At 68.9% G+C, this 56,262-nt stretch carries 55 protein-coding genes and 1 pseudogene (1 of these 56 only partly in view); 26 read left to right on the top strand and 30 right to left on the bottom strand.

Translation table 11 applies throughout. The features are described 5' to 3' along the window. Positions 1 to 49 precede the first annotated feature (49 nt). From ACWGID_RS30930 to ACWGID_RS30900, 7 genes are all read left to right on the top strand, one after another. Positions 50 to 421 carry a BlaI/MecI/CopY family transcriptional regulator gene (locus ACWGID_RS30930; RefSeq protein WP_452202531.1) on the top strand — a complete coding sequence of 124 codons (372 nt, stop codon included), beginning with the start codon at positions 50 to 52 and terminating at the stop codon, positions 419 to 421. After that, a complete protein-coding gene (locus ACWGID_RS30925; protein WP_452202529.1) occupies positions 418 to 1,341 on the top strand; it encodes a M48 family metalloprotease in 924 nt (307 codons plus the stop codon). The genes ACWGID_RS30930 and ACWGID_RS30925 overlap by 4 nt, the downstream gene beginning before the upstream one ends. A 263-nt stretch (positions 1,342 to 1,604) precedes the next feature. Further along, entirely contained in the window at positions 1,605 to 3,929 is a 2,325-nt protein-coding gene (locus tag ACWGID_RS30920; protein WP_452202527.1) for a M43 family zinc metalloprotease, read from the top strand. 53 nt (positions 3,930 to 3,982) lie between these two features. After that, positions 3,983 to 4,234: a hypothetical protein gene (locus ACWGID_RS30915; RefSeq protein WP_452202525.1), complete on the top strand. Its 252-nt coding sequence runs from the start codon at positions 3,983 to 3,985 to the stop codon at positions 4,232 to 4,234. Then, complete coding sequence (locus ACWGID_RS30910) at positions 4,231 to 5,556, top strand: M20/M25/M40 family metallo-hydrolase (RefSeq protein ID WP_452202523.1); 1,326 nt, start codon at positions 4,231 to 4,233, stop codon at positions 5,554 to 5,556. The genes ACWGID_RS30915 and ACWGID_RS30910 overlap by 4 nt, the downstream gene beginning before the upstream one ends. Before the next feature lie 5 nt (positions 5,557 to 5,561). Then, complete coding sequence (locus ACWGID_RS30905) at positions 5,562 to 6,896, top strand: HAD-IA family hydrolase (RefSeq protein ID WP_452202521.1); 1,335 nt, start codon at positions 5,562 to 5,564, stop codon at positions 6,894 to 6,896. 46 nt (positions 6,897 to 6,942) lie between these two features. Beyond that, on the top strand, positions 6,943 to 7,311 hold the full coding sequence (locus ACWGID_RS30900; RefSeq protein WP_452202519.1) for a hypothetical protein: 369 nt from the start codon (positions 6,943 to 6,945) through the stop codon (positions 7,309 to 7,311). Positions 7,312 to 7,317: 6 nt separating this feature from the next. Here ACWGID_RS30900 and ACWGID_RS30895 read toward each other — a convergent pair whose 3' ends face one another. The 4 genes from ACWGID_RS30895 to ACWGID_RS30880 all read right to left on the bottom strand — a co-directional run bounded on the left by ACWGID_RS30895 (position 7,318) and on the right by ACWGID_RS30880 (position 11,091). Beyond that, positions 7,318 to 9,249, bottom strand: coding sequence for a TIGR03960 family B12-binding radical SAM protein (locus ACWGID_RS30895; RefSeq protein WP_452202517.1), 1,932 nt, complete (start codon positions 9,247 to 9,249; stop codon positions 7,318 to 7,320). An 88-nt stretch (positions 9,250 to 9,337) separates the two neighbouring features. Next, complete coding sequence (locus ACWGID_RS30890) at positions 9,338 to 9,835, bottom strand: hypothetical protein (protein ID WP_452202515.1); 498 nt, start codon at positions 9,833 to 9,835, stop codon at positions 9,338 to 9,340. Between the two features lie 46 nt (positions 9,836 to 9,881). Continuing rightward, positions 9,882 to 10,625 (bottom strand): 3-oxoadipate enol-lactonase, encoded by a 744-nt coding sequence (gene pcaD / locus ACWGID_RS30885; protein WP_452202513.1) that lies wholly within the window; start codon positions 10,623 to 10,625, stop codon positions 9,882 to 9,884. Positions 10,626 to 10,635: 10 nt separating this feature from the next. Further along, the gene (locus ACWGID_RS30880) at positions 10,636 to 11,091 is read right to left on the bottom strand and encodes an Lrp/AsnC family transcriptional regulator (RefSeq protein ID WP_452202511.1); all 456 of its coding nucleotides are present in this window, start codon (positions 11,089 to 11,091) and stop codon (positions 10,636 to 10,638) included. Between the two features lie 78 nt (positions 11,092 to 11,169). On the opposite strand from ACWGID_RS30880, the gene ACWGID_RS30875 reads away from it, so the two are divergent. Continuing rightward, positions 11,170 to 11,580, top strand: coding sequence for a DUF2000 domain-containing protein (locus ACWGID_RS30875; RefSeq protein ID WP_452202509.1), 411 nt, complete (start codon positions 11,170 to 11,172; stop codon positions 11,578 to 11,580). Here ACWGID_RS30875 and ACWGID_RS30870 read toward each other — a convergent pair. The 3 genes from ACWGID_RS30870 to ACWGID_RS30860 form a co-directional block, all read right to left on the bottom strand. Then, complete coding sequence (locus ACWGID_RS30870; protein ID WP_452202507.1) at positions 11,563 to 12,459, bottom strand: sigma-70 family RNA polymerase sigma factor; 897 nt, start codon at positions 12,457 to 12,459, stop codon at positions 11,563 to 11,565. The genes ACWGID_RS30875 and ACWGID_RS30870 overlap by 18 nt on opposite strands. After that, positions 12,408 to 12,839 (bottom strand): carboxymuconolactone decarboxylase family protein, encoded by a 432-nt coding sequence (locus ACWGID_RS30865; protein ID WP_452202505.1) that lies wholly within the window; start codon positions 12,837 to 12,839, stop codon positions 12,408 to 12,410. Before ACWGID_RS30865 ends, ACWGID_RS30870 begins: the two co-directional genes overlap by 52 nt. A gap of 67 nt (positions 12,840 to 12,906) precedes the next feature. Further along, the gene (locus ACWGID_RS30860; protein ID WP_452202503.1) at positions 12,907 to 13,932 is read right to left on the bottom strand and encodes a hypothetical protein; all 1,026 of its coding nucleotides are present in this window, start codon (positions 13,930 to 13,932) and stop codon (positions 12,907 to 12,909) included. 154 nt (positions 13,933 to 14,086) lie between these two features. Here ACWGID_RS30860 and ACWGID_RS30855 point away from each other — a divergent pair, with 154 nt between their 5' ends. Next, positions 14,087 to 14,770: a TetR/AcrR family transcriptional regulator gene (locus ACWGID_RS30855; RefSeq protein ID WP_452202501.1), complete on the top strand. Its 684-nt coding sequence runs from the start codon at positions 14,087 to 14,089 to the stop codon at positions 14,768 to 14,770. A 56-nt stretch (positions 14,771 to 14,826) separates the two neighbouring features. Here the strand turns inward: ACWGID_RS30855 and ACWGID_RS30850 are convergent, their stop codons facing one another. From ACWGID_RS30850 to ACWGID_RS30805, 10 genes are all read right to left on the bottom strand, one after another. Next, positions 14,827 to 15,549, bottom strand: a complete 723-nt coding sequence (locus tag ACWGID_RS30850; RefSeq protein ID WP_452202499.1) for a hypothetical protein — start codon at positions 15,547 to 15,549, stop codon at positions 14,827 to 14,829. An 80-nt stretch (positions 15,550 to 15,629) separates the two neighbouring features. After that, positions 15,630 to 16,796 carry a rod shape-determining protein RodA gene (gene rodA, locus ACWGID_RS30845; RefSeq protein WP_452202498.1) on the bottom strand — a complete coding sequence of 389 codons (1,167 nt, stop codon included), beginning with the start codon at positions 16,794 to 16,796 and terminating at the stop codon, positions 15,630 to 15,632. A 22-nt stretch (positions 16,797 to 16,818) separates the two neighbouring features. Further along, complete coding sequence (gene mrdA / locus ACWGID_RS30840; RefSeq protein WP_452202496.1) at positions 16,819 to 18,873, bottom strand: penicillin-binding protein 2; 2,055 nt, start codon at positions 18,871 to 18,873, stop codon at positions 16,819 to 16,821. Then, a complete protein-coding gene (gene mreD / locus ACWGID_RS30835) occupies positions 18,870 to 19,403 on the bottom strand; it encodes a rod shape-determining protein MreD (protein ID WP_452202494.1) in 534 nt (177 codons plus the stop codon). The genes mrdA and mreD overlap by 4 nt, the downstream gene beginning before the upstream one ends. Position 19,404: 1 nt before the next feature. Continuing rightward, entirely contained in the window at positions 19,405 to 20,358 is a 954-nt protein-coding gene (gene mreC / locus ACWGID_RS30830; protein WP_452202492.1) for a rod shape-determining protein MreC, read from the bottom strand. A gap of 10 nt (positions 20,359 to 20,368) precedes the next feature. Then, on the bottom strand, positions 20,369 to 21,397 hold the full coding sequence (locus ACWGID_RS30825) for a rod shape-determining protein (RefSeq protein WP_452202490.1): 1,029 nt from the start codon (positions 21,395 to 21,397) through the stop codon (positions 20,369 to 20,371). Positions 21,398 to 21,612: 215 nt separating this feature from the next. Then, positions 21,613 to 22,218: a CatB-related O-acetyltransferase gene (locus ACWGID_RS30820; protein WP_452202547.1), complete on the bottom strand. Its 606-nt coding sequence runs from the start codon at positions 22,216 to 22,218 to the stop codon at positions 21,613 to 21,615. Positions 22,219 to 22,256: 38 nt separating this feature from the next. Continuing rightward, a complete protein-coding gene (gene ndk / locus ACWGID_RS30815) occupies positions 22,257 to 22,667 on the bottom strand; it encodes a nucleoside-diphosphate kinase (protein ID WP_452202488.1) in 411 nt (136 codons plus the stop codon). Between the two features lie 3 nt (positions 22,668 to 22,670). Further along, positions 22,671 to 23,033 (bottom strand): DUF4233 domain-containing protein, encoded by a 363-nt coding sequence (locus tag ACWGID_RS30810; RefSeq protein ID WP_452202486.1) that lies wholly within the window; start codon positions 23,031 to 23,033, stop codon positions 22,671 to 22,673. Continuing rightward, entirely contained in the window at positions 23,030 to 24,391 is a 1,362-nt protein-coding gene (locus ACWGID_RS30805) for a bifunctional folylpolyglutamate synthase/dihydrofolate synthase (RefSeq protein ID WP_452202484.1), read from the bottom strand. The genes ACWGID_RS30810 and ACWGID_RS30805 overlap by 4 nt, the downstream gene beginning before the upstream one ends. A gap of 74 nt (positions 24,392 to 24,465) precedes the next feature. Here ACWGID_RS30805 and valS point away from each other — a divergent pair, with 74 nt between their 5' ends. The 3 genes from valS to ACWGID_RS30790 all read left to right on the top strand — a co-directional run bounded on the left by valS (position 24,466) and on the right by ACWGID_RS30790 (position 29,424). Beyond that, complete coding sequence (valS, locus tag ACWGID_RS30800; RefSeq protein ID WP_452202482.1) at positions 24,466 to 27,009, top strand: valine--tRNA ligase; 2,544 nt, start codon at positions 24,466 to 24,468, stop codon at positions 27,007 to 27,009. Positions 27,010 to 27,171: 162 nt separating this feature from the next. After that, the gene (locus ACWGID_RS30795) at positions 27,172 to 27,924 is read left to right on the top strand and encodes a hypothetical protein (protein ID WP_452202480.1); all 753 of its coding nucleotides are present in this window, start codon (positions 27,172 to 27,174) and stop codon (positions 27,922 to 27,924) included. Between the two features lie 183 nt (positions 27,925 to 28,107). Continuing rightward, entirely contained in the window at positions 28,108 to 29,424 is a 1,317-nt protein-coding gene (locus ACWGID_RS30790) for an ATP-binding protein (protein ID WP_452202545.1), read from the top strand. A gap of 2 nt (positions 29,425 to 29,426) precedes the next feature. On the opposite strand, the gene ACWGID_RS30785 is transcribed toward ACWGID_RS30790, so the two are convergent. Beyond that, positions 29,427 to 30,353, bottom strand: a complete 927-nt coding sequence (locus ACWGID_RS30785) for an AEC family transporter (RefSeq protein ID WP_452202478.1) — start codon at positions 30,351 to 30,353, stop codon at positions 29,427 to 29,429. Between the two features lie 67 nt (positions 30,354 to 30,420). Next, positions 30,421 to 30,867 (bottom strand): MarR family winged helix-turn-helix transcriptional regulator, encoded by a 447-nt coding sequence (locus ACWGID_RS30780; protein WP_452202476.1) that lies wholly within the window; start codon positions 30,865 to 30,867, stop codon positions 30,421 to 30,423. 71 nt (positions 30,868 to 30,938) lie between these two features. Here ACWGID_RS30780 and ACWGID_RS30775 point away from each other — a divergent pair, with 71 nt between their 5' ends. The 3 genes from ACWGID_RS30775 (at position 30,939) to ACWGID_RS30765 (ending at position 33,213) form a co-directional block, all read left to right on the top strand. Next, positions 30,939 to 31,367, top strand: coding sequence for a PPOX class F420-dependent oxidoreductase (locus tag ACWGID_RS30775; protein ID WP_452202474.1), 429 nt, complete (start codon positions 30,939 to 30,941; stop codon positions 31,365 to 31,367). Beyond that, positions 31,364 to 31,825, top strand: a complete 462-nt coding sequence (locus ACWGID_RS30770; protein ID WP_452202472.1) for a nitroreductase/quinone reductase family protein — start codon at positions 31,364 to 31,366, stop codon at positions 31,823 to 31,825. Before ACWGID_RS30775 ends, ACWGID_RS30770 begins: the two co-directional genes overlap by 4 nt. An 86-nt stretch (positions 31,826 to 31,911) precedes the next feature. Then, complete coding sequence (locus ACWGID_RS30765; protein WP_452202470.1) at positions 31,912 to 33,213, top strand: phosphodiester glycosidase family protein; 1,302 nt, start codon at positions 31,912 to 31,914, stop codon at positions 33,211 to 33,213. Between the two features lie 59 nt (positions 33,214 to 33,272). Here ACWGID_RS30765 and ACWGID_RS30760 read toward each other — a convergent pair whose 3' ends face one another. Then, entirely contained in the window at positions 33,273 to 33,788 is a 516-nt protein-coding gene (locus ACWGID_RS30760; protein ID WP_452202468.1) for a hypothetical protein, read from the bottom strand. A gap of 62 nt (positions 33,789 to 33,850) precedes the next feature. Between ACWGID_RS30760 and ACWGID_RS30755 the strand changes: the two genes are divergently transcribed. Next, positions 33,851 to 34,390, top strand: coding sequence for a sigma-70 family RNA polymerase sigma factor (locus ACWGID_RS30755; protein WP_452202466.1), 540 nt, complete (start codon positions 33,851 to 33,853; stop codon positions 34,388 to 34,390). Further along, positions 34,387 to 35,001: an anti-sigma factor family protein gene (locus ACWGID_RS30750; RefSeq protein ID WP_452202465.1), complete on the top strand. Its 615-nt coding sequence runs from the start codon at positions 34,387 to 34,389 to the stop codon at positions 34,999 to 35,001. Before ACWGID_RS30755 ends, ACWGID_RS30750 begins: the two co-directional genes overlap by 4 nt. Here ACWGID_RS30750 and ACWGID_RS30745 read toward each other — a convergent pair. After that, positions 34,993 to 35,523, bottom strand: a complete 531-nt coding sequence (locus ACWGID_RS30745) for a TetR/AcrR family transcriptional regulator (RefSeq protein ID WP_452202463.1) — start codon at positions 35,521 to 35,523, stop codon at positions 34,993 to 34,995. The genes ACWGID_RS30750 and ACWGID_RS30745 overlap by 9 nt on opposite strands. A 181-nt stretch (positions 35,524 to 35,704) precedes the next feature. Between ACWGID_RS30745 and ACWGID_RS30740 the strand changes: the two are divergent. Then, a pseudogene (locus ACWGID_RS30740) lies at positions 35,705 to 36,622 on the top strand (NAD-dependent epimerase/dehydratase family protein); the annotation flags it as partial. Between the two features lie 22 nt (positions 36,623 to 36,644). On the opposite strand, the gene ACWGID_RS30735 reads toward ACWGID_RS30740, so the two are convergent. From ACWGID_RS30735 to ACWGID_RS30725, 3 genes are all read right to left on the bottom strand, one after another. After that, the gene (locus ACWGID_RS30735) at positions 36,645 to 37,898 is read right to left on the bottom strand and encodes a hypothetical protein (protein ID WP_452202461.1); all 1,254 of its coding nucleotides are present in this window, start codon (positions 37,896 to 37,898) and stop codon (positions 36,645 to 36,647) included. A 2-nt stretch (positions 37,899 to 37,900) separates the two neighbouring features. After that, positions 37,901 to 39,442: an alkaline phosphatase D family protein gene (locus ACWGID_RS30730; protein ID WP_452202459.1), complete on the bottom strand. Its 1,542-nt coding sequence runs from the start codon at positions 39,440 to 39,442 to the stop codon at positions 37,901 to 37,903. 149 nt (positions 39,443 to 39,591) lie between these two features. Next, complete coding sequence (locus ACWGID_RS30725) at positions 39,592 to 40,491, bottom strand: AraC family transcriptional regulator (protein ID WP_452202457.1); 900 nt, start codon at positions 40,489 to 40,491, stop codon at positions 39,592 to 39,594. Positions 40,492 to 40,613: 122 nt separating this feature from the next. Here ACWGID_RS30725 and ACWGID_RS30720 point away from each other — a divergent pair, with 122 nt between their 5' ends. Further along, positions 40,614 to 41,465, top strand: coding sequence for an SDR family oxidoreductase (locus ACWGID_RS30720; RefSeq protein WP_452202455.1), 852 nt, complete (start codon positions 40,614 to 40,616; stop codon positions 41,463 to 41,465). Here ACWGID_RS30720 and ACWGID_RS30715 read toward each other — a convergent pair. From ACWGID_RS30715 to ACWGID_RS30695, 5 genes are read right to left on the bottom strand one after another with little or no spacing between them, the layout of a single operon-like run. After that, on the bottom strand, positions 41,462 to 42,205 hold the full coding sequence (locus ACWGID_RS30715; RefSeq protein ID WP_452202453.1) for a sugar isomerase domain-containing protein: 744 nt from the start codon (positions 42,203 to 42,205) through the stop codon (positions 41,462 to 41,464). The genes ACWGID_RS30720 and ACWGID_RS30715 overlap by 4 nt on opposite strands. Next, positions 42,205 to 43,026 carry a fumarylacetoacetate hydrolase family protein gene (locus ACWGID_RS30710; protein ID WP_452202451.1) on the bottom strand — a complete coding sequence of 274 codons (822 nt, stop codon included), beginning with the start codon at positions 43,024 to 43,026 and terminating at the stop codon, positions 42,205 to 42,207. The genes ACWGID_RS30715 and ACWGID_RS30710 overlap by 1 nt, the downstream gene beginning before the upstream one ends. Continuing rightward, a complete protein-coding gene (locus ACWGID_RS30705; RefSeq protein ID WP_452202449.1) occupies positions 43,023 to 44,537 on the bottom strand; it encodes a hypothetical protein in 1,515 nt (504 codons plus the stop codon). Before ACWGID_RS30705 ends, ACWGID_RS30710 begins: the two co-directional genes overlap by 4 nt. Positions 44,538 to 44,573: 36 nt before the next feature. Continuing rightward, positions 44,574 to 45,425: a carbohydrate ABC transporter permease gene (locus tag ACWGID_RS30700; protein WP_452202447.1), complete on the bottom strand. Its 852-nt coding sequence runs from the start codon at positions 45,423 to 45,425 to the stop codon at positions 44,574 to 44,576. Beyond that, positions 45,425 to 46,306 (bottom strand): carbohydrate ABC transporter permease, encoded by an 882-nt coding sequence (locus ACWGID_RS30695; RefSeq protein WP_452202445.1) that lies wholly within the window; start codon positions 46,304 to 46,306, stop codon positions 45,425 to 45,427. The genes ACWGID_RS30700 and ACWGID_RS30695 overlap by 1 nt, the downstream gene beginning before the upstream one ends. Positions 46,307 to 46,497: 191 nt before the next feature. On the opposite strand from ACWGID_RS30695, the gene ACWGID_RS30690 reads away from it, so the two are divergent. Genes ACWGID_RS30690 through ACWGID_RS30660 form a run of 7 tightly spaced genes read left to right on the top strand, consistent with a single transcriptional unit; the run spans position 46,498 to position 55,220 of the window. Continuing rightward, entirely contained in the window at positions 46,498 to 47,802 is a 1,305-nt protein-coding gene (locus tag ACWGID_RS30690; protein ID WP_452202443.1) for an ABC transporter substrate-binding protein, read from the top strand. A 2-nt stretch (positions 47,803 to 47,804) separates the two neighbouring features. Beyond that, positions 47,805 to 48,860 (top strand): Gfo/Idh/MocA family protein, encoded by a 1,056-nt coding sequence (locus ACWGID_RS30685; RefSeq protein WP_452202441.1) that lies wholly within the window; start codon positions 47,805 to 47,807, stop codon positions 48,858 to 48,860. After that, positions 48,857 to 50,974: a heparinase II/III family protein gene (locus ACWGID_RS30680; protein WP_452202439.1), complete on the top strand. Its 2,118-nt coding sequence runs from the start codon at positions 48,857 to 48,859 to the stop codon at positions 50,972 to 50,974. The genes ACWGID_RS30685 and ACWGID_RS30680 overlap by 4 nt, the downstream gene beginning before the upstream one ends. Continuing rightward, on the top strand, positions 50,967 to 51,740 hold the full coding sequence (locus ACWGID_RS30675) for an amidohydrolase family protein (protein WP_452202437.1): 774 nt from the start codon (positions 50,967 to 50,969) through the stop codon (positions 51,738 to 51,740). The genes ACWGID_RS30680 and ACWGID_RS30675 overlap by 8 nt, the downstream gene beginning before the upstream one ends. Further along, positions 51,737 to 52,537, top strand: a complete 801-nt coding sequence (locus ACWGID_RS30670; protein ID WP_452202435.1) for an amidohydrolase family protein — start codon at positions 51,737 to 51,739, stop codon at positions 52,535 to 52,537. The genes ACWGID_RS30675 and ACWGID_RS30670 overlap by 4 nt, the downstream gene beginning before the upstream one ends. Further along, entirely contained in the window at positions 52,530 to 53,897 is a 1,368-nt protein-coding gene (locus tag ACWGID_RS30665; protein WP_452202433.1) for a hypothetical protein, read from the top strand. Before ACWGID_RS30670 ends, ACWGID_RS30665 begins: the two co-directional genes overlap by 8 nt. Positions 53,898 to 53,918: 21 nt before the next feature. Further along, positions 53,919 to 55,220, top strand: coding sequence for an aspartate aminotransferase family protein (locus ACWGID_RS30660; RefSeq protein WP_452202431.1), 1,302 nt, complete (start codon positions 53,919 to 53,921; stop codon positions 55,218 to 55,220). Here ACWGID_RS30660 and ACWGID_RS30655 read toward each other — a convergent pair. Beyond that, positions 55,183 to 56,262, bottom strand: the 3' portion of a protein-coding gene (locus ACWGID_RS30655) for an alpha/beta hydrolase (protein ID WP_452202429.1). 525 nt of this gene lie beyond the right edge of the window; the window shows 1,080 of its 1,605 coding nt (coding positions 526–1,605); its start codon lies beyond the right edge, outside the window; the stop codon is at positions 55,183 to 55,185. The genes ACWGID_RS30660 and ACWGID_RS30655 overlap by 38 nt on opposite strands.

Here is a 56,262-nt window from a genome sequence, read left to right as displayed (position 1 = left end):
AGTAGATTGATGCTACTACGTTCTTTGTAGTAGCTGAGGAGGAGGAGCGGTGCCGGCTTCCCGTAGCCAGAGTCGCGCGCGCGGCGACCTGGAGCAACAGGTGTTCGCCGCGCTCGCCGCGGGCCACGGCGCGATGACGACGGCCGACGTACGGGACGCGCTCGGTGGCGAGCTGGCGTACACGACGGTGATGACAGTGCTCGCGCGGATGGCGGCGAAGGGCCTGGCCACCCGCCAGCGGGTCGGGCGGTCGTACGCCTACACCGCGGTCGTCGACTCGGCCGAGGTGGCGGCGCATCAGCTCCACAAGCTGCTGGACGCGCGCGGAGACCGGGCCGCGGTGCTGACCCGATTCGCCCGCGGGCTGTCGCCGGAGGAGTCGCAGCTGCTTGTCGATCTGCTCGCCGCGGAGGACCAGTGACCACAGCCGCGGTTCTGGGACTCGTCGCGATCATCGTCTACGCGCTGGTGGCGCCAATCGCGTGCCGGCGGTTGACGCCGTCCGTGGCGACGGTGCTGCTCGTGGTCGGCAACGTGCTGTCGGCAGCCAGCGGAGTCTTCATACTCGCCGTCGTCGCGTTCACGTGGATCGGCCAGTTCCCGCTCGTCGCGCAGCGCGGCGCCTGGTCCCCCGTGGCGCTCCGCACCGACAGCCCCGTGCCGCCGTGGCCCGCGGCGGTCGCCGGCTTCCTCGTCGTGCTCGCCATGGTCTCGGTGGCCGTGACCGGCCTCCGGCAGATGCGCGCGCTCGTCGCGGTCCATCGCGCCTGTCGCGGTCTGCGACCGGTCGGCGAGCTCGTGGTCCTCGACGACGACCGCCCGGACGCGTTCAGTACGCCACAGCCCGCCGGCCGCGTGATCGTCACCAGCGGTTTGCTCCGCGCACTGGGTCCGCGCGAACGCGACGTACTGCTGGCGCACGAGAAGTCGCACCTCACCCATCACCACGCCTGGTGGAACCTGGCCGCCGGCCTCACCGCCGCAGTCAATCCGGTACTGCGTCCCGCGGCGCGAGCAGCCGCCACCTCGGTCGAGCGCTGGGCCGACGAGGACGCCGCCCGCGCCGTCGGCGACCGGCGTCTGGTCGCGACGACGCTGGTCCGGGTCGCGCAACTGCAGACGCACTTCGGACATCCGGCCACTGTGGTCGCCGCGACCGGTGGCGACCTGGAGACCCGCGTCCGCGCGCTCCTCGCGCCACCGCCACGCCGCCGGCCGCTGGTGATCGCCGCGGCGGTCGCTGTTTTCGCTGTCGGTGCACTCCCGGCGGCGGCCGTCCAGCACACCGGCGAGAGCCTCTTCGAGCACGCCGAGCGCCCGGTCGCCGTACAGCACACCTGACCGTTCACCGCATCGTTCACCAGGGTGGAAATTCTTCAACCTCTCAAACGACCTGGCGCGAAGTTGAGTACCGGTCCGCGAGGGCTTGTGCGCGGGCGGTGATCGGCGGGATGGTAAACGTGAGAGCAGGCTTATGGGGGCCGACTGCTCGGTGGGGGAAGACGGGAGGGACCGTCTTCGGTTGAGGGGCGTGCTGGGGGTGATCTTCTCGATTCGGCGCCGTCGCGCCGGTCTGCGCCTGTGCCCCCGCGGGAGGGGGAGAGATGCCGAGAAAGGCCAACGGGCGAGCGGACAAGCATCGCGACGACGACCGGATGCCGGGCGAGGCCCCGGCGCCCGGGCAGGGGGCGAACGGTCATGCCGCGCACGGACAGGCCACTGCGGGCGAGACACCGATGCCCGGGACGACGGGTGCACCGGCCGCAGGCAGTACGACGATGAGCGGCGGCGGATCGCCTGCTCCGGACATGGGCGGCGGCGGGTCACCGGCCGCCGACATGGGCGGTGGCGGATCGCCCGGCGGCATCGGGATGTCGGGCGGCGGCCAGGCCGGTGGTGCCGGTATGAGCGGCGCGACCACAGGATCCGGCGACGGACGCACCGACCTTCCGAACCGCCGGCAGTGCGGTGTGATGGACGTGCACCGACGGCTGCTGTCCACCTCGCCGGAGTACGCCGCGGCGCGGTCGGCGCTCGAGACCGCGACGATGGCGTACGTCGCCCGCGAGCAGCGCTTCAGCGGGGTCGCCCGGATCCCCTGTGTCGTGCACGTCGTCTGGAACACCAACGCGCAGAACATCTCGCAGGCGCAGATCGACAGCCAGATCGACGTCCTGAACCGCGACTACCGGGCCGCCAACCCGGACACCAGCATCGTGCCGTCGGTCTTCAGCGGCCTGATCGAGGACTCCCGGATCGAGTTCTTCCTCGCGACCACGGACCCGAACGGCCACCCGACGACCGGTGTCACCCGGACCCAGACCACCGCGACCAGCTTCAGCACCGACGAGAAGGTGAAGTCGTCGGCGACCGGCGGCATCGATCCCTGGCCGACCGACCGGTACCTGAACATCTGGGTCTGCCCGCTCGGCGGCGGCCTGCTCGGCTACGCGCAGTTCCCGGGCGGCCCGGCGACCACCGACGGCGTGGTGATCCTGCACAGCGGGTTCGGCACCACCGGTACGGCGGCCGCGCCGTTCGACCTCGGCCGGACCACGACCCACGAGGTCGGGCACTTCCTGAACCTGTTCCACATCTGGGGCGACGACGGCAGCGGCTGCAGTGGCAGCGACGAGTGCGACGACACCCCGAACGCGGCCGGCCCGAACTTCGGCGTACCGGCGTTCCCGCATGTCACCTGCAGCAACGGGCCGAACGGCGACCTGTTCTACGACTACATGGACTACACCGACGACCGCGGCATGGTGATGTTCACCCACGACCAGGTGGCCCGGATGCAGGCCACGCTGGACACGGTGCGCAAGACCCTGCCGGTGTTCGGAGCGGCCGCGGAGAGGCCGGAACCCGCCGGCTCGGTGGTCTCGTGGGGCGCGAACCGGCTGGACGCCTTCGTGCTCGGCACCGATCTGGCGATGTATCACAAGTGGTGGGACGGAGCGGCCTGGGGACCGTCCGTCGGCGGTTACGAGTACATGGGTGGTGTCTGCATGAGCGCTCCTGAAGTCGCGTCCTGGGCCGCGAACCGGCTGGACGCGTTCGTCCTCGGCACCGACCACGCGCTATACCACAAATGGTGGGACGGCTCGAACTGGGGACCGTCCGTCACCGGCTACGAATACCTCGGCGGTGTCTGCATGAGCCCACCACGGCTGGCCACCTGGGGCCCGAACCGGCTGGACGCGTTCGTGCTCGGTACCGATCGCGCGCTGTACCACAAGTGGTGGGACGGCTCGTCCTGGAACGGGTACGAGTACCTCGGCGGGATCTGCCTGAGCCCGCCCGAAGTCGTTGCCTGGGGCCCCGACCGGCTGGACGTCTTCGTGCTCGGCACGGACAACGCGGTCTACCACAAGTGGTGGGACGGCTCGAACTGGGGACCGTCGGCCACCGGGTACGAGTACCTCGGCGGTGTCTGTGCCTCGCCACCACGGGTGGTGGCCTGGGGTGAGAACCGGCTCGACATGTTCGTGATCGGCACCGACTCGGCGCTGTACCACAAGTGGTGGGACGGCTCGTCCTGGAACGGCTGGGAGTACATGGGCGGCGTCTGTACGACGGCACCGACCGTGGTCTCGTGGGGCGAGAACCGGCTCGACGTCTTCCTGCTCGGCACCGACTCCGCGCTCTACCACAAGTGGTGGGACGGGTCCGCCTGGGGACCGTCGCTCACCGGGTACGAGTACATGGGCGGCATCGTCACCGACGAGCCACGCGTCGTCTCCTGGGACACGAACCGGCTGGACGTGTTCGTCACCGGCACCGACAAGCAGCTCTACCACAAGTGGTGGGACGGCAGCGCCTGGGGACCGTCGATCACCGGGTACGAAGGACTCGGCGGGATCATCAGCGACTTCCGGGTCGAGGTTCCCGAGTCGCCGGCCGCGATCGGTCAGGGGGTACGGATCTGAGCACCGCACCGGTCGGGCACTGGACGCACTCCTTCGAGGAGGACCACGACGGAGTGAGCGTCTATCGCCGCGACGACTTCGCCTTCCCGCCGGCCCGTGGCCGGCGGGGGGTGGACTTCCACGCGGACGGGACGTTCGTACCGCAACTGATCGGCCGTGGCGACGCCCCTTCCCCGGCGCCGTCCGGACGCTGGGACAACACCGGCCGGCTGTTCATGCCCCCGGCCGGCGCCGCGCCGGGCGGGGCCGGCCGCATCGTCGCCGTCTCGGACGACCGACTGGAAATCGCGTGGGAACCGACATGAGCACAGGGCTTCTGCGCTATCTCGTCGTGCCGACTGCAGAGGCGGCCGAGGGAGCGCGGTCTGCTCGTTTCGGGGCGAAGACCATCGTCTGGGGCCCGGCCGAACAACGCCTCGGCCGGGCCTCTCGAACCGCTCCCGGACTGCTGCTCGTCACGCAGGTCGGCCGGAGCTTCCAGGACGAGTACCCCGCTGTCACACCGCTGCTCGACCACGGCCGGCACCTGGTGATCTCGGCGGCGGACAAACCACGCAAGCGCTCCAACCACTGCTGGCGGATCGAACCGCTGCGCCCGAACACGACGGTCGTCGAGACCCGGGATGTCTCTGCCGCCCGCGCCGACCCGGACGTCGCGGACCTGGTCGGTGCGCTGTCGACGACGTCGTACCGCGGTGATCTGACCTGGCTGGCGAGCCTGCCGACCAGGCACTCACTGAGTACGGCGTTCACCCAGGCCGTGGATTTCGCCGCCGCCCGGATGATTGCCCTCGGCTACCAAGTGAGCAGGATGCCGATCACGGTCGGCGGCGGCCACTCGGCGAACCTGATCGGCGACCGGGCCGGCGTCGGCACCGACCGTGGACTGGTGATCGTCACCGCGCACCTGGACTCCATCAACATCGCGGGCGGTCCGGCGGCCGCCGCGCCCGGTGCCGACGACAACGGGAGCGGTTCGGCCGGTGTCCTCGAACTCGGCCGACTCCTCGCCACCAAGTCCTGGCAGCACGACACCCGGCTGATCCTCTTCGGCGGCGAGGAGGAAGGCCTGTTCGGCAGCAAGCAGTACGTCGCCGCGCTGCCGCCCGCCGATCGCTCGCGGATCCGCGCGGTGCTGAACATGGACATGATCGCGACCACGAACACTGCGACGCCGACGGTGCTGCTCGAAGGCGCGGCGGTGTCGTCGAGCCAGATCAGTGCGCTGGCGACCGCGGCCGCGACATACACGGGTCTGACGGTCGAGACCTCGCTGAATCCGTTCGCCAGCGACCATGTGCCGTTCATCAACGCCGGGATGCCGGCGGTGCTGACGATCGAGGGCGCGGACAGTGCGAACGGACACATCCATTCCGCCAACGACACGCTGAACTTCATCGACTGGGCGCTCGCAGCGGAGATCCTCCGGATGAACGTCGCAGCCCTCGCCGGCTGGTTGGAGCCCCCAACCACCCGCCGGCGCCCGCAACCGGCCGGCTCCGTCGTCTCCTGGGGCCCCGGCCGCATCGACGTCTTCGCGACCGGCACCGACTCCGCCCTGCACCACAAGGCCTACGACGGCACCTGGCACGACTTCGAGTCCTTGGGCGGTGTTGTCCTAAGCTGACGGGCATGTGGAGCCCGAATGCGCGTGACGTTGGCGGACTTCCCACCGGGTACGGCGTACCGACGCGCGAGCGGGCTGTGGTGCGGACCGATTCGCTCGATGCGCTGGATCCGGCCGGCTGGGCCGAGTTCGAGGCGCTCGACGCCGGGCTGGTGCTCGATCTGCGGTCGGAGTGGGAGCTGAAGCAACCACATCCGCTCGACGGCGCACCGTCGTACCGGCGGATCCCGTGGATCGACCCGGACGCCGAGGCGCGGCGGGTGCGGGCGGACGAGCCGCGGCTGGTCGATGTCTATCGCAACAGTCTGACGCGGAACGCGGCGCACATCGGCAGGATCTTCACCACAATCGCGGACGCACCGACGGATCGGCCCGTCGTGGTGCACTGCCAAGCCGGCAAGGACAGGACCGGCCTGACCGTCGCACTGCTGCTCGAGCTGGCCGACGTACCGCGGGAGCGGATTGCGGCGGACTATGCGGTCAGCGAGGTCAACCTCGGTCTGCAGGACGGGCCGGCGCACTCACGGACCCTCCCGGAGACGATCCTCGGCTCGCTGGAACACGTGGACGAGCGGTTCGGCGGAGTCCGTGCGTACCTCGGGTGGCTCGGGCTGAGCGCCGCACAGGTCCATCGGCTCGCGACGCGACTCGTACCGGTCCGGGCCGAGGCGATCGTGTTCGACTTCGACGGTCTGCTGATGGACACCGAGACCACGATGGTCGAGAGCTGGCAGGCCGAGTGGGCCCACCACGGCCTCGAGCTCGACCTGGAGAGTTTCTGGCCGGGCCACGGCGGCGACGTCACCGACGACCGGTACGCCGTTCTCGCGGCGGCCGTCGGCGCTTCCTTCAACCGGACCGAGAGCCACGCGCGCCGGCTCGCTCACCGAGATCGTCTGCACGCATCGCTCGATTTCCGGCCGGGGATCCGGGACTGGATCGCGACGGCGCGTGCGGTGGGGCTGAAGGTGGCGATCGCGAGCAGTTCGGCGCGGGGCTGGGTGGTCGGCCATCTGGAGCGCGTCGGTGCGGTCGAGCTGTTCGACCAGATCGTCACCGGCGACGAGGTGGCGACCCACAAACCGGATCCGGCGGTCTACGAGCTGGCGTTGCGGCGGCTCGGGGTGCCGGGCGCGGCCGCGGTCGCAGTCGAGGACACGGCCCACGGCGTCGCCGCGGCACAGGCGGCCGGGATGTACGCGGTCGCCGTACCGAATCCGTTCGTCCCGCCGGCGGCGGTCGCGGCGGCCGACCTCGTTCTGGGCAGCGCTGACGATCTCTTGCTCACCGAGCTGCTTCTTTGGGTGGGGTCGAAAGGGTCGACGCCGGTAACTGAGTGACCTAATCTGCTGACACTCTGTAGGTTTCCAACTGAAGGGTGATCAGATGCGGAAACTCGTAGGTGCGATCGCGGCAACAGCCGCCGCTGCGGCGGGCTTGGCCGTCGCGGCGCCGGCGCAGGCGTCGACGGCGGCGTGCGACCTGGTGACGGCGAAGTCGGTCGGCTACTCGGCCTCGATGCTGTACGTCGCCGTGGGCCTGGAGGGCTGCTCGAACAGCGTCACCGAAGTACGCGTCGAACTGCAGAAGGGCGCCTCCGCGAGCGGGCCGTTCAGCACCGTCGCGGAGACGAACGCGTACTCAGGCGGCGGTGCCTGGTTCGACGGCGGCACCGGCTGCGGGTACTACGTCGGCGTCGCGCACTGGCAGGACCAGACCGAGACGACGCCGACCCCGGCGTACTACTGCAACTAGGCCGCCTCAGACCACAGACAGGGGCAGGAGCTTCTTGCCCGTCGGGCCGATCTGGATCTCCGTGCCCATCTGCGGACACACACCGCAGTCGAAGCACGGGGTCCAGCGGCAGTCCTCGACCTCGATCGCGCCGTCCTCCTCGAGGGAGTCCTGCCAGTCCTCCCAGAGCCAGTCGCGGTCGAGGCCCGAGTCCAGGTGGTCCCACGGCAGTACTTCGGCGTACTCGCGCTCCCGCGTCGTGTACCAGGCCAGGTCGACCGGCTCGTCGGCGAGCGCCTTCTCGGTGCTCTCGATCCACCGCTCGTACGAGAAGTGCTCGCTCCAGCCGTCGAACCGGCCGCCGTCGCGCCAGACCGCCTCGATCACGCGGCCGACGCGGCGGTCACCGCGCGACAGCAGGCCCTCGATGATGCCGGGCTTGCCGTCGTGGTACCGGAAACCGATCGCCTTCGCGTACTGCTTCTCCGAGCGGATCGCGGCAGCGAGCTTCGACAGCCGCGCGTCGGTGTCCTCGGCGCCGAGCTGCGCGGCCCACTGGAACGGCGTGTGCGGCTTCGGCACGAACCCGCCGATCGACACCGTGCAGCGGATGTCGCGCCGGCCGGACACCTCCCGCCCGGTCGCGATCACCTTCTTCGCCAGGTCCGCGATCGCCAGCACGTCCTCGTCGGTCTCGGTCGGCAGACCGCACATGAAGTACAGCTTCACCTGCCGCCAGCCGTGGCTGTACGCCGCCGCGACGGTCCGGATCAGGTCCTCCTCGGTGACCATCTTGTTGATCACCTTTCGCATCCGGTCCGACCCGCCCTCGGGCGCGAACGTCAGACCGCTGCGCCGGCCGTTGCGCGAGAACTCGTTGGCCAGCGTGATGTTGAAGGCGTCGACCCTTGTCGACGGCAACGACAGCGACACGTTGCTGCCCTCGTACTGGTCCCCCAGGCCCTTCGCGACCTCCGCGATCTCACTGTGGTCGGCCGACGAGAGGCTGAGCAGCCCGACCTCTTCGAACCCGGACTGCTTGAGCCCGTTCTGGACCATGTCGCCGATGGTCGTGATGCTGCGCTCACGCACCGGCCGGGTGATCATGCCCGCCTGACAGAACCGGCAGCCACGGGTACAGCCGCGGAAGATCTCCACGGAGTACCGCTCGTGGACCGTCTCGGCGAGCGGCACCAGCGGCTTCTTCGGGTACGGCCACGCGTCCAGGTCCATCACCGTGTGCTTCGCGGTCCGGAACGGTACGCCGGGGCGGTTCGGGGTGACGCGCTGGATCCGGCCGTCGGCCAGGTAGTCGACGGTGAAGAACTTCGGGATGTAGACGCCACCGGACTTCGCGAGCCGCAGCAGCACCTCGTCGCGGCCGCCCGGGCGGCCCTCGTCCTTCCACTCCCGGATCACCTCGGAGATCGCCAGCACGATCTCCTCACCGTCGCCCAGCACCGCGGCGTCGATGAAGTCCGCGATCGGCTCCGGGTTGAACGCGGCGTGACCGCCGGCCAGCACGATCGGGTCCTCGTCGGTCCGGTCGACCGCGTGCAGCGGGATCCCGGCCAGGTCGAGCGCGGTCAGCATGTTCGTGTAGCCGAGCTCGGTCGAGAACGACAGCCCGAAGACGTCGAACGCCCGGACCGGCCGGTGACTGTCCAGGGTGAACTGCGGGATTTCGTGCTCCCGCATCACGGTCTCCATGTCCGGCCAGACGGAGTACGTCCGCTCGGCCAGGATGTGGTCGCGCTCGTTCAGCACCTCGTACAGGATCTGGACACCCTGGTTCGGCAGGCCGACCTCGTAGGCATCCGGATACATCAGCGCCCAGCGAACGCTGACCGCGTCCCACTCCTTGCTGACCGAGTTCAGCTCACCTCCAACGTACTGGATCGGCTTCTGCACACTCGGCAGCAACGCCTCCAGGCGCGGGAACAGCGATTCGACAGTCATAGCCACTTCCAGTCAGCGATCAGAGCGCCTACCAGATTAACGCCGCCTACCACTCAAACCATCATCGTGTGCGCTCTCCCGCGAACGGCTAGTCGGCAGGTTCGAGGTCCTGGCATTCGACCGGACTGTCGGCGGCCACGATATGGAGCGCTTCCAGCACCTCGAACACGCCCTTCTCAGCGAAGGTGTGATTGCGCTGGAGAACCTCGGCCAGCCCTTGCCCGTCAGCAGGCGGCAAGCCGGCGTCGGCTGCCCAGGCCACGATCTGTCGCGACGCCTCCTCGGCCCGGCGAGGCAGGCTCTTCTCGAGGGCGTGCGTGTCGACCGGCCGCTCTTCGTACTCCGCGAGCGTGGCTTCGCCGTACACCCATCTCCAGTTGAGCTCCCCCGCGACGAGGCCGCGGATGTCCGCGACGTCGCTGTCGAGGATCTTGGCGACCACCGTGTGGCCGGGCTCCGACGGGCCGCTTTCGGACAGTGGCAGCTCCCACCAGAACCAGCCGGGCGTGGTCTTGCCGTGCCGCGCGTACGCCGCCGGCGGGTCCTCTCGTTCCGGACCGATCACGTACGTAGCCCAGCGCCCCACGGTGGTCTCCTGTCGTCGATTCCGCCGGGGCAGGTTAGCGGTTGGGTCAGCTCAGGTGGGCGAGGAGGAGGGGGTTGATGACGTCTGGATGTGAATAGGTGACGAGGTGGGCTGCGTTTTCGATGACCTCGAGGTGGGCGCCGGGAATCTGGCCGGCGAGGGGTACGACGGTTTCGGGTGGGATCGAGGTGTCGGAGTCGGCGGTGATGACGAGGACCGGGGCGGTGATCTTCTCCAGGTCCGGGACGAGGTTCGTGGTGCTGAGGGCTTCGCAGCAGGCGGCGTAGCCTTCGGCGGGGCAGTCGAGGAGCATCTGCTTGATCGGGTCGGTCTCGGTGAATTCCGGGAGGAACCAGCGGCCGAGGGTCGCGTCGGTGATCGCCTGGGTGCCGTCGGCGCGGACCTGGGCTGCACGGTCGGTCCACGTCTGCGGGGTCGCGGCCGGGTTCGACGGTGGGCAGATCGCGACCAGGCGATGCATCCGCTGCGGAGCGTGCTGCGCGAGCCAGAGCCCGACCGAGCCGCCGAGCGAGATCCCGACGTACGACGCCTGCTCGATCATCAGCGTGTTGAGCAGTTCGACGACGTCCTGGCCGAGGTCCTCGATCGTGTAAGGCCCCTCGGGGACTTCCGACGCGCCGTGGCCGCGATGATCGAACGCGATCACCCGGAACCGCTGCGCGAGGACGTCGACCTGCGGCGCCCACATGCTGTGATCGGCCCCCAACGACGACCCGAGCAGCACCACAGGTGCGTCCCCAGGCCCGGTCTCCACGTAGTTGAGTCGCATGGACCCCACCCTACGAAGTCAGCGGCATGATCGTCGTCCGTCGGTGGTGTTCGAAGACGACCGAGCTGCGGATGTCGGCGATCTCCTGGCGTTTCGCGAGCGCGAGGACCAGATCGCGCAGCGCCTGAGTGTCCTTCACCGCCACGTGCGCGAGGAAGTCCGAACCACCCGAGACCATGAACATGTCCAGCGTCTGCGGCAGGTCCATCACGTACGACTGGAACGCGGTCGCGACCGCCATCGCCTGTGGCCGGAGCTTGATCGAGATGATCGCCTGCGTGGACCGGTCGATCGCCTGCAGGTCGACCGCCGCGTGGTACCCGCTGATCACCCCGCGATCGCGCAGCCCGCGGATCCGTTCCAGGCACGTCGACGGCGCGATGCCGAGCTCGGCCGCCATCTCCCGGTTCGTCCGGCGCGCGTCGTTCTGCAGCATCCGCAGCAGCGCCGTATCAAGTTCGTCCATGCCGGCCATTTTTCCAGATCGACCGAACGATGTTCGGAGTCAGCGCGAATCAGCCGGTCATCGGGCTAGCTTGACCCTGTGCTGACGAACAAGATGGTCGTGATCATCGCGACCGAAGCCCCCATCGGCGTCGCCCTCAACACCGCCGCCCTGCTCGGCGTCGGCCTCGGCCACCACCACGACGGCACCGTCGGGCCGAACACCAGCGACGCTGCCGGCACGCCCCACACCGGCATGTGCGCCCACCCGATCCCGATCCTGCGCGCCCCCGCCGAGCAACTTCAGTCCCTCCGCGCCCAGGCCGCGACCCGCCCCGACATCACCGTCCACGACATGCACCAGGTCGCCCAGCGGGCCCGCACCTACGACCAGATGTCCACCACCCTGAGCGGCACCAAGCCCGAAGACATCCAGTACCTCGGACTCGCCCTCTACGGCCCCCGCCCCACCATCGACTCCCTCGCCGGCGCCCTACCCCTCTATCGCTGAGAGCTTGTCCGGGTTGGCCAGCACGCGAACGGCGGTGACCATGCCACCGTCGGTTTCCAGGGTGAGAAGGTGACGGTTGCCGCGGACAACGACCATGACCGCCGGGCCGGTGACCAGGTCCACGGGTGTCACGGTGAGGTCGCCGCGGGCGTAGATGTGCGCGAAGAAGTTCGCGACCTTCTCCCGGCCGACGACCGGTTTCCGGGCGGCTCGGCGCAGGCCACCGCCGTCTGTCCATGAGGTGACCGAGTCCTTGAGCATCGACTCCAGCTTCGGCAGATCGCCGTCGCGGGCGGCGGCAACGAAGTCCAGGAGGAGCCGGCGTTGCTCGGCGGCCGACGGTTCGAAGCGGGTGCGGTCGGCCGTGAGTGCGTGCTGGGCTCGCCGATGCAGTTGGCGACAGTCCTCCGGCGTACGGTCGAGGACTTCGGCAATCTCGTCGTACGGGAGGGTGAAGGCGGTCCGTAGTACGTAGACGGCGCGCTGTGGTGGCGTCAGTCGCTCCATCAGGTGGAGGAGCGCCAGCGACAGGTCGGACAGATCCGACGAGCCGAACGGGTCCGACCGGACCGGCTCGGGCAGCCACTCACCGGTGTAGCTCTCACGGCGCGCTTGCCTGGTTCGCAGTACGTCGACCGACAGCCGCGTCACCACCCGGGTCAGGTAGCGACGCGGCTCGGCCACGTCGGTACGGTCAGCCGCCGACCAACGGACGTACGCCTCCTGCAGCACGTCCTCGGCGTCGTGCCAACTGCCGAGCAAGCGGTACGCGAGTCCGGCGAGCATGCCGCGCGCGGACTGGTACTCGCCGAGGGCAACGGGGTCGATCAACCGGCCAGTTCCGGCTGTCTCCGGGTCGCGACGTTCAGACGGGTCCACAGGTTGATGGTGCCAATCGCGAGCAGCACGTTCGCAGCCCCCTCAGTACCGAAGTGCTCCACCACCGCATCCCACACGTCATCGGGTACGCCGGTGCGCTCGAGCACTGTTACCGCGTCGGTCAACGCGAGTGCTGCTCGCTCACGCTCGTCGTAGAACGAGGACTCACGCCAGGCAGCGAGCCCGAACAGCCGCTGACTGCTCTCCCCCTGCTTCAACGCGTCCGTGGTGTGCATGTCGAGGCAGAACGCGCACCCGTTCAGCATCGACGCCCTGACCTTGATCAGGTGCAGCAGCGTGTGGTCCAGGACGCCCTGCACATAGTTCTCCACGCCGTACACAGCTCGGAAGCCGCCCGGCGAGACCTTGCTGAAGTCCATCCGCTCATCCATGCCAACACGACGGCGCCAACAGGCGGCAGCGTGACAACAAGCCATGTGACCCCGCTCACCTCCGATATCGCTGCGCCACTGCTGTGAAGGCGGCCTTGGGTTCCCATTCCATGTCGGGGTAGGTCTGCCCCCGGCGCCCTTCGAGAAGTTTGACGATGCCCAGGCCGGCCCGGTCCAAGTCGTCCCTGGGGTCGCCGTCCGGGCGATGCGGGTAGCCGGGCAAGGCGAACAAGTACACGAACGCGCTGTCCACGCCCTCGGTCTCGAAGATCTCCAGCAGTTCGCTCAGATAGGCGGCCTGACCGGCCTCGTCACGCTCGTACACGCCGTTCAGCCGTACCGGGGCCTTGGTCTTCGGGTCGTGCTCGACCACTTCCATCACCCGCCCGCCGCGGTCTCCCGCGCCGCGGTAGGCCGCAGTACCGAAGCCGGTGATGGCGAGCGGCTTCGGGCCTTGGGCCAGCGTGCGCACCCCGTCCCGGAACCGGTCGGCGACCTCGGCGGAGCGGATCAGCTCGAACGTCACCATGTCGAAGGGAGCCCAGTCGACCTGCTCGAACTGGATAGCTGCGTAGGTGAGCTTGCCCTGGAAGCGCTCGCGGATCGTGGCCGCGGCGTCGCGGAGGAATGTGTTGATGCGCACGCCGAGTTCGCGCATTGCGTCGGCTCGCCGATCGGGTTGGCTGAGCAGCTGCTCGATGCGCTCCTCGGGGCTCTCTCCGGCCAGGAACCCGCGGTTCATCACGCTCAGCTCGACCCCTGCGACGAACACGACCGTGGCCCCCTGCTGCCGGAGCCGTTCCGCTCGCTCGGCGCAGTCGCGGAAGAGCGTGCGGATCTGCTCCGGATCCAGCTCCAGCGGATAGGGCGAGAACCAGACCTCCAACCCGAGCTCGGCGGCGGCACCGGCGGCCAACTCCAGTCGGTCCGGGTCCCCGCCGATGATCTGGACCGCGTTGCAGTGCAGGTCGTCGCGGATGATGGCGAGCTCGCGCCGGACCACGGTGAGGTCGAACTGCTCGCTGGATATCTGGCCGTGCATGACGAATCCGGTGTCATAGGTCATTCCTCTTGCTCGCATGGCGACGTCCTCTGCTGTCGATCTCGGTCTCGGTCGAAGCGAGGCTACAGGAAACATGCGTGCACGCAAATTTACGACCACGCAAATTTACGGGCGGGCAAATTTGCGGATGGGCAACTTTGCGTGTGCGCAGCCTGTGTGGAACGCTGACGTCGTGACGACACCGCCCGGAGGGCTGCGGGAGCGGAAGAAGCAGGCCACGCGCGAGGCGCTACGCGAGGCGGCCCTGCGCCTGGCCGTGGAGCGCGGACCCGACCAGGTGCGGGTCGAGGACATTGCTGAGGCGGCCGGGGTCTCGCCGCGCACCTACAACAACTACTTCGCCAGCCGCGAGCAGGCGATCGTGTCCGCTGTGACCGCGGACCGGGAGGCGCGCATCGCGACGGCGGTCGCGGCCCGGCCCGCAGGGGTTCGCCTGGCCGACGCCGTCACCGAAGCAGTGGTCGAGCAGTACACGAACACCAGCGAGCGCGATCACAAGGCGCTGCTGCTGATCACCACCCAGACCGCGCTCCGCGACGCGTTCCTCGATATCACCGCCGGCATCGAGCCCCCGCTCACGGCGGTGATCGCCGAACGCCTGGACGACGTCGAGACGCAAACAGCCCGCGTCCTCGCGGCCAGCGTGGCCGCGGCAGTTCGCATCGCGCTGGAAGGCTGGCTCCGGCCGGCCGGCCAGGCAGGGATCGGCGCGAGTTTCGCCGCCGGAGGACTGGTCGTGCCCTCGGGTTCGCTGCCCGACCAGCTCCGTACGGCGCTGGCCCCGCTCGCGCCCGCGTTCGACGCCGCCGAGCAACACGCCCAGCCGCGAAGCCAACCACCTAGCACATCCACCTGATGCGCTGAGGAGCGGAGCGACGAAGGAAGCGGCGGCGTAGCGTGCGCGGGAAACTCTCAGGCCGGTTTGAGGACCTGTTTTGCCTTGGCGGTGGCGGCTTGGGTGGCGGGTTCGAGTTCGGTGCCTGAGCCGGCGAGGACGCCGACGGAGAGGACGACGTCGTCGAGGCCGGTGATCAGGCCGGTGTACTCGAGGCCGCGCTTCGGGCCGCTGGTGCCGGTGAGGCGGAAGGCGAAGGGCTTGGTGCCGTACGCCGGTGCGGTGATCTTCTCGACCTTCATCGAGGTGCTACCGGCGCCCTCGGTCTTCAGCGAGACCTTCGTGCAGGAGTCGACGGCTTCGGCGTACGACTCGCGCAGGTCGGTGACCTCGTCGGCGGTGCCCATGGAGTCGAGGCCGTAGTCGATGTACGGACCCTCCTGGCCGCCGGTGAACGTGCGAGTGACGCTGGCTTTCGACCCCGGCGCCTTGGTGGCGTTCAGGTACTTGACCAGGTTCTTGCAGCGGCTGCTCGGCGACGAGAACGGCTTCGCGTTGTCGTCGGGATCGTCCTTGTCCAGCGAGAACCCGCTCGGCAGGTCACCGAGCTCGAGCAGCGCCTTGGTCAGCTCGTCGGTCGTCCGCGTGACTGGCGAACCAGGCGACGACGACGTACTGGGCGTCGCACTCGGGGCCGGCGTACTGGGAGGCGCCGCCGCCTCCTGCTTGTCGCCCCCACCGCAGGCGGCGAGAGAAAACGTGAGGACGGCAACGAGCGAGAACGACACGAACCTGGTCATGGGCCTCTCGAAAGCTCTGGGCGGGCGGCCGAGCAGGCAGCAGCGTACCTGACGGATCAGCTCGTTCCGGGGAGGCCCGGTCAGTAGCGGTGCGAGCGCAGGTGGATGTTCTGCAGCAGGCCGATGGCGAGCAGACAGGCGAACATCGACGAACCGCCGTACGACACGAACGGGAGCGGCAGGCCGGTGACCGGCATGATGCCGAGCGTCATCCCGATGTTCTCGAACGCCTGGAACGCGAACCAGCAGACGATCCCGGTCGCCACCAGCCGGCCGAACGCGTCCCGCGCGTTCACCGCGATCCGCAGCCCGCGGAACAGGATCACCGCGAACAGCACGATGATCGCGCCGGCACCGATCAGCCCGAGCTCCTCCCCCGCGACCGTGAACACGAAGTCGGTGTGCTGTTCAGGGACGAACGCGTTCTGGGTCTGGCTTCCGTGGAACAGCCCCTGCCCGAAGACCCCGCCGTTGCCGATCGCGATCCGGGCCTGGTTCACGTTGTAGCCGATGCCCTGCGGGTCCGACGAAGGGTTCGCGAACGCGATGAAGCGGGAGATCTGGTACTGCTTCAGGATGTGCAGCTTGATCGCGATCGCCGCGACCAGCACGCCCGCGGTGAGCAGCCCGAGCATCCAGCGTTTCGGTACGCCGGACACCGCGATGATCCCGAACACGATCGAGCCGAGCACCATCACCGTGCCGAGGTCGGGCTGCAGCATCACCAGGATCACCGGTACGGCGGCGACCGCGACGGCCTGCGCGACGTCGACGGTCCGGGCGTTCTCGTTGCGGTCGGTCTCGCTCTTCTCCGCGATCAGCAGCGCCATCCCGACGATCACCGCCAGTTTGGCGAACTCGCTGGGCTGGATCGACATCATCGGCAACTGGATCCACGACCGCGACCCGTTGATCGTCGAGCCGACCCCCGGGACCAGGACCAGGATCAGTCCGACGATCGAGGCGGCGTACAGCACTGGGGCGAGGATCCGGACCCGGCGGTGGTCGGTGACCGCGGCACCGATCGCGAGCACCAGGCCGATCGCGAAGTTCAGCGCGTGCCGGAAGAGGAACGCGTGCGGGTTGCCCTCGGTCAGCGAGGTGCGGTTGTGGGTCGCGGACCAGATCAGCAGCGCGCCGAGGAACGACAGCGCGACCACGCCGAAGACCAAGACCCAGTCCACCTGCCACAGGGTGGACCGGCGGTCCATCCGCGGTCGCGTCCGAATCGGGGTCAGGAACGCCATGGCGCGCTCCTCGTGAAGGCCCTCATTGTTTCGGCTTCTCCTGCCCGGGCGGCGGCGCGGGCTTGATGTTGTACAGCGTCTCGTAGATCTTCCGGACCGCGTCACCACCGGCGCCCGAACCCGTACCGGCCTGGCTGATCATCATCACCACGGCGTACCGGTCGGTGTAGGACGCGAGCCACGACGTGGTCTGCTTGCCGTAGACCTCAGCGGTACCGGTCTTGGCGCGGACCGGGATCTTGTCGAGCGGGAAGCCCTGGAACTTCCACGCCGCCGTACCGGTCAGGGTGGTCTGTTTGAGCGCGGTGTCGATGTAGCGCAGGTTGGCTGCCGGGACCGGGAGCTTCGCCTTCACGGTCGGCTTGATCTCGTGCGGCTTGCCGTTCGCGCCGACCCACGACTGGATCACCCGCGGCTCGAAGAGCGTGCCGCCGTTCGACAGGGCCGAGTAGACGGTCGCCAGCTGCAACGGGGTGATGATCGTGTCGCCCTGGCCGATCGCGAAGTTGACCGCGTCACCGGCGCGGTACTTGTACCCGTCGACGCAGAACTCGCGCGAGAACTGCTTCAGGAACGCCGACGTCCCGGCTGGCGGGTTGTCCGCGATCTTGCAGTAGTAGTTCTTCTGCGAGTCGTAGTACGTCTTCTTCCACTTGCGGTCGGCGATCCGGCCGCTCACCTCGCCGGGCAGGTCGACGCCGGTCGGCGTACCGAGGCCGAACTTCTGCGCCATCTCGACGAGCGGGTCGCGGGTGGTGACGTCGCTGGAGTTGCCGCCCTCCTTCAGCCAGAGCGCGTACGCGATCCGGTAGAAGAACGTGTCGCAGGACAGCGCCAGCGCGCGGTCGAAGCCGATCATCCCGTACGACGCGGACTCGTAGTTCTTGAACCTGCGGTTACCGACCTCGAAGTACGACGAGCAGTCCAGGCGGGTCTTCGGGCTGTACCCGGCGCCCAGCGCGGCCGCGGTCGTGATCGGTTTGAACGTGGACCCCGGCGCCAGCTGGGCCTGCAGTGCGCGAGAGACCAGCGGCGTGCCGGACTTGGCCGAGTACAGCGCGTCCAGCTCACGCTGGCTGATGCCGCCGACCCACACCCCCGGGTTGTACGTCGGGTAGCTCGCCATCGAGACGATCCGGCCGGTCTTGGTGTCCATCACGACCGCGGCGCCCGAGTCGGCGACGTACTTCTTGTGGGTGACCGGGTCGGTCTGTTTCCGCGCGGTCATGATCGCGTTCCGCAGCTGGGCCTCGACCGACGCCTGGATCCGGGAGTCGATCGAGCTCACCAGCGTCGCGCCCGGAACCGGCGCGGTCTGCTTCTTGACGCCGGTGGTGTACCCGACCGCGTCGACGATCATGTCCTTCTCGCCGGGCGTGCCGCGCAGCAGCTTGTCGTACGAGCGCTCGACGCCGGCCCGGCCGACCAGGTCCGAGCGGTGCGGGACCGAGTCCTGCCCGGCCTTGTCCATGTCCTCGAGCTCTTCGGTCGTGATCGGCGACAGGTACCCGAGGATGTGCGCGGCGTTCACCTTGTACGGCGCCGGGTACGCGCGCAGCGTCTGCGAGTCGGCGGTGATCCCCGGGAAGTCCTCGCGGCGCTCCATCACGTCGATCGCGACCTGCTCGCTGACGTCCTTCGCGACCGGGATCGGCTGGTACGGCGTCCCGTTCCAGCAGGCGGGTGGTTTGGACGCGCCGGGCTCACCGCACAGCATCGTGCGCGCCTTGAGGTCGGCCGGCTTCTGTTTGAGCACCTTCGCGAGGCGGGCGAGGACGACGTTCTGCTGGCTGTCGGGGAGCTTGGCGAGGACGGAGCGGTCGACGGTGATCATCAGCGAAACGCGGTTACCGACGAGCGTCCGGCCCTGGGAGTCGACGATCGTGCCGCGGGGGGCCGGGATCAGGACCTGCCGGATGTGCTGCGCCGTCGCCGCCTGGCTGTAGTCGGCGCTCGACATCACCTGCATGTACCAGAGCCGGCCGAACAGCGTGCACAGCAACGAGAAGACCAGCACCCCGATGACGAACAACCGCAACCGCGCCTTGAGCGGCGCCTCAAACCCATCCCAACTCATGGGATGACCCGCCGCCGCTCGCGGGCGGGTTGGACGCGGCCCATGATCCACATGACCAGCGGGATCACGACGATCGCGCCGACCACGTCGTACCCGGCGGCGATGCCGAGGCGGACGCCGAACTCACCCCAGTCGACCGACGGGTCGTGCAGCAGCGAGCCGGTGGCGCTGAAGAGGAAGAACGAGATCGCCGTCCCGAGCACGACGGTCAGCGCGACGCCGAGCGGTCCGACCGGGCCGCTGGAGGTCTCGCGACGGATCAGACCGGCGACGTACCCCGCGACGGCCAGCGACAGCGCCCACCGACCCGCCGTGTGATCGGCCGGCGGTACGACGTCGAGCAGCAGACCGCCCGCGAACCCGGCGATCGCACCCCACTCCGGCCCGCGGGACAACGCCAGCGCGATCACCACGATCAGCGTCAGGTCACACGTCACGCCGGCCACCGCGATGTTGCTCAGCACGGACGTCTGCACGGTCACGGCGACCAGCAGGAACAGGGTCGCCAACCCGATCCGCAGTGCTATCACGTCAGTTTCCCCCTCCCTTGTTGGTGCTGCCCTTGATCTGCGCGCGCGGTGGACGGGCAGGTGGCCCCGTCACCACGCCGACGGTGTCGATCCGGGTCGGATCGACGTACGGCTTGATGGTCGCGGTGGACCCGAGGGACCCGACGTTCGCCGTCACGGAGGTGACGACGCCGATCGGAACCCCCGGCACGTACGGCGCGTTGCCGCTGGAGCCCCAGGTGACGATCCGGTCGCCGACCTTCGGCCGCGCCTTCGGGTCGACCAGCTTGTAGTCGAGCGTCCCGGCCACGTCGCCGCGTCCGGAGACGAAACCGAGCGCCATCGACGCGTTCAGCCGGCCGCCGACGGTCGAGTTGCGGTCGCCGATCAGCAGCACGGTCGCCGTCGCCTGGGTGGTGCGCACCACCCGGCCGACCAGACCGGTGCCGTTCAGCACGGTCATGTCGGTGCGCACGCCGTCCGCCGTCCCGGCGTCGATCGTGACCGTGTGGCTGAACGACTGCGCGCCGCCGATCCCGATCACCCGGGCCGGCGTCATCGTGTACGCCGGCGCGACCTTGAGCAGCTTGTCCAGCTCCTGCGCCCGGCTGCGGGCGTAGTCGGAGGTGTTCAGCTCCTCGGTCAGGGCCTCGTTGTCCTTCTTCAGTTTTTCGTTCTCGGCCTTCAACCTATCCATTTCCGCGAACCGGTCACGGAGGTTGTCCACAGGCTGCCGGGCCGAGGCCGCGGTCGACTCCAGCGGGCCGAACACGCCGGCCGCCGCTTCCCGCAGCGGCTCCACCGGCGAACCTGCCGAACGCCGCGCGTCCAGCACGATGAGGGTGAACGAGGCCAGGATCACCAGCGCCAGCACGGCGCGGCGGCGACGGACGCCACGCGGCATGCCCGCCGAGCGGAGCGGCGTACCCGCGGAGCGGATCGCACTCCGGGCCGGGGTACCGAGGTCTTTGAGCATTCGGTGGACCTCAGCGCCGGTTGTCGGTGACCAGGATGCGGTTGAGGGTCTCGATGTTGTCGACGCACTTGCCGGCGCCCAGCACGACCGCGTCGAGCGGGTTCTCGGCGACGTGGATCGGGATGCCGGTCTCGTGCCGGAGGCGCTCGTCCATGCCCTTCAGCAGCGCGCCGCCGCCGGTCAGCACGATGCCCCGGTCGACGATGTCGCCGGCCAACTCCGGCGGGGTCTTGTCCAGCGTCGCCTTCACGGCGTCGACGATCGCGGTGATCGGCTCCTCGATCGCCTGCCGCATGTCGGCCGAGGACACCTTCACGGTGCGCGGCAGGCCGGAGATCATGTCACGGCCGCGGATCTCGCTGTCCGGGCCGTCGGTGGTCGGGAACGCCGAGCCGATCGTCATCTTGATCTGCTCCGAGGTGGCCTCGCCGAGCAGCAGCGAGAACTCCTTCTTGCAGTAGTTCACGATCGCCTTGTCGACGGCGTCGCCGGCCACCCGGATCGACTGGCTGGTGACGATGCCGCCGAACGAGATGACCGCGACCTCCGTCGTTCCACCGCCGATGTCGACGACCATGTTGCCGGTGGCGTCGCGGACCTCGAGGTTCGACCCGAGCGCGGCGGCCATCGGCTCCTCGATGATATAGACCTTGCGGGCGCCGGCCATGTACCCGGCGTCGCGGACCGCGCGCTGCTCCACCGCGGTGATCCCGGACGGTACGCAGACCACGATCCGGGGCTTCGCGAAGTACCGGCGGCGGTGCACGCGCTGGATGAAGTACCGCAGCATCTGCTCGGCGGCGTCGAAGTCGGCGATCACGCCGTCCTTGAGCGGCCGGATCGCGGTGATGTTGCCGGGCGTCCGGCCGATCATCTTCTTCGCCTCGTGACCGAACGCGACCGCCTCTTGCGGATCGTCCGTCCGGGTCGCCACCACCGACGGCTCGTTCAGCACGACGCCGCGCCCTCGCACGTACACCAGGGTGTTCGCCGTCCCGAGGTCGACCGCCATGTCGCGGCCGAGCATGCTGTTCGCCACCGCGGCACCTCCCACTCGGTCCCCGACCAGGCTAAGCGCCGCCCGCGCACAGCCCGTGGACCGACACGTCCCGTCCGCCCAGGACAGATCGTATCGGCCCACTCACCTGCAGTCGGCATCGGGCAGTCGCCCGTTACGCGGTCTAGGCCGGTCCTACCGCCAGGTTAGCGACCCATTGCCCGGTCAGCACCCTCTCAGACGTGCACGAAGAGGAACTACCGAGTCGCGGCGGCGCGTTCCAGGTCGTCGACGGTGCCGGACATGATCGTCGGGAGGTGCTCGGTGATCTGGTCGAGGGGCCAGTCCCACCAGGCGATGGCGAGCAGGCGGTCGACGTCCTCGTCGCTGTAGCGGCGGCGGATGAGATTGGCCGGATTGCCGCCGACGATGCCGTAGTCGGGGACATCGCTGACAACCACCGAGCCTGACGCCACGACGGCTCCGTGACCGATCCGTACGCCGGGCATCACGAGACTCTGGTAGCCCAGCCAGACGTCGTTCCCGATCACGGTGTCGCCGCGGCCGGGCAGGCCGGTGATCAGGTCGAAGTGGTCCGCCCAGGAGCCGCCCATGATCGGGAACGGGAACGTCGACGGGCCGTCCATCCGGTGGTTGGCGCCGTTCATGACGAACCGGACGCCCTCACCGAGGGCGCAGAACTTCCCGATGACCAGCTTCTCCGGGCCGTAGTGGTACAGCACGTTGCGGGTCTCGAACGCGGTCGGGTCGTCCGCGTCGTCGTAGTACGAGAACTCCCCGACCTCGATCAGCGGTGCGGTGACGAGCGGCTTGAGCAGCACGACCCGCGACTGGCCCGGCATCGGGTGCAGCGCTGCCGGGTCGGGGAGCACCGACGGGTTCACGGCAGGTCGGGGAACCAGATCTTGATCTCGCGGGCGGCGGACTCCTCGGAGTCGGAGCCGTGCACGAGGTTCTCGCGGTTGGACAGCGACAGGTCGCCGCGGATCGTGCCGGGGGCGGCCTTGCGGCCGTCGGTGGCGCCGTTCAGCGCGCGGATGACCTCGATCGCCTCGTCGCCCTCAAGGACCATCGCGACCAGCGGGCCGCTGGTGACGAAGTCCCGCAGCGGCGGGTAGAAGGCCTTCTCGACGTGCTCGGCGTAGTGCTGGTCGGCTTGCTCGGCGTCGATCGTGCGCAGGTCCATGGCGACGATCCGGAGGCCCTTGGCCTCGAACCGGCCCAGTACCTCACCCACCAGGCCGCGCCGGACCGTGTCGGGCTTCAGCAGGACCAGCGTGCGCTGCGACATCTGTCAACTCTCTCTCGAAGTATTCGGGGCGGCTGAGCCTAGCGCCTCGTGCGCTTTCTTGGCTTCCTCGATGCGACGGCCGAGGACGATCGCGGCGATCCAGAAACCCGCGAACGCCGCGCCGAGTACGAACATCGCGGGGACGACGAAACCGAGGCCGACCGCGCCGACCTGGACGATCCAACCGAGCACGTACCCGACCCGGAACCGCAGCAGGCCGCACGCGACCAGGGCCAGGAAGAACAGCCCGAGGCAGACCGCGACCGCCACCGCCGGGCGGACGCCGGCGACCGAGATCATCACCGGCGTGACCAGAGCGAGCACGACGGACTCGAACGCCAGCACGATCGACGCGAGCGACCTCACTGCTGTTCGTCCTTCGGTTTCCGGACCAGCAGCGCCCGCGCCTCACCCGCGGTGATGACCGAGCCGGTGATCAGTACGCCGCCCGTGCCCAGCGCGAGCGAGTTCTCCTCGGCGAGCCGGATCGCGTCGTCGATGGCGTCGATCAGGTGCGGCCGGACCAGTACCCGATCCTCGCCGAACACCTCGGCGGCCAGCTCACCGAGCTCCTCGGCCGGCATCGAGCGTTCGACGAAGCTGTTCCGGGTGCAGACGACCGTCTCCATGATCGGCTCGTAGGCCTCGAGCAGGCCGTACACGTCCTTGTCCTTCATACAGCCGAGGACGCCGATCAGCGGCTGGAACTGGAACGCCTCGGAGACAGTGGCCGCGGTCGCCTCGGCGCCGTGCGGGTTGTGCGCGGCGTCGACGACGATCGTCGGGCTGTTCCGGACGACCTCCATCCGGCCCGGGCTGGTGACCTGCTCCAAGCCGGCCTGCAGCAGCTCGGTGGTGACCCGACCCTCGGTCTCCGGGCTGGCGCCGAGCAGCGCCTCGACGGCCGCGACCGCGGTCGCCGCATTGTGTGCCTGGTACTCGCCGTACAGCGGGAGGAACAGGTCGTCGTACTCGCCGCCGAGACCCTTGAGGGAGATCATCTGGCCGCCGACCGCGAGCGTGCGGCTGACGACGCCGAACTCGATCCCCTCACGGGCGACCTGCGAGCCGACCTCGGCGGCCCGCCGCAGCAGTACCTCGAAGACGTCCAGGCTCTGCTGCGCCATCACCGCCGTACCGCCCGGCTTGATGATGCCGGACTTCTCGCCGGCGATGGTGACCGGATCGCCGCCCAGCAGGTGCGCGTGGTCGACCGCGACCGGGGTAATCACCGAGACCGTGCCGTCGGCGACGTTGGTCGCGTCCCAGGTCCCGCCGAGGCCGACCTCGATCACCGCGACGTCGACCGGGGCGTCGGCGAAGACTGCGAACGCCATCGCGGTGATCGCCTCGAAGAACGTCAGCGGGTGCTCCTGCTCGGCGTCCACGACCGCGAGGTACGGCTCGAGCTCCTCGTAGGCCTCGACGAAGCGCTGCTCGCTGATCGGCTCGCCGTCCAGCGTGATCCGCTCTCGGACCGACTCCAGGTGCGGGCTGGTGAACCGGCCGGTCCGCAGCCCGGCCTCGCGCAAGAGGGTGTCGATCATCCGCGCGGTGGAGGTCTTGCCGTTGGTGCCGGTCAGGTGCACCACCGGGTAGGCCTTCTGCGGGTCGCCGAGCAGCTCGACGACGCGCTGAACGCGCTCCAGGGTGGGCTCGATCTTGTGCTCCGGCCAGCGCTGCTGAAGCCGTGCCGATACCTCGGCGTAGGAGAGGTCGCTCATCAGAAGGCCCAGTCTAGAAGGGGGTGTGGATAACCGGTCGGAAGCACCCCTTGACAACCACTAACATTGTGGGCATGAGCCAGACGTCCAGCGTTCCAGACAAGCCCACACTCGACGGACTCGAGGAGAAGTGGGCTGCCGTATGGAAGGAGCAGCAGACCTACGCCTTCGACCGCACCGCCGAGCGCGCCGATGTGTTCTCCATCGACACGCCCCCGCCGACGGTCTCGGGGTCGCTGCACGTCGGCCACATCTTCAGCTACACCCACACCGACCTGGTCGCCCGCTTCCAGCGGATGCGCGGCAAGCAGGTGTTCTACCCGATCGGCTGGGACGACAACGGCCTGCCCACCGAGCGCCGCGTCCAGAACTACTACGGCGTCAAGTGCGACCCGTCGCTGCCCTACGACGCGGAGTTCACTCCCCCGGCCAAGCCGGACCCGAAGAAGCAGATCCCGATCTCCCGGCAGAACTTCGTCGACCTGTGCGGTGAGCTGACCCACATCGACGAGCAGGCGTTCGAGGCGATGTGGCGCCAGGTCGGCCTGAGCGTCGACTGGTCGTACCTCTACACCACGATCTCCGAGGACTCCCGGCGTACGTCGCAGCGCGCCTTCCTGCGGAACTTCGCCCGCGGCGAGGCCTACCTGGCCGAGGCGCCGACGGTCTGGGACGTCACGTTCCAGACCGCGGTCGCGCAGGCCGAGATGGAGGCCCGGGCGTATCCGGGCGCCTACCACCGGGTCGCGTTCCACGGCGCGGACGGCCCGATCTACATCGAGACCACCCGCCCGGAGCTGATCCCGGCGTGCGTCGCGCTGATCGCGCACCCGGACGACGACCGCTACAAGCACCTGTTCGGTACGACGGTGACGTCGCCGCTGTTCGGTGTCGAGGTCCCGGTCCTCGCGCACCCGGCCGCCGAGATGGACAAGGGCGCCGGTATCGCGATGTGCTGCACGTTCGGCGACCAGACCGACATCCAGTGGTGGCGCGAGCTGCAACTCCCGGTCCGCACGGTGATCGGCCGCGACGGCAGGCTGCTCCGCGACACCCCGGCCTGGCTCGAGGGCTCCGCGGAGCTGTACGGCGAACTCGCCGGCAAGACGGTCTTCAGCGCGCGCGAGCTGATGGTCGGCAAGCTCCGCGAGAGCGGCGACCTGGACGGCGAGCCGAAGAAGACCGAGCGGATGGCGAACTTCTACGAGAACGGCGACAAGCCGCTCGAGATCGTCTCCACCCGCCAGTGGTACATCACCAACGGCGGCCGCGACGCCGTCCTGAAGCAGGAGTTCATCGAGCGCGGCAACGAGCTCGCCTGGGTCCCGGAGCACATGCGGCACCGCTACCTGAACTGGGTCGAGGGGCTGAACGGCGACTGGCTGATCTCCCGCCAGCGGTACTTCGGTGTTCCGTTCCCGGTCTGGTATCCGCTGAACCAGGACGGCGAGCCGGACTACGCGCACCCGCTGATGCCGTCCGAGGCCGAGCTGCCGATCGACCCCACCTCGCAGGCCCCGCGCGGGTACGACGAGTCGCAGCGTGGCAAGCCGGGTGGCTTCGAGGCCGACCCCGACGTGATGGACACCTGGGCGACGTCCTCGCTGACCCCGCACATCGTCTGCGGCTGGGAGCGGGACGACGACCTGTTCCGCCGGACGTTCCCGATGGACCTGAACACGCACGCTCACGAGATCATCCGCACTTGGCTGTTCTCCCGTGTCGTCCGGGCACACTTCGAGAACGGCACGCTCCCGTGGGCGCGGTCGCTGATCTCCGGCTTCGTCGTCGACCCGGACCGCAAGAAGATGTCGAAGTCCAAGGGCAACGCGGTCGTCCCGTCGGAGATCCTGGACAAGTTCGGTTCCGACGCCGTGCGCTGGCGCGCGGCGATGGCGCGCCCGGGGATGGACTCGCCGTTCGACGAGTCGCAGATGAAGGTCGGCCGCCGGCTCGCGATCAAGGTCCTGAACGCGTCGAAGTTCGTCCTCGGCTTCGGGGCCACCACGGTCGACCCGGCCGCGGTCACCGAGCCGGTCGACCTGGCGATGCTGCAGAAGCTGCGCTCGGTCGTCATCGACGCCACGGCGGCCTTCGAACGGTTCGACTACACCGGTGCCCTCGAGGTCAGCGAGCGGTTCTTCTGGACGTTCTGCGACGACTACGTCGAGCTCGTCAAGGAGCGCGCGTACGGCGGTCAGGGTGACGCCGCGGCGGCCTCGGCGAAGGCCGCGCTGGCGGTCGCGTTGTCGGTCCAGCTCCGGCTGCTCGCGCCGTACCTGCCGTTCGCGACCGAAGAGGTCTGGTCGTGGTGGCAGGAGGGTTCGATCCACCGCTCGAGCTGGCCGGTGGCCGACGTCGACCTGACGATCGCGGACCAGGAGCCGGAGGTGCTGGACGCGGTCTCCGAGGTGCTCGCCGGCATCCGTGGCGCGAAGTCCGAGGCGCAGGTCTCGATGAAGACCGAGGTCTCCAAGGTCGAGGTCAGCGGGCCCGCCGCCCGGCTGGCGCTGGCCGAGCGCGCCGAGCCGGACCTGCGGGCGGCCGGCCGGATCACCGGCGAGATCGTCTGGAACGCCGACGACTCCGACGCGGTGAAGGTCGTCGCGACCCTCTGACAGCAGGCGTTCCGGGTGCCCGCTTCCCCACCGGGGAGGCGGGCACCTGTGCGTGTCAGCGACCGGCTACCCTGCGAAGCCGGTTGTCCTGATGAAGCCGTTGTCCTGATGTGGAAGCATCGGGAGTGAACCCCGCGACCGTACGTCCCGAGGAGCTATCCGATGAGCGACCCCACCACCCCGGCGGATCCGAAGGATCAGGGCGCCCCGGCGACCGACGCCGGTGCGGACACCGCCGAGCTGGCGGCCGTCCCGGCCGGGCCGGCGCAGGCGGCCACGGATCCGAGCGGCACGACGGACACGAAAGCGGACACGAAGGCAGCCACGACGGCGGACGCGAAGGCCGACGCCAAGACTGACGCGAAGGCCGAACAGCCCAAGAAGAAGGGGTTGCGGCGGCTCAGCGGTGCCTGGCTGACGTTGGGTGGCGCGGTCGTCATCCTGGTCGTACTGGCGCTGCTCGGGTACGTCTGGGGTCTCGGCCCGCTCAACCGGCTGAACACGAACCGTGGCATCAACCCGCCGGCCAAGCTCGCCGGCCTGGACCGGATCACCGACAAGGAGATCCGCGACCAGCTGCAACTGGACCAGACACGCGAGGCGCTGAGCCGGATCAACGACGGTAAGCAGGCGACGGTCGAGGCGTACGGCACCGTCGACGGCAACCGGATGTACGTGATCATCGCGCTGCGCGGCAAGGTCGACATCGACAAGACCGTCAAGGACTCGGGTGCGACCCCGGACAAGATCAAGAAGGTCGGCAGCTCTACCTGTGTGGAGTCGACCGGCAACCTGCCGACCCAGTGCTATCGCGGCAGCAACACGCTGACCGTGATCGCCCAGTCCGCCAACGAGGGCGTCAACGTCGACCAGGTCGCGCCGGTCGCGGAGGAAGCCTTCAAGGCAATGGGCTGACCTCGAACGCAAAGACAACCAAGTTTGGTATGTTCATTTTTGGGCCTATCAAATACGGGTTGATCGAGGGCGGAACCAATGGACCACTTCTACGGCCGAGCCCGCGAACTCGAGACACTCGATCGACTGCTGCACCGGGTCGAGCAGCGAGGGCGGACAGGCCGCCCGGGCAAAGCCGTGCTGATGCGCGGCCGGCGTCGGGTCGGCAAGTCGCGACTCGTCGAGGAGTTCATCGAGCGTTCCGGCGTACCGAGCTTCTTCTTCACGGCGTCGGCGCAGTCGAACACGGCCACCGACCTGCGCCTGTTCATGGAGGCAGGATCCGCGTCGACCCTTCCCCGAGCCGGCCTCTTCGCTGGACAGATGCCGCACGACTGGGACGCCGCCCTGCAGTTGCTGGCCGCGGCGCTGCCGACCGACAAGCCCAGCATCGTAGTGCTGGACGAAATGCCGTACCTGATCACCAACGACCCCGGTTTCGAGGGAACACTGCAGAAGCTCTACGACCGGGAGCTGTCACGTAAGCCTGTACTGCTGCTCTGCGTGGGGTCGGATCTCGCGATGATGGAGCGGCTCAACCAGTACGATCGGCCGTTCCATCAGCGCGGAACCGAGATGGTTCTGCCGCCCTTGAGCCCGGCCGACGTCGCCGCCATGCTCAAGCTGAAGCCGGCCGAGGCATTCGATGCTTTCCTCGTCTCCGGCGGTCTCCCGATGGTGCTGGACGAGTGGCCGGCCGGCGGCACTGTCTTCGACTACCTCGGGGAGGCCGTCGCCGATCCGACCTCGGCGCTGATCGTCAGTGGAGAACGGTCCCTCGCCGCGGAGTTTCCTGCCGACGCGCAAGCTCGGCTGGTCCTCGCGGCGATCGGTTCGGGCGAGCGTACGCATACACTCATCGGCCGTGCGGCCGGCGGGCTTCCGGCAACCAGCCTCAATCGCGCTCTCCAACTGCTGGGTCTCAAGCGGGTCGTCGAGGCTGTGACACCACTGTCAACGCGCCCGTCCAAGGAGACCCGTTACTACATCGCCGACCCGCACCTCCGCTTCTGGCTGGCGTTCCTGGGTCCGTATCTCGCGGAGATCGAGCGTGGCCGTGGAGACCTCACGCTGACGCGCATCCGAACGTCCTGGCCATCTTGGCGTGGCCGCGCCATCGAGCCCGTCGTCCGCGAGTCGCTGTTGCGCCTGCGCGCCGACGGGCTGCCAGACGGCACCGGCACGGTCGGCGGTTATTGGACGAGGACAAACGATCCGGAGATCGACATCGTCGCGGCCGATCGTGGGCCGGTCGCGCAGCGGATCACAGCGGTGGGCTCAATCAAGTGGCTCGAGCGGAAACGGTTCGATGCGCGCGATCTCGCCCGATTGCTCGTGCACCGGTCGCAACTGCCTGGAGCGGACGAATCCGTCCCGCTCGTCGCCGTCTCCCGCGCCGGCGTTGCGGTCGACGGCGTCCAGGCAGTGACACCCGAGCAGCTTCTGACCGCGTGGCAGTAGCGTCAGGCCAGCAGTCCGGCGATCAGGATCATCACCGGGATCGACAGCAGCGTGCTCAGCAGTACGGCGCTGCGCGCGAGGGTGCGGCTCGCGCGATAGTGCACGGCGTACACGTAGACGTTCTGGGCGGTCGGTAGCGCGGCGAGCAGCGTCGGTGCGAGCAGGGCGGTTCCGTGCAGGTCGAGCGCCCAGCGGGCGATCGCGTACGCCGCCATTGGCTGCACCAACGTCTTCAGCCCGACCGCGAGGATCACGTCCCGCCGCAAGGTGATCGAGTCCTTCGTCCCCGCGCTCAGGCTCAACCCGTACGCAATCAGCGCGACCGGCACCGCGGCCGCGGCGACCAGGTCGATCGGCCGCATCACGATCTCCGGCAACCGCACGCCCAGCAGCGACACCAACAACCCGAGCAACGACGCCACGGTGAGCGGATTACGCAGCGGCCGCGTCACGACGGTCCGCAACGACACCCGCCGCCCGGACCCCTGCCGATCCCCGTCCAGTACGGCGAACGCCACCGGCGCCATCACGAGCACCTGGAACAAAACGATCGGCGCGACCAGCGCTCCGTCGCCCAACACATACGCCGCCACCGGTACGCCGAGGTTCCCCGCGTTCACGTACGACGATGCGAGCACGCCGATCGTCGCCTCGGACCGGGTCCGTCGCCAGATCACCGCCGCGATCACCAGGAAGATCACCTGGACCACGAACAGACTCACCAGGTTGGTGACCAGCACCACCGAGAAGATCGAGCGGAGATCGGCACGCGCCACCGTGGTGAACAGCAGCGCCGGAGTCGCCACGAAGAACGCCAGCCGGGACAGGACAAGCTCGTCCTGCTTGCGCAGTACCCCGAAGAGGCCGACGACGTACCCGAGCACGGCCACTGCGACCAGCGCTCCGAAAGCACCGACGACGGCGGACACTCAGGTCCTCAACGGGTTGGACACGCTGCGATCGTAGGGGTAAACGCTGTCCGCGACCGCCGGATGCTCACTCGCTGGACGGTGACGTGCGGCACCTCGACAGCATGCCCGCGACCGTACTGCGGAACATTTCCCGATCGGCCGCCGGAATGGCGTCAGTCAGCTGCCCAAGCGCCGCACCCATGTCGGTGTGGAACGCGGTCGCGGCCTGCCGCCCGTCGTCGGTCAACGTCACCTGGACCGCTCGCCGATCTCCCGGTACGGCGGATCGCGCCGCCAACCCACGCTTCTCGATCCGGTCCATCAGCCCGGTGAGCGCGGCCTTCTCGACCCCGAACATCTGCGCGAGCTCCGCCATCCCGCGCGGCCCGCCGATCAGCACGCACAGCAACCGGGCCTGCACCGGCGTGAGCTCGTGGCGCTCCGAGACGGTCACGTAGATGCCCTGGACCATGCTGGTCAGCTGCATCAGCCCCGTGCCGGCGTCCAGCTGCTCGGCCCACGTCTCACTCACGGAACTACGGTACAGGCCATGTATGGTTAATCACGCGTACAGTACGCGGCATTAACCATCGAGGAGGACCGATGTCTTTCAGCGACGAGGAGCGCCAGTACCTGCGCTCCCAACCCCTCGCCCGGCTCGCCACCGTCGGCACCGACGGGCAGCCGGACGCCGTCCCGGTCGGCTTCGAGTACGACGGCACGCATCTGTTCATCGGCGGCATCGACCCGGTGAAGACCCGGAAGTTCCGCAACGTGCGGGCCGGCAACTCCAAGGTCGCGGTGATCCTCGACGACCTGCCGTCGACCGACCCGTGGGTCCCGCGGTACCTGCGGATCTACGGCACCGCCGAGCTCGTCGAGCGCACGGGGCGGTTCGGCGCCGGCAGCTACCTGCGGATCACGCCGACGATCTCCTGGAGCTTCAACCTCGAGGGCAAACCCTTCACGCACGACGACACGGTCCGCACTACCCGCACCGTGCACGAGACCGAGGCGGTGGCTTCGCGATGAGCTTCGACACCAAAGCCGGCACCCACGGGGCCCGGCAACCCAAGGGACGCCTGCTGCGCTTCGCGAACGGCTTCGTGGCGCGCCGGATCCGGCGCGGTAGCGCGAAGAAGATGATGGGCTTCGACGCCCTGGTCCTGCGGACGATCGGCCGCAAGTCCGGCGCCGAGCGGTTCACGCCGGTCGGCTGGTTCCCGGGCACCGACGGCAGCCGGTTGATCGTCGCCTCCGCGGCCGGCGCGCCCGGCAACCCGGCCTGGTACTACAACCTCGCCGCGAACCCGGACAAGGTCCGCATCGACATCGGCGGCGAGACGCTCGACGTCCGCGCGGAGCAACTGCACGGTCCCGAGCGGGACGAGGCGTGGCAGCAGATCGTGGCCGCGTCGCCGCGCTTCGCGGAGTACCAGGAGAAGACCGACCGGGAGCTCCCGGTGATCCGGCTGGCACCGCGGCCCTGAGCGACGCTGAACCGTCACCTGGAAGATGCTGCCGAGTCAGACGCTGGATCGGGAACATTCCACCGGGAACTCCGACGATGGTCGGTATGACTACTTCCGCTCGAGTGTTCAAGACCGTCCTGGGGGCGGCCGCCGTGTTCGGCGTCCTCGCCGCCGGGATCCCGACCGCCGGCGCGGCCCCGGTGGAGGCGCAGGGTCCGACGGTCGTTCCGGCCGGGCAGGGCCTGCCGCTCGGGGACGCCGACCTGGCGGAGACGCGCAGCGACCGGGCGCTGGCGCGCGGCGTCACGCTGACCCGGATCGTCCGCGGCACCGACCCCGCACCGGCCGACCAGATCAACACCACGACGCGCGGTCCGTGGGTCGTGAACGTACTGACGATCGACCCGCGGCGCGCCGACGGCCACCTGCGGACCACCTACGGTCCGGACCTCGCCAAAGTCGAGAAGACCTCGGACCTGGTGAAGTCGTCGGGCGCGCTGGCCGGCGTGAACGCCTCGTTCTTCACCTTCACCGCGAACCCGACGTACCCGGGTGACCCGGTCGGGCTCGGGATCTCCGACGGCAAGCTGCTCAGCGAGCCGCTCACCGATCCGACCGAGGCCAACCTGGTGATCGATGCCAACAGCAACAAGATGGTGACCGGTCACCTGCGCTGGACCGGCAGCGTCCACAACCGCTTCACCGGCGCGGAGCTCCCGCTGGAGTTCATCAACCACCCGCCGGTGGTGCCGACCGCTTGCGCGACGCTGCCCGACCAAACCGCGTGCACGGTCCCGGGTGACGTCGTCCGCTTCACGCCGGAGTTCGCCGCCGCGACCCCGGCCGGTGCCGGCGTCGAGGTCGTGCTCGACCGCCGCGGCTGCGTCGCCCGTACGTCGACCACTCGCGGAACGACCCTCACCGCGAGCCAGACCTCGCTGCAGGCCACCGGTCAGGACACCACCGCACTGTTGAAGGTCGCCGCCAAGGGCTGCCTGCGCACGGACCTCGCGGTGTCGGACGAGAACGGCCGCACGGTCCCGCTGCGCCACGGTCTGTACGGCGTGACGGGTCGCTACCAGCTCACCAAGAACGGCGAGATCGTCGTACCGGGCGGCACCGGCAGCTTCTTCGACCGCAACCCGCGCACGATCGCCGGGACGACGCGGGACGGGAAGATCGTGCTGGCCACGCTCGACGGCCGGCAGACCACCAGCGTCGGCACCACGATGGCCGAGACCGCCGCGGTCGCGAAGGCGCTCGGCCTGTCCGACGCGATCAACCTGGACGGCGGCGGGTCGACCGCGATGGCGCTGCAGGACGGCACCGTCGTCAACCGCCCGAGCAACACCGCCGGCGCCGAACGCGCGGTCGGCGACGCGGTCGTCTTCATCCCCAACCACTGAACAATGCGTGCTGTGGTGACGGGTCGAAAGAACCCCGCCACCACAGCACCCTCAGTGCGTCAGTAGCCGTAGCCGCCTCCGCCCGAGGACTTGGATGGGGACGTTGTTGGTGCGGCCGCCGCTGTGGTTGTGGCGGCGTGCCAGGTGAAACTCGTGCCGGAGAAGCTGTCGGAGACATTGTTGCCCTTGGCCTGTCCCGCACCGGTGTCGAACTTGAAGGTGTACAGCGGCTTGCCCTGGTAGGTGAGCTGGTCCGCGCCGGTGTCGGAACGCTTCATCGTGCCCAGACCGCTGACCGCCTTGGTGTCGGCGGTGGTACCGGTGGCGGGCACCCAGACGCTCGTGCAGCTGCTGGTGCACTTGATCATCCCGCCGGCCTCCTGGTCGGCGAAGTACAAGGTCTTCCCGGAGGCGTCGACCAGGGTCTGACCGACACCGCTGACGTTGTGGACCGCGATCGCGGCAGCGGCCGGGGCGGCGCCGGCGGCGCCTGGCGTGGTGCTGCCGCCGCCACAGGCCGCCAGCGTGCCGAGCCCGCCTACGGTTGCTCCGAGCAACAAGATTGTGGTTTTCATCGGAATCTCCTCTCCCCCGCTGATACGCGGGATCCGGACCGGCGGTTCAGGGAAGTTTCGGATTGAACCGTCTGGGCCCGTCGTACGTACTCGAAGGTGTGGATGACGACACGGTGATCCGCGCGCTGTACGACAGGTACCGGCGGCCGCTGTTCGGCTACGTACTGCGCTCGGTGGGCGGCGACCGCCAGTACGCCGAGGACATCGTGCAGGAGACGATGGCGCGGGCCTGGACACACGCGGCCGACCTGGACCCGGACCGGGCCGGGCGCTGGCTGTTCACGGTCGCCCGCAACCTGGTCATCTCGGGGCGCCGCCGCCAGGGCGCCCGGGTGACGGAGGTACCGATCGACGACCGCGAGTTCCCGGCGCTCGGTGACGACATCGACCGGGTTCTGCAGGTCTGGCAGGTGATCGAGGTACTGCGTGGGCTCAGCAAGGACCACCGTCAGGTGATCATCGAGCTGTTCTACCGGCGCCGCACCGTCAACGAGGCGGCTGTCGTGCTCGGCGTACCGCCGGGGACGGTGAAGTCGCGCAGCTACTACGCGCTGCACGCGTTACGCGCGGCGCTGGAGGAACGAGGAGTGACCGGTTCATGACGTGCCCCGAGACGCTGTCGATCGGTGCGTACGTGCTCGGCGCGCTCGAGGCATCCGAGCGCCGTACGACCGAAGAACACCTTGCGGGCTGTGCAGCGTGTCGCGAGACCCTCCTGCAGTTCGCACCTCTGCCCGGACTGCTGCACGGCGTACCCCTGGAGGAGGTCGAGGCGGAAGCACCTGAGCCCGCGCCGCTGCACCTCACTCGGCGACGGCACCCCACCAAACAGCGGCGGTGGAAGTTCGCGGCGGCCGGCACCGCACTGGCCAGTGGCGCGCTCACCTGGGGCCTACTGGCGGCTCCGGCGTCGGCGACCTGGACAGCGACGAACGGCGTCGGCGGACTCGACAGCACAGCCAAGCTGGTGAGCCGCGGCTGGGGCACGGACATCCAACTGAAGCTCAACGACCTAAAGCCGGACGAGCACTGCATGCTCGTCGTTCACAGCCGCAACGGCACCACCGAGACGGCCGGCTGGTGGGCAGCGAACGGCAAGTACCAGGCCGAAGTCCCTGCGAGTACGTCGTTCCCGCTGCAGGACATCACCCGCCTCGATGTCGTGACCCCCGAGGACACCGTACTGAGCACGATGTCCCCCACCTCACACTGACGACACTGACAACCCATCGAGGATCAGCCTGAGCATCCTGGGCGAACGATCCGGACTGGCGCGCCAGAGGGCTCCGGTGAGCTGCAGGAAGTCACGCGGGTCCGCATCCGCCCTGATGCTGCCGTCCTTCTTCCCGGCGTCGAGAAGCTCCGTGATCGCGGCGATCACCGGCCCGTACGTCTGCTCGGTGATCGCCTGCTGCGCACTCGGACCGAGCGCATCACCCAGTCCGTGCTTGCGGCGCATCGCCTCGACGAGATCGGTCGTCCAACTCCGCAGCGCCTCGAGCGGCGGCAGCTCGGTCAGCAACTCCGGAACGGTGCCGACGAACCGCTCGACCTCGTCCTGGTAGATCGCGAGAACCAGCGCCTCGCGCGTCGGGAAGTTGCGGTACAGCGTGCCCGCGCCAACGCGCGCCCGCTGCGCGATCTGGTTCATCGACGTGGACCCGTCGGCGGCGAACGCCTCACGGGCGGCCGCGAGGATGCGCTCCCGGTTCTCCCGGGCATCTGAACGAACCACAACACCTCACTTGCTAAGTGGAGACCTCTCCACTACCGTATCTGGAGACCTCTCCAGATAATCTACCCCAGGAATGGCACTCGCATGGACAAGGTGTTGGTGACCGGAGGATCCGGGTTCATCGGAAGCTGGTGCGTGCTCACGCTGCTGCAGGCCGGGTACGCCGGTTCGCGACCTACGCAAGGAGCCCGCGCTCCGCGCCCAACTGCACAGCGCCGCACACTTCAAGGACGCGCGACTGACCGTCGTCCGCGCCGATCTGCAGAGCGACGACGGGTGGGCGGACGCGGTCGCCGGGTGTGCGTACGTGCTGCACGTCGCCTCGCCGACGCTGCGGAACGCGCCCGAGAGCGAGGAGGCGATGATCGCCGCCGCGCGGGACGGCGTGCTGCGGGTTCTCCGAGCCGCCCGTGACGCGAAGGTACGCCGGGTCGTGCTGACCAGTGCGTTCGGTGCAATCGGGTACGGGCATCCGCGACGGTCGGCGCCGTACACGGAGCAGGACTGGACGAAGGTGGACGCGGACATCGCGCCGTACCAGAAGTCGAAGACGCTGGCCGAACGGGCCGCCTGGCAGTTCATTCGAGACGAAGGCGACGGGCTCGAGCTCGCCGCCGTACATCCTGTCGCTGTGCTCGGTCCGGTGCTCGGACCGGATGATCCGCCGTCGTTGCGGACGATTCGCAGCATGCTCGAGGGCTCCGTTCCGGCCTGCCCGCCGTTCGGCACCAGCTGGGTCGACGTCCGCGACGTCGCCGACCTGCACCTCCGCGCGATGACCGACCCGGCCGCGGCCGGTGAACGGTGGCTCGCGTCCGCCGGCCCCAGCCTGCGGATGGTCGAGGTGGCCCACATCCTGCGGGAGCGGCTCGGCGACCGGGCCGCCAAGGCGCCGACCCGCGAGCTGCCCGTGTTCCTCGCGCGCGTCCTCGGCACCTTCAACCCGCAGCTGCGTGCGCTACGACCGCAGCTCGGGCAGGACTTCGACGCGACCAGCGCGAAGGCCGAGCGGCTCCTCGGCTGGAAGGCCCGCCCGGTCCAGGACACCATCGCGGAGACCGCCGAGAGCCTGCTCGCGCACGGCGCGCTGTCCGGCTAGCAGGACAGCGCGCCGCTCCGGATCACCAGCTGTTGTTGGAGATTCCCGTGCCGAGCATGACCTGGTCGTAGGTGTTGCCATCGTTGTCGTCGGTGTAGGCGACCGCCACCTCGGCGTACGGCGAGACTGCGACCGCCATCTGCTCCTGGCGACCCGTGGTCACCGAGCTGAGCTTCTGCGCCGACAGACGGCCCGTGTCGGTGCCGTCCGTGCCAAAGCCGCGGACCCAGACGTCGGGGTCAGTGCCTTGGACCGTCCAGCCGACAACGGACTGCGCCTGGTCGTCGATGCCGATCGACGGCCAGCTACCGCCGTCCGCGACCAGCGTGTCCGCGTAGTGCGCAGTACCCGTCGAGGTGAAGCTACGGGTCCAGGCTCCTGCGGTACCGGTGTGGTCGGACTCCCACGCCACGGCGAAGTCACCGTTGAAGTTGGCAGCCACCGAGGCGTGCCGCTGTTGACCGTCGGCCGTTGCGTTCGCGGACCGGCGGGACAGCGTGGCAGAACCGTTCGAACGACCCAGCCGGACCAGACCGACCTGGTAGAACCCGTTACCGTCACCGTCGTCGTCCCACACGACAACCGCGTCACCAGATGCCGACACGGCGACGTCCGGGTTGTGGTTCTGCCCGGTCGCGGCGGACGCGGTCACCTCCCAGGCACGTGTGGTCGGGCCAGTGAACCCAGCCGCCTTCACAGTCGGCTGCCCACCGGTCTGGATGTCTTCCCACACAGCAGTGAAAGCGACAGCAGCACCGGAGGGCGCGCCATCCGGGTCCACAGCGACACGGGGGTTGATCTGCTGACCGGTGGAGCTGCTATTGGCGTTGCCCGACGCAGTGACGGTGCCGGCGGTGTTCACGACGCGGTACGGGATGTTGTAGTACCCGTTGCCGTCCGGGTCGTCCTGCCAGACCACGACCGCGTTGCCGTTGTCGTCGAGCCCGACGTCCGGGTGCAGGTGCCGCCAGTTGGTCACTCCGGTGCTGCCGCCGGCGGACAGCTTCTTCTCGTACACAGCCGTGCCGTTGCGGAACAGCCGCAGGTAGATCTCGCTGTGCACGTTGTCGGTCGCGTTGTCGGTGTCGCGGTCGTCTTCCCAGGCAACTGCGACGTACCCGTTCTTGTTGGTCGCCACCGACGGCGTGTCCTGGTCGCCAGTGGCGACGCTGTTGGCCGCGACCCATGTGGGTGCTGCGATGTGGGCGTCGGCGGTGGTGGCCGTGCAGGTCAGCGCGATCGCTGCCAGGGCGGTAATAGCGAGCGTCTTCTTCATCGTCACACCGCCTGCAGGCCGGGCTGGCCGTCTTGGATGACGAACGACTTCACGGTCGCCGCGGCGGCGCCGTGCTCGGACACCTTCGCGACGTTGCGGAAGTCGGCCTTCATCTCGGTCGGGCTGATCGTCGCCCGGACGTAGCCGCGGCGGTTGTTGTAGAACTTCAGCCACGGGTTGGTGCCGACATCCGGAACGGTGGTCGACCCGTCGCCGTCACCGCTCGAGGTCACCGAGCTGGTGACGAGCTCGCTGCCGATGGTCGCCGAGTTCGCGTTGTTGTAGTCGGCCTTGATGTCGTTGGCCCACGCCCGGTGCACGTCCCCGGTGAGTACGACGGGGTTGCGCACCGACCGGTCCACCCAGCCCTGCTGGATGCGCGCCCGCGAGGCGCGGTACCCGTCCCAGGAGTCCATGCTCGCGCCGGACGCATTGAACCGGCGAGCGAAGAACACCTGCTGGCCGATGATGTCCCAGGTCCCCAGGTGCTGGTTCAGTCCGTCCAGCAGCCAGGTCTCCTGCGAGTTGCCGGGCAGACTGCGGCTCGCCAGATCGGCGTCCGAGCACTGCTGCCAGCCGTCACCACAGGCCTGGTCGTTGCGGTACTGACGGGTGTCGAGCATGTGGAAGGTCGCGAGACTCCCCCACCGCAGCCGCCGGTACAGCTGGATGCTGTTGCCACTGTTCACCTGCGCCGGCCGCAGCGGCATGTTCTCGTAGTACGCCTGGTACGCCGCCGACCGCCGCGCCGTCCACTGCGCCGCAGTGAGTGCCGGTGTGTTGTTCTCGCGCACGGTGCCGGCGTAGTTGTTCTCCACCTCGTGGTCGTCCGGTACGACGATCCACGGCGCCGCAGCGTGCGCTGCCTGCAGATCCGGGTCCGTCTTGTACTGCGCGTACCGGCGGCGGTAGTCCGCGATCGTCACGATCTCGGTGCCGAGGTGCAGGCGCGGGCGGCCCGCGGTCGCGCCGTACTCGTAGATGTAGTCGCCCAGGTGCAGGATGACGCCCGGGTTCTCCTCGGCCATCCGGCGGTAGACGGTGAAGTACCCCTCCTCGTAGTGCGAGCAGGAGGTGAACGCCATCAGCAGGTCCCGGCCGGCCGCACCGATCGCGGGGGTGGTGCGGGTCCGGCCGACGGGCGAGATGTGGCCCTGGGCACGGAACCGGTAGAAGTAGTCGGCGTCCGGGCTGAGACCACCGGCGATCGCGTGCACCGAGTGGGCGGACGCGAACTGGGCAGTCACGGTGCCGGAGGAGACCAGCGTGCTGAACGTGTCGGTGGTCGACACCTGCCAGTCGACGGCGACATCGGCGTTCGCCATCCCACCCTGGCCGTCGGCGTTGGTCGGCGAAGGCGCCAGCCGGGTCCAGAGCACGACGCTGTTCGCGTCCGGTTCACCGGAGGCGATGCCCAGCTGGAACGGGTACGGAACGGCGGCGGTGGCGGTGATCACGGACGACTGGGCGGCAGCCGGGAGGGCGCCGACACCAGCCGCGGCGAGTCCGCCGAGAACTAGGGTCCTGCGACTGATTGGGCTCATGGGCCTCACCTTCACGGGTACTCAGGGCGGTAGGCCCCCGCGCCGGTCGAACTGCCGGTGACCATTGGGGAACCGTGAGTGTGTGTGGTGCTTGCTGCCCATGATCACTCAGAACCCGTAAGTTTCCTACAGGGTGAGACGAGCAATTCTCAGGCCGGGGTGAGCTGCTTGCGATAGGTCCCCGGCGGTACTCCGAAGTCTCGTTTGAAGGCCTTCGCGAACGCGAACTCCGACGTGTAGCCGATCTCCTTCGCCACCGTGGCGAGTGGCTGGTCGTGATCGCGCAGCAGACGGGCCGCGGTCGTCATCCGCCAGCGGGACAGGTAGGTGAGCGGCGGCTCCCCCACCGCGTCGGTGAACCGGCGCGCGAACGCAGCCCGGGACAACCCGACATTCGACGCGAGGTCGGCGACCGTCCACGCGGACCCAGGCTTCTCGTGGATGAGCTCCAGCGACTGCACCACCGCGGGATCGGTCAGCGCCCGAGCCCAGCCGCGATCCGTCGGGCAGTCGTTGTCCTCGAACCAGGCCCGCAGGATCAGCACCAGCAACGCATCCACCAGCGCCGGTACGACGGCCGCCGCGCCCGGCCGCTGCGCGTCGAGCTCCTCACCCAGGATGCTGATTGCCGTGTGCAACGACCGGTGCTGCCCCGGATTCGCCGGTACGACGACCACGTCGGGCAGCCGGCTCAGCACCGGATGCGGCCGCTCGCGGTCGAGCCGGTAGGTCCCACACAGCAACAGCGCCCGAGCACCCTGACCTTGCTGCGGCTCCTCGACCGTCGGGTCGAAAGGCACCACCGGCGAGTCCGGGTGGTCGACGAGCGAGTGGTCCAGGCCGCGCGGCAGCAGCACCGCGTCGCCCGGGCCGAGCGGGATCGGCGCGCCGTCGGGCGGCAGCAACCACGCCGTACCCTGCAGGACGAGGTGGAAGGTGGCGCCGAACGAGTGCACGAAACCGAGACCCCATGGGCCCCGGACGTCGGTGCGTCCGGAGGTGGCGGGGCCGGTCTTCATCGCGGCGACGACATCGGCAAGTACATCCATACCTGTCATGATACGCGCTGCCCTCAAGACGATGAGACATAAATCAGCGCTCCGTGGACATAGATCCGCTCGTCAGGCGCGTCTAATGTCGGTGACATCCCACCAATCACCAAGGAGTACTGATGAGCATCGTCGTCACCGCCGCCACCGGCCACCTGGGCACTCTCGTCGTCGACGAGCTGCTCCAGCGGGTCCCGGCCGACCAGGTCGTCGCGGTCGCGCGGAACGCCGAGAAGGCGGCCCCGATCGCGGACCGCGGCGTCGAGGTCCGGATCGCCGACTACAACGACGCGGACGCGCTGGCCGAGGCCTTCGGTGCCGGCGACACCGTCCTGCTGATCTCGGGCCTGGAGCCGAACCGGCTGGACCAGCACAAGGCGGTCATCGCGGCCGCGAAGGACGCCGGCGTGGCCCGGATCGCCTACACCAGCATCCTCGGCGGCCCGGAGGCCGACTTCGACCTGGCCGCCGACCACCGTGCGACCGAGCAGGCGATCCTCGACTCCGGTCTGCCGTACACGTTCCTGCGCAACGGCTGGTACAACGAGGTCTACACCGACCAGATCGCCGGACAGCTGACCAACGGGGTGCTCGGCAGCGCGGGTGACGGCCGGATCGCGTCCGCCGCGCGGCGGGACTACGCGGCCGCGGCGGCCGTCGTCCTGACCGGTGACGGGCACGAGAAGCGGGCGTACGAGCTGAACGGCGACACCGACTGGACGCTGACGGACTACGCCGCCGAGCTCGCGAAGCAAAGTGGGCAGAACGTTGCCTACAACAACCTCTCGCCGGCGGACCACACGCAGGTGCTGGTCGGCGCCGGCTTCCCGGAGCCGGTGGCGCAGATGTTCGTCGGGGTTGAGAACGCGATCGAGCGCGGCCGGCTGGCCTACCGCAGCGATGACCTCACGCAGCTGATCGGCCGGCCGACCACGCCCGTCGCGGACGCGATCGCAACTGCTCTGAAGGGCTAGAGCCAGCGGACCCGCTGCCGGAAACGGTCGAGGAACTGGGCGTTCGCCTCGTCCCCACCGGGTGCGTTGCCACTGCGCCATACCGGCGGGGCGATGCTCCGGGACAGCAGCTCCTCCAGCGTCCGCAGCACGATCGTGTTCAGCGCGAACGCGTTCGCGAACGTCGAGACCGCACCGGCCCGCTCCGGCAGCCCGTCGAACTCCAGCACCGCGTCACCGATCGGCACCTTCGTGTCGACGGCGACGTCGACGATCTCGTGCAGGTTCGCCCGCGACGGATGGCGGGCCGGATGATCCGCCGCGGTCTGGTCGGCGTGCTGCCGGGAGCTGACCCCGATCGTCCGTACGCCGCGTTCTCGCGCGGTCAACGCGGCGTCGATCAGCGCCGCGTTGATCCCGTAGGCGTTGACGAACAGCAGTACGTCGCCCGCGCCCAAGCCAGCGGTGTCGATCACGATCCGCCCGTACCCCGGCGTCCGTTCGACCGCCATCGAGCGGAGTGCACCGTTGGACAGCAGCGTGCCCTCGTCGAGGATCGCGGAGACGTGCATCAGGCCGCCGGCGCGGAAGAAGATCTCCTGGGCCGCGAGGTTCGAGTGACCGCCTGGACCGTACACGTGGACCAGGCGGTCAGCGGCGATCTGGTCCACGAGCAGGCCCGCGGCGGCCGCGATCGAGTCCTGTTCCTCGGCCTCGATGCGCCCGAGCAGGTCCGTGATCGCGGACAGATAGGCGCTCATCAGGTCGCCGCGACGAGCCGGTTGCGCTGCTCGCCCAGGCCGTCCGCCCAGACCCGCAGTACGTCGCCTTCGCGCAGGAACCGCGGCGGCTTCTGACCCGCGCCGACGCCGGCCGGCGTACCGGTGCTGATCACGTCGCCCGGGTAGAGCGTCATGAGCTGCGAGATGTAGTGCACCAGGTGGGCGACGCCGAAGATCATCTCGGCGGTCGAACTGTCCTGGAACGCCTCGCCGTTCACGTCCAGTCCGAGCTTGAGCGCCTGCGGGGCGGGCACCTCGTCCGCGGTCAGGACCCACGGGCCGAGTGGGCAGAACGTCGCGGAGTTCTTGCCCTTGTCCCATTGACCGCCGCGCTCGAGCTGGAAGTGCCGCTCAGACACATCGTTCACCAGCACATAGCCGGCGACATGCGCCAGTGCCTCGGACTCGTCGGCAAGGTACGCCGCGGTGCGCCCGATCACCACGCCGAGCTCGACCTCCCAGTCGGTCTTGTCGCCGCCGCGCGGGATCACCACGTCGTCGTGCGCACCGACGACGGTGTCCGGCGCCTTCATGAACAAGATCGGCTCGGCCGGCGCCTGCTGCCCGCCTTCGGCCGCGTGATCGGCGTAGTTCAGCCCGACGCACACGATCTTCCCGGGATCGAGCGGCGGCGCCAGGCGTACGTCGGCCAAGTCCAGCGACTCGTCCGTCGGCGTTCTCGAGCGCCACCTGTCCACGTCGAACGGCTCGGCCGCGCCCGACAGCGGCCGCACCCGGCCGTCGTCGTCCAGTACGGCGTCCCGCAGTCCGTCCGGCGTGTGGATCCGGAGCAGTCTCACTTGTTCCTCCATCCAGCGTTCTTGGCCCAGTTCAGATACGCGATACCCAATGCGTGCGACCCTTGCACGGGCACGAGTTGCACGGCGTCGTACACCCGCAGGGACTGCTGGTACACGAGCTCGTCCTGCTCGGCGTACGCACCCCATCGTGCGCACTGCACCGCGTTGGCCGGCACCGCATCACCCGTCCCGTCGACGCGGTACCAGACCTCGGTCGCGGATCGGATCAGCTTCTGCGTAAAGGTTTTCGTGAACCGCTGTACGTCGGTCGCCGGCCCACCGTCGATCCCCGCGTCGTACGCCGCGTGCACGAACTCGGTGCTGATCGCGGCGTGACTCAGGTCCTCGATCTGCTTCGACGCCGGGTACGACGGCGTGTACTCCGAGATCCCGGCGGTCTTCGGATACCCGGCGTACAACTCGCTGTACGGCGGCCAATAGGTCCACACGTACGCGTCGCCGACGGGTCGCAGCGCGGGCTCGTACGCCTTCAGCATCTGCAAAACCCGTGTCCGGTACTGCGGTTTGCCGGTGACCCGGAACAGTTCGATCAGCACCTGGCCGATCGCCTGACTCTGGTTGTACGGCTGGATCGTCCCGTCGAACGGGATCGGTGCGCCCTTCGGCCACACGAAATCCCCGGTCCCGTCCGGCCGCGAGACCCACTCGTCGTCATGGAACGCGACCGCCTCGGTCGCCGCGTCGAGCACCTCCCGCGCGAACTGCTGCCGCGGCCCCTGCCGGAGCTTCGCCGACTGCAGCACCATCCGCGCGTACCGCGCCATGGGGAACGCGATCATCCCGGTGTGCACCGCGAACACGTAGTACTGCGACTGGAAGGCGATCGTGCCAGCCTTCACGGATACTGCTGTCGGCGCATCGCGGAGATCGACCGCGGTCCAACGCAGTCCCGCGGTGTAGGCGTTGTCGACCGCGGTGACGACGTACGCCGGGGACGCCGGATCGAGGGTCACGTTGTGCAGCGTCACGACCGTGGTGGTGGCCGGGTTCCGGAGGACGAGGTCAAAGGTGCTGTCGACAACGTTCGAGACCTCGGCCGTCGACTCGCCCGCGCGGCTGCCTGCCCAGCGCAGTTGCACCGCTGGTTTCCCGGCGCTGTCCGGCAGGACGCCATGACCCGCGGTGTAGTTGCCCGCGGTGCGCCACACCTTGCCGGAACGGCCCTTGTAGTCGGTGACCTTGCGCGCGTGGTCGGTGGTCTTCATCAGGTGGTGGGCGCGGTCCTCGAACGTCTTGAGGTAGCGCTCGTCCTGGTACGCCTCGTACATCCGCAACAGAGCGAGCAGGAAGTAGGACTCGCCCCAGGCGTAGAGCCCGGCCTCGTTGTCCTGCGCGTTGGATGCGAGATACCCCGCCTGCGCGGCCTCGAAGGCGGCGGGTGAGTCGTAAACGAGTGGGTCGGCGGCGGCGGAGAGGGCTGGGAGACCGGTCCAGGCGGCGATTCCGCCGGCGGTGGTTCCGAGCAGGAGCGTGCGACGGCTGAGCTGCATCGATGCCTCACAAAGGTAGGGGCGGGTTGGCGCTGGTCAGCCTTTGACGGCGCCACCCATGCTGTTGAGGATGCGTTTCTGCAGGAACAGGAAGACGGCGATGACCGGCACCAGCGAGATCACCGTGCCGGCGGCGAGGCCGCGGACGTCGGTGCCGGAGACCCCGCTGAGGTAGGCGATCCCGAGCGCGATCGGGAACTTCGACTGGCTGGTCAGCACCACCAGCGGCCAGATGAAGCTGTTCCAGACCGAGACGAACCCGAGGATCGCCAGGACGGCCAGGGTCGGGGCGACGATCGGGACACAGATCCGCCAGAAGATCGCGAACTCGTTCGCGCCGTCCACCCGCGCGGCCTCGATGATCTCGTCGGGGATCTGCGAGAACGCCTGGCGGAGCAGGAAGATCCCGAGCGAGGACAGGATCGCGGGCAGGATCACCGCCGCGAACGTGTCGGTCAGGCCGAGCTGGCTCATCACCAGGAACCGCGGGATCAGCATCAGTTCGCCGGGCAGGAACATGATCGACAGGAACAGCATGAAGAACACGCCGCGCCCCCGGAACGCGATCCGCGCCAGCGGGTACGCCGTCAGCGCGGACACCACGAGGTACACCGGGATCGTGATGCCGACGTAGATGACCGAGTTCACCAGGAACCGCGCGTACGGGATCGTGGTCCACGCCTCGCGGAACCAGTCGGCGACCGGCGGCCGCGGGATCAGATCCGGTGGGAACCCGAACACGTCCTGGCTGGCCGGCTTGGTCGCCGCGCTGAGCAGGATCAGGAACGGCCCGACGAACAGCGCCGCGACCGCGATCAGGAGGACGTAGAGCCCGACGCGGCGGATGCGGCCGGGGCGGCGGGGTCGGCGGTACAACCTGCGAGCCATCAGACATCCCTCCGCCGGGTCACCAGGAGGTTGAAGCCGGCCAGGACGATCATGATCGCCCAGAGCAGCAGACCGACCGCGCTCGCGTACCCCATGTCGTAGTCCTCGAAGGCTTTCGACCAGATGTAGTAGCCGAGCGTGAGAGTGGAGTCGAGCGGCCCACCCCGGGTCAGCACGTAGACCGACTCGAACGCGCGCATCGCCTCGAGCATGCTGAGCACCAGCGTGACCGCGAACGTCGGCCGCAGCGACGGTACGACGACGTGCATCAGCCGCTGCCACGCGTTGGCTCCGTCGATCGTCGCCGCTTCGATCTGGTCCGACGGTACGGCCTGCAGCCCGGCGAGGTAGATCATCATGAACAGGCCGGCGTTCTTCCACGCCTCCAGCAGCACCACCGTGGGCAGCGCCCAGTGCCGGTCGAGCAGGAAGTCCGTCGGGCCGGCGCCGAAGAGGCCGAGCAGCCAGTTCACGACGCCCTCGCGGTTGAACACGTACCGCCAGGCGACCGCCACCGCGACCATCGACGTGATCACCGGCAGGTAGTAGAGCATCCGGAACGCCTGGATCGCGCGCAGCTTCAGGTTCACCAGCATCGCCAGGAACAGCGGCGCGACCACGGTCAGCGGCAGGAACATCAGCACGAACAGCAGCGAGTTCCGCAACGCGATCCAGACCCGCGGGTCGTGCGCCAGCCGGACGAAGTTGTCCAGCCCGGAGAAGCGCACCGGATGGACGATGTCGTAGTCGGAGAACGCCAACTGGATCGCGATCACCGCCGGCCACGCGAACATCGCGGCATAGAACAGCAGCCCGGGCAGCATGAACACGTACGGCGTGTACCAATGCTGGCCGACCACACGGCCACGAAGACCCGGCATACCTCGCTCCTCGTGTCTGAAACCCTGATTTCAGATACCAAGCTGACGGGAACCGTAGCGCACAACCTCCTACGCTGGAAGCGGTAACTGCAGAAAATTTCAGGCTTCTTCCGTTGACTCGCGCCGTTCGATGGCGAACACTCTGGTGTCTGTAAGCCAGGTTTAGGACATTCCGTTTCGAGGAGCCAACGATGGCCCGACCCCTGCACAGACTCCGACTCACCGTGGTCGCCACACTCGTTCTCGCCCTTGCCGGCTGTGTGTCCGGCAGTCCCGCCGGCGGGGGTGACACGCAGCAGAAGTCCAGCGACGCCTACTCCGGCGACGTCGAGTGGTGGACGATCAACCTGCAGAAGAACTACGGGCCGGACATCCAGAAGTGGATCGACGCCTACCAGAAGGAACACCCGAAGGTTCACATCAACTGGGTCGACGTCCCGGGTGCGGACATCACCACCAAGCTGCTGGCGGCGATCGCCAGCGGGAAGGTGCCGGACGTCGTCAACTTCACGTCCGCGACGAGCGGGCTGTTCGCCGGGTCGATGGCGGACCTGAACTCGCTGTTCAGCGAGCAGGACGTCGCCGCCTACCTGCCCAACCTGGCCGAGCCGATGGTTGTCGACGGCAAGCGCATCGCGATCCCTTGGTACAACGGCGGGACGTCGCTGTCGTTCTACAACAAGGACCTGCTGACGAAGGCCGGCTTCGACCCGGCCAAGCCACCGAAGACGTACGACGAAGTGCTCGCGCTCGCGACGAAGTACCACGACGCCACCGGGAAGTCGGCGACGAACTTCATGTCGTACTCGAGCGTCGTGCAGGCCGACGGCGTCGCGCTGTTGTCGGAGGACGGCAAGAAGGCCGCGTTCAACACCCCGCAGACGCTCGCGCTGCTGGAGAAGTTCAAGCCGCTGTTCAGCTCGGGCGCGATCGCTCCCGGCGCGCTCAGTGAGAACCCGCGGGACCTGCCGCAGTCGCTGGAGAACAAGCTGATCGCGTTCAACCCGGCCGCCGTGTCCAGTTCGCTGCTGAACGTGGAGAAGAACGCACCCGCGGTGTACTCGTCGATCGTGGTCGGTCCGCCGGCACTCGGCGCCGACGGCAAGTTCTACATGCCCGGCCAGCAGGTGATGGGCATCCCGGCGAAGTCCGACAACCAGGCCGCCGCAGCCGCCTGGCTCAAGTACGTCGCCGCGCCCGAGCAGCAGCTCGCGCTCTGCAAGCTGGTCCCGATCTACCCGTCGTCGGTGAAGGCCCTCGAGGACCCGTTCTTCACCCAGATCACCGGGACGACGCCGGCCGACCAGGCCCGCAAGATCCTGGTCGACACCTTCAAGCAGAGCGTGGACGCGTCGATGGGTTCCGGGAACGACGAGCAGCTCAGGCAGCTGTTCGACGACCAGGTCCGGGCGTACATGTCCGGCACGAAGTCGGCGAAGCAGGCACTGGACGACGCCGAGAAGGCGTGGAACGACACTCTGGCGAAGGGTAAGTAGACGTGACGGACGTGCTGCGGATCGGGATTGTCGGGGCCGGGATCATGGGGCGTGGCAACGCGTTGTCGTTGTCCGGCCGGGCCGACGCCGAGATCACCGCGGTGACCAGCAGGTCGGCGGAGTCGGCCGGGCAACTGGCCGACGAGATCGCCGGCCGCGGGGTACCGCGCCCCACGGTCCATCCCGATCTGGCGGCGCTGCTGTCCGACGACACGGTGGACGCCGTCGTGCTCACAACCCCGGACGACGTGCACGGCGAGATGATGGTGCGCGCCGCCGAGGCCGGGAAGCACATCCTGGTGGAGAAGCCGATGACGACCTCGGTCGCCGAGGCGGACGCGGCGGTGCAGGCGATTCGCGAGCACGGCGTCGTCGCGATGTGCCTGTTCAACCACCGCTGGGTGCCGGCGTACGCGCAGGCCCACCAACTGCTCGCGGACCTCGGTGACGCCGCGGTCGCATACGCCCGCAAGGACGACACGATCTTCGTGCCGACCGAGATGCTGTCCTGGGCCGACCGCACGACCTGCGCCTGGTTCCTGTCCAGCCACGACATCGACCTGGTCTCCTGGCTGCTCCGCGACCAGGTACGCCGGGTCTACGCGACCGCCCGCTGGGGAAAGCTCCGGTCGCTCGGCATCGACACCCCGGACGCGATCCAGATCCAGGCGGAGTACTCGCGCGGCGCGGTGGCGACGTTCGAGTCGGCGTGGATCTACCCGAACACGTTCCCGACCACCGTCGACTCCTACGTCTCGGTCGTCGCCGAGAACGGTGTCGTCCAGCTGGATCGCCAGAAGGAGAGCGTCGTCCTGGCGAAACCGGACGGGTACAGCTACCCACGGAACATGCTCCAGCGGGTCATGCACGGCATCCCGTCCGGTGCGTACGCCGACGCGATCGCGCACTGGGTGGACTGCAGCCGGACCGGGCGGCAACCGCTGATCACGATCGAGAGCAGCCGCAACGTCACCGCCGTATTGGAGGCTGCGCACCAGTCGATCGAGACCCGGCAGCCGGTCGACGTCTCGATGCTCGCCGATCCAGGGGCGGCATGAGTACGGGGCCTGAGAAGCCGCGGCATATCGACGGGCGGATCAACCGGATCGGGACGGACGATCTCCTCAAGGCGTTCGGGTCGCCGGCCACCGATCTCGCCGGGCTCCGGGCCTTTGTCGCCGGTGAGCTCCGGCGTCCCGCGTGGCCGTTGCCCGAGTGGGCCGACGCGATCCGGTCCACGCCGGCCGCGGACGCCGTACTGACCGCTGCTGCTCCGCTGCTCGACGGCGTCGAGGTCACCGGGTTGGGGCGCGGCCGCTCGCAGCTGTACGGGTTCCACTACCTCGGGTGGCTGGCGCCCGGGGTCCACGCCTGGCTGTTGACCGGTGACGAACGGTATCTGCAGGCCTTCGAACGGCACCTGGACGACTGGGTCGAGCACCGTGATTCGGTGACCGGCGAATGGCCCGGGCTCGACGCCATCTGGTACTCGCTCGGTACCTGGGCGCGCTGCCGGAGCCTGCTGCCGACGCTCGAGGTGCTGACCACGTCGCCGCTGTCCGACTGTGTCTGGGGGCGACTGGTCGCGACCCTGGTCGGCGGTGCACGCTGGGCATACGACGAGCATGACGTCTTCCGGCACGGGAACTGGCAGCTCGTGTGCGCGACCGAACTGCTGCATCTCAGCGCCGTACTGCCGTCACTCGTGGAGTCGGCGGCGTGGGCCGAGCGGGCACGGCAGCGGATCGAGGAGCACCTGGTGCTGGACATCTACCCCGATGGTGGGCACTACGAGCGGTCGCCCGGTTACCACCGGATGGTGCTGACCGCGCTGCAGACCGCGGCGCGAATCGATCCGGCGGTGGCAGGACATCCACGGTTCGCGACCATGCACCACTGGATGGTCGAGCTGGTGTCGTCGGGCGGGTGGCTGCCGCACCTACAGGACAGCGGGGTCGAGTGGCCGGCCGCGTCGCTGGTGCGCGGGAGCTACCTGCTGGACGATCCGGCGCTTGCACGGTTCGCCGCGCAGTGGTTGTCGGCAGAGGAGTTCGCCGTCGAGGCGGCGTCCTTCCACTCGCGGGAGATCACCGGCGCACCGAGTCTCAAGTTGCCCGCAGCAACTGTTCTGCCGGAATCCGGGTACACGATCCTGCGGAGCGACGAACTGCGCGCGGTGATCAATCACGGGCCGCACGTCGAGCACGAACTGGAGTCGCACTCACACCGCGCCGTACTGGATCTCGTGCTGGACGGATGGCAGCAGCCGTTGCTGTGGGAGGCGGGCGGTCCGCCGAGCTACGACGACCCGGAGTACCTGACCTGGTTCCAGTCGGGGCGGGGTCACAACACGGTGCTCGTCGACGGTCGCGAGTTGTCGACCGATCGTGGCGTGACGGTTGATCCGCTGGTCGACACAGGCGTGGTCGCGGTGTTCTCCGGTCGGCATCACGGGAACGGCGTACCGCAGGCGCGCACGATTGCGATGGTGCGCGAGGAGCCGGCGTACGTCGTGGTGACGGACGAGGCGTCGGGGCCGCACACGTTCCGGGCGTGCTGGCAGGCGGTGCATCCGTGGCGTGAGATCGGCCATTCGACGTACGACTCTTCGGCGGCTGACGGACCGGGATTGTTGCTGATCGCGGCCGGCGGACCTGCGGATGTCGACCTCAGCGAAGGGGTGGCGCGACGGCCGTTCCCCGATCGCAAGGCCGCTGAGTACGGGCCGCTGTACACACTGTCCTTCGGGCGGTCGAGCGGTAACTTCACCACCGTTCTGATCCCGCACGCCGGCGGCGAACCGACGCACGTCTCGGCCGAGCGCGTCGATGGCGAATTGGTGATCACCATCGGCGAAACGGTCGACCGGATCGGCCGGTCCACATGGACGCGGACCGTCGACCGGAAGTTGTCGTGGGCAACAGGTTGGAAGGTGACCGAGCTGCCGGCGCTGCTCCGTGCCACCGATTCGGTCGACGCGCTCGCGACGGTGTCCGACGGTGCGGTGCGGTTCGAGGTCACCTGCTCGGGGCGTTGCGGGCTCTGGGTTCGGGCGGCAGACGAGATTCGTCTCAATGACATGGTGATCGACGCGGCGCTCGAGGACGGCTGGGCACACCTGACGCTCCCGTACGCCGGGTCCTGGACCGTTGACGGGGTTCGGCATGAGTGACGACGTGACCAGGGGCTGGTTCGACGCGCGGATCGTCACCGGCGCGCACCCGGCCTCGCTGCTGCCGCCCACCGACCGCGACGCGATCGCCGCGCACCTCGACCGCTACGCGCTGTCGGGCGCCCTGGTGAGCGCGATGGCGTCCTGGTTGCACGACCCGATCGGCGGCAACGCGGAAGCCTCCGCCGTCGCGCACAGTCTCGCCGACCGCGGCGTCCTGGCCTGCTGGAGCGCGGTCCCCGCGACAGCCGGCGAGCTCGACTCGCTCACCGCGCTGGTCGATCGCGCCGTGGACGACGGCGTCGCCGCCTTCCGCATCCACCCCTTGTCCCACGGCTACTCCCCCGCCCTCCTTGACGAGTTGTACGGCGCCCTCGAGACCAACCACCTGCCGCTGTGCGTGGACGCCGCCGAGATCACCTGGCCCGAGCTGACCGCGATCGCGACCCGCTTCCCGGAACTCCCGGTCGTCGTGTCGAACCTCGGCTACCGCAAGCTCCGCGAGCTCTGGGCCGCGCTGACCGGTCACGCGAACCTGCACGTCGACCTCGTCGACTTCGCCGCGCACCAAGGCGTCGAGTGGCTGGCCGCCCACGACCTCGCCGACCGGCTGCTGTTCGCGACCGGTCTCGGGGTTCGCGATCCCGGTGAGAGCGTCGTTCGGCTGGCGTGGTCCGGTGTCGACGACGCGACGGTCCGCCTGGTCGGGTCCGGGAATGCGGGTCGCCTGTTCCGCGTCCGGCGTACCGCTGGAGGTCGTTCGTGATCGGGCGGCGGCCGACGTACCGGATCGTCGACGTGCACGCGCACCTCGGCCCCTACTCGCTGTTCTACATCCCCGAGCCGGACGCGGCGACGATGGTCGCGGTGATGGACCGGACCGGGGCCGAGGTGACGGTGCTCGCGGCGAACCGGGCGATCCAGCAGGACGCGCACCTGGGCAACTCGCAGTCCCTCGCGGCCGTCGACGCGCATCCCGGCCGGATCGCGGCGTACGCGGTGATCAACCCGTGGCAGGACCCGGAGCGCGAGCTGGACCGGCTCGCGACGGACGAGCGCTTCGTCGGGATCAAGGTGCACCCGAGCCTGCACCGCTACCCGGTCACCGGCGCCCGGTACGCCGCCGTCTGGGAGTTCGCCGCGTCGACGGGTTGCCCGGTGCTGAGCCACTCCGAGCACCATTCGCCGTACGACTCGCCGGTGCTGTTCGAGACGGTCGCGGAGCGGTTCCCGGGTGCGCAGGTGATCCTGGGACATGCCGGGATCACCCCGGCGGGGGTCGACGAGGCGATCGCGGCCGCGAGCCGGTACGGGTCGCTGTGGCTGGAGGTGTGCGGCTCGCAGATGACCGGGCCGCTGATCCGGTCGATGGTCGACCAGGTGGGCAGTAACCGGGTGCTGTTCGGCTCGGACTTCCCGTTCATCGATCAGCGGATGTCGCTGGGGCGGGTGGTGTGCGCACCGCTGACCGAGAGCCAACGTCAAGATGTTCTCAGCGGGAACGCCCGCAAGCTGTTCCGGTGGCGGCCGCTACCGGGGGAACCAGAGGTTGGCGATGAGTGACGAAACGCAGCAACCGGAGCCGGTGTCCGGCGAGCGCTTGCCGTCGGTGACGGTGGGTCTGTTCGGGCCACGCCGGTTGGTGAAGACGATGGCGGAGGTCGGGCAGGAGGTCGCCGAGCGGTCGGTGCCCGGTGTCCGGTTCCTGAGCGGCGGGTACGACGACCAGGCCGACGCCGAGGAGCGGTACCTCCGGCTGCGGGACCGCATCGACTCGGCTGTGTTCCCCGGCCCGTGGGCGTTCGACCTGGCAACGACCGGCCACTGGCTCACCGTTCCGTCCACGCACCTCCCCCTGACCGGCGCTGCGCTGTACGCCGCCCTGCTGCGCGCCTCACTGACGATCGATGGCGTGGACCTGAGCCGGGTCAGCATCGACTCGCTGTCCCTCGCCGACGTGGCCGAGGCGTACCGCGAGATCGGACTGCGAACCGCCGAGGTGTACGACGTGCCGTACGAGGGGCCCGAGTCCGTGGCCCGGTTCGCCGCGTTCCACCGGGAGAAGTTCCAGCGGCAGCACACTACGGTGGCGCTGACCACGATCCTGTCGGTGGAGCGTGAACTGCTCGCGGACGGCGTACCGGTACTCCGGATCGCACCGACCCGGTCGAGTGTGCGGGACGCGCTGGAGACCGCGGTTCTGCTTGGCCAGGGCACTCGGATGGGCGCGCATCAGTTGGCGATGATCGCCGTACAGGTCATTCCGACCAGTGGGTCGCGGGCGGAGTCGGGTGACTACTGGCAGCAGGAGCTGGCGTTGCTGACCCACCAGAAGCTGCTGTCCGAGGCACGCCAGGTCGGCGCGTCGGTGACTCGCCGGTCCGACACGTTGTTCCTGGTCACGACGACGTACGGCGCTCTGGTGCGGTTGACCGAGCAGTTCGCGGTGGCACCGTTCCTTGGTGCACTGACCGCGCAACTCGGCGTACCGGTCGCTGTTGGTGCCGGAACGGGGCAGACTGCCCGCGCAGCCGAGGCAAACGCGCTGATGGCTGTCGAAGACTCGGTTGCCGCTGGTGGGAAGGTCGCGGTGTACCTGGACGGCGGCGGCGACCGTTTGGACCTTGAACCAGGACCGGCGACGACGGACTCCACTCCCGTCGAGGGTGCGCCGCAGATCGACCAGCGGGCGCTGGAGATCGTCACGTCGATCGCGTCTGCCATGAGCTCCACTACCGGCCAGCAGGTGGTCGTCGACGTCGAGAGCGTCGCCGCGATCATGCAGGTCACCCAGCGGACCGGTCGGCGCATGTTGAAGGAGCTGGTGGAGGCAGGTCTCGCCTGGCCGTTGCCACCGGCCCGGTCGACCGCCGGCGGCCGTCCGCGCCAGCAGTTCCGCCTACTCACCGAGAAACTCGACTGACCGACCGCCCTGGAGGACATTGTGCAGACGAGGGTCCACGACCACGCCGACCGCCTGTACGCGCGAGCCAAGCAGGTGATCGCCGGTGGGGTCTCCAGCGATGCACGCCGCGCGGACCGGCCGTTGTTCGTCGACCACGCTCGCGGTGCGGAGCTGTGGGACGTCGACGGCAACAGGTACCTCGACTACGTGCTCGGCCAGGGCCCCAACCTGCTAGGCCACGCCGCTCCTCTCGTCGCTGACGCAGTGTCGGCCCAGGTACGTCGTGGCGTCGCGTACGCGGCCCAGCACGAGCTGGAGGCACAGGTGGCGGAACGCCTGTGCCGCATGGTCCCCGCTGCGGAGCTGGTGCGCTTCAACAGCGTCGGCTCGGAGGCGGTGCACGGCGCGATCAGACTGGCCCGGGGACACACCGGACGGCCAAAGATCGTGAAGTTCGAAGGCAACTACCACGGCTGGCTGGACCCGGTGCTGTACAGCGTGCACCCCGACCTCGCACTCGCCGGCGACGCCCGGCATCCGACCGCAGTCGGCGGTACGGCGGGCCAGCCGCGCCACGACGCCGACGACCTGATCGTGCTGCCCTACAACGATCTTCCTGCTGTCACCTCGGTCATGGAGCAGTGCGGCGACGAGATCGCTGCCGTCATCCTCGAACCGCTGCTGTGCAACACCGGCTGCATTACGCCGCAGCCCGGTTATCTGGAAGGGCTGCGTTCGCTGACCGAGCAACACGGGTCGCTGCTGATCTTCGACGAGATCATCACCGGCTTCCGGGTCGCCCCCGGTGGCGCCGGCGAGCTGCTCGGCGTCATACCGGATCTGGCCGCGTTCGGGAAGGCGATGGCCGGCGGGATGCAGGTGTCCGCGCTGGTCGGCTCGCGCGCGGTGATGGGGACGATCGCGGACGGGAAGGTGGCGCACGCGGGGACGTTCAACTCACACCCCGTCGGGATGGCCGCCGCGGACGCCGTACTGACGCATCTCGACGAGAACCGCGACGCGGTCTATCCGCCGCTGACCGCGGCAGGCCAACGGTTGATGGCCGGCCTGCGCGCGGCCGCTGCACGACACGGCGTACCGCTGCTCGTCGACGGCCCCGGTCCGGTGTTCCAGACCTACATCACCGACCAGGACGCGGTGACGGACTACCGGTCGTTCGCTGCCTGCGACCGGGCCGCGATGGCTCGGTTCCACGCCGGGTTGTTCGCTGCCGGGATCAGCATCGTCCCGCGTGGGTTGTGGTTCCTGTCCACCGAGCACACCGCGGACCAGGTCGACGAGACTATTGCGGCAGCAGATTCAGTGCTGTCTTCCCTGTAGGGAGGGGATCGAAGGGCTTGCGGTCCTGCGTGCAGGTCGCCCCGTCGGACGGCGCCTTCAGTTCGGTCAGGTAGTCGGTGGTGATCCGGTCGGCGCAAGCGCTCTGACCGATCGTCGTGTGTCCCCAGCCCTCGACCGTGACCATCCGCGCGTCCGGGTACAGGTTCGCGTACGGGCGGGTGAACTCGTACGGCGTGGCCGGGTCGTGACGGGTGCCGAAGACCAGCACCGGCTCCTGCACCTTGTTCTTCCACGGGCCGCGGAACGCATCGGTGTCGCGGATCCCCAGGAACTCGCACTGGATGCCGATCCACGTGCGGTATGCCCCGAAGTGCGGCGCCCGCTTGTCCGCGGCCGCGGCGTACGACGGATAGGCGAGCGGGCGACCGGACTGCTTCGCCTCGACGCACGGCTGCAAAGCGCTGCCGATCGACGTGGTGTAGTCCTCCTTGCGGCGGTTCCACTCGATCACCGCCTGCGGCGCCTTGGATTTGGTCGCGGCTTTGGCCTTGTTCGTGCTCGCGAGTTGGGCCCACATGTCCGCGAGGGCGGGGTAACCGTGCGGGTCGTAGAGGTTCTGGAACGTGATCGCGACTGCGACGGCGTACGTCACCTTCACCGTGGAGCCGTCCGGCAGCGGGACGTCGACCGGCTGCGTCTTCAGCCGCGCCAGCGTGTCCTCCACCACGGTCTTCGGGTCACCGAGCTTGTTCAGCACACAGTCCGCGCCGGCCTTCTTGCACTCGGCAAGGAACTGCTCGTACGTGTCCGACGCGCCCTCGCCCTGCTTCAGCCGGACCCCGAGCGGGGCCTTGTCACCGTTCGAGCCGGAGTAGGCCTCAGGGCTCAGCGTGCCGTCCAGGACGAGGGCCCGGACCTTGTTCGGGAACAGCTTGGCGTACGTCGCCCCGAGGTACGTGCCGTAGGAGTAGCCGACGTACGAGAGCTTGTCGTCGCCGACCGCTTCGCGCAGCAGATCCATGTCCCGGGCGACGTTCGCGGTCGAGTAGTGCGCGAGCCGGTCCGGTGACGTGGTCCGGCA

The organism is Kribbella sp. NPDC054772, assembly GCF_053611945.1.
The sequence above is the reverse complement of the archived record's forward strand: the minus strand, read 5'-3'. Positions and strand labels throughout refer to the sequence as shown.

Coding starts and splice junctions, on each gene's coding strand:
- ACWGID_RS30920 (WP_452202527.1), top strand. CDS start 1,605: ATGCCGAGAAAGGCCAACGGGCGAGCGGACAAGCATCGCGACGACGAC.
- ACWGID_RS30910 (WP_452202523.1), top strand. CDS start 4,231: ATGAGCACAGGGCTTCTGCGCTATCTCGTCGTGCCGACTGCAGAGGCG.
- ACWGID_RS30905 (WP_452202521.1), top strand. CDS start 5,562: ATGTGGAGCCCGAATGCGCGTGACGTTGGCGGACTTCCCACCGGGTAC.
- ACWGID_RS30900 (WP_452202519.1), top strand. CDS start 6,943: ATGCGGAAACTCGTAGGTGCGATCGCGGCAACAGCCGCCGCTGCGGCG.
- ACWGID_RS30895 (WP_452202517.1), bottom strand. CDS start 9,249: ATGACTGTCGAATCGCTGTTCCCGCGCCTGGAGGCGTTGCTGCCGAGT.
- pcaD (WP_452202513.1), bottom strand. CDS start 10,625: ATGCGACTCAACTACGTGGAGACCGGGCCTGGGGACGCACCTGTGGTG.
- ACWGID_RS30880 (WP_452202511.1), bottom strand. CDS start 11,091: ATGGACGAACTTGATACGGCGCTGCTGCGGATGCTGCAGAACGACGCG.
- ACWGID_RS30865 (WP_452202505.1), bottom strand. CDS start 12,839: ATGGACTTCAGCAAGGTCTCGCCGGGCGGCTTCCGAGCTGTGTACGGC.
- ACWGID_RS30860 (WP_452202503.1), bottom strand. CDS start 13,932: ATGCGAGCAAGAGGAATGACCTATGACACCGGATTCGTCATGCACGGC.
- ACWGID_RS30850 (WP_452202499.1), bottom strand. CDS start 15,549: ATGACCAGGTTCGTGTCGTTCTCGCTCGTTGCCGTCCTCACGTTTTCT.
- rodA (WP_452202498.1), bottom strand. CDS start 16,796: ATGGCGTTCCTGACCCCGATTCGGACGCGACCGCGGATGGACCGCCGG.
- mrdA (WP_452202496.1), bottom strand. CDS start 18,873: ATGAGTTGGGATGGGTTTGAGGCGCCGCTCAAGGCGCGGTTGCGGTTG.
- mreC (WP_452202492.1), bottom strand. CDS start 20,358: ATGCTCAAAGACCTCGGTACCCCGGCCCGGAGTGCGATCCGCTCCGCG.
- ACWGID_RS30820 (WP_452202547.1), bottom strand. CDS start 22,218: ATGCCGGGCCAGTCGCGGGTCGTGCTGCTCAAGCCGCTCGTCACCGCA.
- ndk (WP_452202488.1), bottom strand. CDS start 22,667: ATGTCGCAGCGCACGCTGGTCCTGCTGAAGCCCGACACGGTCCGGCGC.
- ACWGID_RS30805 (WP_452202484.1), bottom strand. CDS start 24,391: ATGAGCGACCTCTCCTACGCCGAGGTATCGGCACGGCTTCAGCAGCGC.
- valS (WP_452202482.1), top strand. CDS start 24,466: ATGAGCCAGACGTCCAGCGTTCCAGACAAGCCCACACTCGACGGACTC.
- ACWGID_RS30795 (WP_452202480.1), top strand. CDS start 27,172: ATGAGCGACCCCACCACCCCGGCGGATCCGAAGGATCAGGGCGCCCCG.
- ACWGID_RS30790 (WP_452202545.1), top strand. CDS start 28,108: ATGCGCGGCCGGCGTCGGGTCGGCAAGTCGCGACTCGTCGAGGAGTTC.
- ACWGID_RS30775 (WP_452202474.1), top strand. CDS start 30,939: ATGTCTTTCAGCGACGAGGAGCGCCAGTACCTGCGCTCCCAACCCCTC.
- ACWGID_RS30770 (WP_452202472.1), top strand. CDS start 31,364: ATGAGCTTCGACACCAAAGCCGGCACCCACGGGGCCCGGCAACCCAAG.
- ACWGID_RS30765 (WP_452202470.1), top strand. CDS start 31,912: ATGACTACTTCCGCTCGAGTGTTCAAGACCGTCCTGGGGGCGGCCGCC.
- ACWGID_RS30760 (WP_452202468.1), bottom strand. CDS start 33,788: ATGAAAACCACAATCTTGTTGCTCGGAGCAACCGTAGGCGGGCTCGGC.
- ACWGID_RS30750 (WP_452202465.1), top strand. CDS start 34,387: ATGACGTGCCCCGAGACGCTGTCGATCGGTGCGTACGTGCTCGGCGCG.
- ACWGID_RS30735 (WP_452202461.1), bottom strand. CDS start 37,898: ATGAAGAAGACGCTCGCTATTACCGCCCTGGCAGCGATCGCGCTGACC.
- ACWGID_RS30730 (WP_452202459.1), bottom strand. CDS start 39,442: ATGAGCCCAATCAGTCGCAGGACCCTAGTTCTCGGCGGACTCGCCGCG.
- ACWGID_RS30725 (WP_452202457.1), bottom strand. CDS start 40,491: ATGGATGTACTTGCCGATGTCGTCGCCGCGATGAAGACCGGCCCCGCC.
- ACWGID_RS30720 (WP_452202455.1), top strand. CDS start 40,614: ATGAGCATCGTCGTCACCGCCGCCACCGGCCACCTGGGCACTCTCGTC.
- ACWGID_RS30715 (WP_452202453.1), bottom strand. CDS start 42,205: ATGAGCGCCTATCTGTCCGCGATCACGGACCTGCTCGGGCGCATCGAG.
- ACWGID_RS30705 (WP_452202449.1), bottom strand. CDS start 44,537: ATGCAGCTCAGCCGTCGCACGCTCCTGCTCGGAACCACCGCCGGCGGA.
- ACWGID_RS30700 (WP_452202447.1), bottom strand. CDS start 45,425: ATGGCTCGCAGGTTGTACCGCCGACCCCGCCGCCCCGGCCGCATCCGC.
- ACWGID_RS30695 (WP_452202445.1), bottom strand. CDS start 46,306: ATGCCGGGTCTTCGTGGCCGTGTGGTCGGCCAGCATTGGTACACGCCG.
- ACWGID_RS30690 (WP_452202443.1), top strand. CDS start 46,498: ATGGCCCGACCCCTGCACAGACTCCGACTCACCGTGGTCGCCACACTC.
- ACWGID_RS30680 (WP_452202439.1), top strand. CDS start 48,857: ATGAGTACGGGGCCTGAGAAGCCGCGGCATATCGACGGGCGGATCAAC.
- ACWGID_RS30675 (WP_452202437.1), top strand. CDS start 50,967: ATGAGTGACGACGTGACCAGGGGCTGGTTCGACGCGCGGATCGTCACC.
- ACWGID_RS30665 (WP_452202433.1), top strand. CDS start 52,530: ATGAGTGACGAAACGCAGCAACCGGAGCCGGTGTCCGGCGAGCGCTTG.